The 57,671-nt window shown below is 59.9% G+C and carries 48 protein-coding genes and 8 pseudogenes; 23 read left to right on the top strand and 33 right to left on the bottom strand.

Features of this window, described 5'->3' with window-relative positions:
- Window positions 1-633: 633 nt before the first annotated feature.
- Window positions 634-924: a hypothetical protein gene (locus tag ASD36_RS07750; protein WP_060509659.1), complete on the top strand. Its 291-nt coding sequence runs from the start codon at window positions 634-636 to the stop codon at window positions 922-924.
- An 808-nt stretch (window positions 925-1,732) separates the two neighbouring features.
- Here the strand turns inward: ASD36_RS07750 and ASD36_RS07735 are convergent.
- Window positions 1,733-2,161, bottom strand: a pseudogene (locus tag ASD36_RS07735) (transposase); the annotation flags it as partial.
- On the opposite strand from ASD36_RS07735, the pseudogene ASD36_RS07730 reads away from it, so the two are divergent.
- From ASD36_RS07730 to ASD36_RS07720, 3 genes and pseudogenes are all read left to right on the top strand, one after another.
- Window positions 2,161-3,144 (top strand): annotated as a pseudogene (locus tag ASD36_RS07730) (hypothetical protein); the annotation flags it as partial. The pseudogenes ASD36_RS07735 and ASD36_RS07730 overlap by 1 nt on opposite strands.
- A 133-nt stretch (window positions 3,145-3,277) precedes the next feature.
- Complete coding sequence (locus ASD36_RS07725; protein WP_060509652.1) at window positions 3,278-3,526, top strand: type II toxin-antitoxin system Phd/YefM family antitoxin; 249 nt, start codon at window positions 3,278-3,280, stop codon at window positions 3,524-3,526.
- A complete protein-coding gene (locus ASD36_RS07720) occupies window positions 3,523-3,945 on the top strand; it encodes a type II toxin-antitoxin system VapC family toxin (RefSeq protein WP_060509650.1) in 423 nt (140 codons plus the stop codon). The genes ASD36_RS07725 and ASD36_RS07720 overlap by 4 nt, the downstream gene beginning before the upstream one ends.
- A gap of 297 nt (window positions 3,946-4,242) precedes the next feature.
- Here the strand turns inward: ASD36_RS07720 and ASD36_RS31275 are convergent.
- A pseudogene (locus tag ASD36_RS31275) lies at window positions 4,243-4,394 on the bottom strand (IS3 family transposase); the annotation flags it as partial.
- Between the two features lie 75 nt (window positions 4,395-4,469).
- Between ASD36_RS31275 and ASD36_RS29790 the strand changes: the two are divergent.
- From ASD36_RS29790 to ASD36_RS31270, 4 genes and pseudogenes are all read left to right on the top strand, one after another.
- Window positions 4,470-5,146, top strand: a pseudogene (locus ASD36_RS29790) (IS3 family transposase); the annotation flags it as partial.
- A gap of 651 nt (window positions 5,147-5,797) precedes the next feature.
- A complete protein-coding gene (ltrA, locus tag ASD36_RS07695) occupies window positions 5,798-7,327 on the top strand; it encodes a group II intron reverse transcriptase/maturase (RefSeq protein WP_277995990.1) in 1,530 nt (509 codons plus the stop codon).
- Between the two features lie 58 nt (window positions 7,328-7,385).
- Window positions 7,386-7,862: pseudogene (locus tag ASD36_RS07690) on the top strand (DDE-type integrase/transposase/recombinase); the annotation flags it as partial.
- 64 nt (window positions 7,863-7,926) lie between these two features.
- A pseudogene (locus tag ASD36_RS31270) lies at window positions 7,927-8,010 on the top strand (globin); the annotation flags it as partial.
- A gap of 95 nt (window positions 8,011-8,105) precedes the next feature.
- On the opposite strand, the gene ASD36_RS07685 reads toward ASD36_RS31270, so the two are convergent.
- Both ASD36_RS07685 and ASD36_RS07680 read right to left on the bottom strand, forming a co-directional pair.
- On the bottom strand, window positions 8,106-8,414 hold the full coding sequence (locus ASD36_RS07685) for a hypothetical protein (protein ID WP_060509643.1): 309 nt from the start codon (window positions 8,412-8,414) through the stop codon (window positions 8,106-8,108).
- A gap of 203 nt (window positions 8,415-8,617) precedes the next feature.
- Complete coding sequence (locus tag ASD36_RS07680) at window positions 8,618-10,435, bottom strand: chloride channel protein (protein WP_060509641.1); 1,818 nt, start codon at window positions 10,433-10,435, stop codon at window positions 8,618-8,620.
- Between the two features lie 373 nt (window positions 10,436-10,808).
- Here ASD36_RS07680 and ASD36_RS07675 point away from each other — a divergent pair, with 373 nt between their 5' ends.
- Window positions 10,809-11,156, top strand: coding sequence for a MarR family transcriptional regulator (locus ASD36_RS07675; RefSeq protein WP_112834714.1), 348 nt, complete (start codon window positions 10,809-10,811; stop codon window positions 11,154-11,156).
- Window positions 11,157-11,331: 175 nt separating this feature from the next.
- Window positions 11,332-11,611, top strand: a pseudogene (locus ASD36_RS31265) (VapC toxin family PIN domain ribonuclease); the annotation flags it as partial.
- Window positions 11,612-11,749: 138 nt separating this feature from the next.
- Here the strand turns inward: ASD36_RS31265 and ASD36_RS07665 are convergent.
- Complete coding sequence (locus ASD36_RS07665; RefSeq protein WP_060509636.1) at window positions 11,750-12,196, bottom strand: Rrf2 family transcriptional regulator; 447 nt, start codon at window positions 12,194-12,196, stop codon at window positions 11,750-11,752.
- 198 nt (window positions 12,197-12,394) lie between these two features.
- On the opposite strand from ASD36_RS07665, the gene hmpA reads away from it, so the two are divergent.
- A complete protein-coding gene (gene hmpA / locus ASD36_RS07660; RefSeq protein ID WP_060509634.1) occupies window positions 12,395-13,606 on the top strand; it encodes an NO-inducible flavohemoprotein in 1,212 nt (403 codons plus the stop codon).
- 256 nt (window positions 13,607-13,862) lie between these two features.
- On the opposite strand, the gene ASD36_RS07655 is transcribed toward hmpA, so the two are convergent.
- From ASD36_RS07655 to ASD36_RS07610, 10 genes are all read right to left on the bottom strand, one after another.
- On the bottom strand, window positions 13,863-15,323 hold the full coding sequence (locus tag ASD36_RS07655; RefSeq protein ID WP_060509632.1) for a benzaldehyde dehydrogenase: 1,461 nt from the start codon (window positions 15,321-15,323) through the stop codon (window positions 13,863-13,865).
- A gap of 21 nt (window positions 15,324-15,344) precedes the next feature.
- Window positions 15,345-16,130, bottom strand: a complete 786-nt coding sequence (gene pcaD, locus ASD36_RS07650) for a 3-oxoadipate enol-lactonase (protein ID WP_060509630.1) — start codon at window positions 16,128-16,130, stop codon at window positions 15,345-15,347.
- A 73-nt stretch (window positions 16,131-16,203) separates the two neighbouring features.
- Window positions 16,204-17,535, bottom strand: a complete 1,332-nt coding sequence (locus tag ASD36_RS07645; protein WP_060509628.1) for an MFS transporter — start codon at window positions 17,533-17,535, stop codon at window positions 16,204-16,206.
- A 27-nt stretch (window positions 17,536-17,562) separates the two neighbouring features.
- Entirely contained in the window at window positions 17,563-18,348 is a 786-nt protein-coding gene (benD, locus tag ASD36_RS07640; protein ID WP_060509626.1) for a benzoate diol dehydrogenase BenD, read from the bottom strand.
- On the bottom strand, window positions 18,345-19,370 hold the full coding sequence (benC, locus tag ASD36_RS07635) for a benzoate 1,2-dioxygenase electron transfer component BenC (protein ID WP_060509624.1): 1,026 nt from the start codon (window positions 19,368-19,370) through the stop codon (window positions 18,345-18,347). The genes benD and benC overlap by 4 nt, the downstream gene beginning before the upstream one ends.
- A 38-nt stretch (window positions 19,371-19,408) precedes the next feature.
- On the bottom strand, window positions 19,409-19,897 hold the full coding sequence (benB, locus tag ASD36_RS07630) for a benzoate 1,2-dioxygenase small subunit (RefSeq protein WP_060509622.1): 489 nt from the start codon (window positions 19,895-19,897) through the stop codon (window positions 19,409-19,411).
- Window positions 19,894-21,252, bottom strand: coding sequence for a Rieske 2Fe-2S domain-containing protein (locus ASD36_RS07625; protein ID WP_060509620.1), 1,359 nt, complete (start codon window positions 21,250-21,252; stop codon window positions 19,894-19,896). The genes benB and ASD36_RS07625 overlap by 4 nt, the downstream gene beginning before the upstream one ends.
- A gap of 98 nt (window positions 21,253-21,350) precedes the next feature.
- On the bottom strand, window positions 21,351-22,289 hold the full coding sequence (catA, locus tag ASD36_RS07620) for a catechol 1,2-dioxygenase (RefSeq protein WP_060509618.1): 939 nt from the start codon (window positions 22,287-22,289) through the stop codon (window positions 21,351-21,353).
- 72 nt (window positions 22,290-22,361) lie between these two features.
- Window positions 22,362-22,652 (bottom strand): muconolactone Delta-isomerase, encoded by a 291-nt coding sequence (gene catC, locus ASD36_RS07615; protein ID WP_060509616.1) that lies wholly within the window; start codon window positions 22,650-22,652, stop codon window positions 22,362-22,364.
- A gap of 10 nt (window positions 22,653-22,662) precedes the next feature.
- Window positions 22,663-23,841 (bottom strand): muconate/chloromuconate family cycloisomerase, encoded by a 1,179-nt coding sequence (locus ASD36_RS07610; protein WP_060509911.1) that lies wholly within the window; start codon window positions 23,839-23,841, stop codon window positions 22,663-22,665.
- A 137-nt stretch (window positions 23,842-23,978) separates the two neighbouring features.
- On the opposite strand from ASD36_RS07610, the gene ASD36_RS07605 reads away from it, so the two are divergent.
- Window positions 23,979-24,902: a LysR family transcriptional regulator gene (locus ASD36_RS07605; RefSeq protein WP_060509614.1), complete on the top strand. Its 924-nt coding sequence runs from the start codon at window positions 23,979-23,981 to the stop codon at window positions 24,900-24,902.
- A 206-nt stretch (window positions 24,903-25,108) separates the two neighbouring features.
- Here the strand turns inward: ASD36_RS07605 and ASD36_RS07600 are convergent, their stop codons facing one another.
- Window positions 25,109-25,504: a pseudoazurin gene (locus tag ASD36_RS07600; protein ID WP_244489765.1), complete on the bottom strand. Its 396-nt coding sequence runs from the start codon at window positions 25,502-25,504 to the stop codon at window positions 25,109-25,111.
- 158 nt (window positions 25,505-25,662) lie between these two features.
- Entirely contained in the window at window positions 25,663-26,358 is a 696-nt protein-coding gene (locus tag ASD36_RS07595) for a Crp/Fnr family transcriptional regulator (protein ID WP_060509609.1), read from the bottom strand.
- A gap of 406 nt (window positions 26,359-26,764) precedes the next feature.
- Between ASD36_RS07595 and ASD36_RS07590 the strand changes: the two genes are divergently transcribed.
- The gene (locus ASD36_RS07590) at window positions 26,765-27,979 is read left to right on the top strand and encodes an NnrS family protein (protein WP_060509607.1); all 1,215 of its coding nucleotides are present in this window, start codon (window positions 26,765-26,767) and stop codon (window positions 27,977-27,979) included.
- 23 nt (window positions 27,980-28,002) lie between these two features.
- On the opposite strand, the gene ASD36_RS07585 is transcribed toward ASD36_RS07590, so the two are convergent.
- From ASD36_RS07585 to ASD36_RS07570, 4 genes are all read right to left on the bottom strand, one after another.
- Entirely contained in the window at window positions 28,003-28,296 is a 294-nt protein-coding gene (locus ASD36_RS07585) for a metal-sulfur cluster assembly factor (protein WP_060509605.1), read from the bottom strand.
- A 4-nt stretch (window positions 28,297-28,300) separates the two neighbouring features.
- Entirely contained in the window at window positions 28,301-28,834 is a 534-nt protein-coding gene (locus ASD36_RS07580) for a DUF2249 domain-containing protein (protein ID WP_060509603.1), read from the bottom strand.
- A 3-nt stretch (window positions 28,835-28,837) separates the two neighbouring features.
- Window positions 28,838-30,190 (bottom strand): hypothetical protein, encoded by a 1,353-nt coding sequence (locus ASD36_RS07575; RefSeq protein WP_060509601.1) that lies wholly within the window; start codon window positions 30,188-30,190, stop codon window positions 28,838-28,840.
- 94 nt (window positions 30,191-30,284) lie between these two features.
- A complete protein-coding gene (locus tag ASD36_RS07570; protein WP_060509599.1) occupies window positions 30,285-30,566 on the bottom strand; it encodes a DUF2249 domain-containing protein in 282 nt (93 codons plus the stop codon).
- A 289-nt stretch (window positions 30,567-30,855) separates the two neighbouring features.
- Here ASD36_RS07570 and ASD36_RS07565 point away from each other — a divergent pair, with 289 nt between their 5' ends.
- Genes ASD36_RS07565 through ASD36_RS07535 form a run of 7 tightly spaced genes read left to right on the top strand, consistent with a single transcriptional unit; the run spans window position 30,856 to window position 39,491 of the window.
- Window positions 30,856-33,012: a NosR/NirI family protein gene (locus ASD36_RS07565; RefSeq protein ID WP_060509597.1), complete on the top strand. Its 2,157-nt coding sequence runs from the start codon at window positions 30,856-30,858 to the stop codon at window positions 33,010-33,012.
- Between the two features lie 33 nt (window positions 33,013-33,045).
- Window positions 33,046-34,974, top strand: a complete 1,929-nt coding sequence (nosZ, locus tag ASD36_RS07560) for a TAT-dependent nitrous-oxide reductase (protein WP_060509595.1) — start codon at window positions 33,046-33,048, stop codon at window positions 34,972-34,974.
- 3 nt (window positions 34,975-34,977) lie between these two features.
- Window positions 34,978-36,309 carry a nitrous oxide reductase family maturation protein NosD gene (locus ASD36_RS07555; RefSeq protein ID WP_060509593.1) on the top strand — a complete coding sequence of 444 codons (1,332 nt, stop codon included), beginning with the start codon at window positions 34,978-34,980 and terminating at the stop codon, window positions 36,307-36,309.
- Window positions 36,275-37,174, top strand: a complete 900-nt coding sequence (locus ASD36_RS07550; RefSeq protein ID WP_060509591.1) for an ABC transporter ATP-binding protein — start codon at window positions 36,275-36,277, stop codon at window positions 37,172-37,174. Before ASD36_RS07555 ends, ASD36_RS07550 begins: the two co-directional genes overlap by 35 nt.
- On the top strand, window positions 37,171-37,992 hold the full coding sequence (locus ASD36_RS07545) for an ABC transporter permease subunit (RefSeq protein WP_060509589.1): 822 nt from the start codon (window positions 37,171-37,173) through the stop codon (window positions 37,990-37,992). The genes ASD36_RS07550 and ASD36_RS07545 overlap by 4 nt, the downstream gene beginning before the upstream one ends.
- Entirely contained in the window at window positions 37,989-38,570 is a 582-nt protein-coding gene (locus ASD36_RS07540; protein ID WP_060509588.1) for a nitrous oxide reductase accessory protein NosL, read from the top strand. Before ASD36_RS07545 ends, ASD36_RS07540 begins: the two co-directional genes overlap by 4 nt.
- Before the next feature lie 3 nt (window positions 38,571-38,573).
- Complete coding sequence (locus ASD36_RS07535; RefSeq protein ID WP_060509586.1) at window positions 38,574-39,491, top strand: FAD:protein FMN transferase; 918 nt, start codon at window positions 38,574-38,576, stop codon at window positions 39,489-39,491.
- Window positions 39,492-39,713: 222 nt separating this feature from the next.
- Here the strand turns inward: ASD36_RS07535 and ASD36_RS07530 are convergent, their stop codons facing one another.
- The 8 genes from ASD36_RS07530 to ASD36_RS07495 form a co-directional block, all read right to left on the bottom strand.
- Window positions 39,714-40,991 carry a pilus assembly protein TadG-related protein gene (locus ASD36_RS07530; RefSeq protein WP_162252440.1) on the bottom strand — a complete coding sequence of 426 codons (1,278 nt, stop codon included), beginning with the start codon at window positions 40,989-40,991 and terminating at the stop codon, window positions 39,714-39,716.
- 415 nt (window positions 40,992-41,406) lie between these two features.
- On the bottom strand, window positions 41,407-42,618 hold the full coding sequence (locus tag ASD36_RS07525) for a cyanate transporter (RefSeq protein ID WP_060509583.1): 1,212 nt from the start codon (window positions 42,616-42,618) through the stop codon (window positions 41,407-41,409).
- A gap of 108 nt (window positions 42,619-42,726) precedes the next feature.
- Entirely contained in the window at window positions 42,727-44,517 is a 1,791-nt protein-coding gene (locus tag ASD36_RS07520) for an ABC transporter ATP-binding protein (RefSeq protein ID WP_082562699.1), read from the bottom strand.
- Between the two features lie 32 nt (window positions 44,518-44,549).
- Window positions 44,550-44,912 (bottom strand): Rid family hydrolase, encoded by a 363-nt coding sequence (locus tag ASD36_RS07515; protein ID WP_060509573.1) that lies wholly within the window; start codon window positions 44,910-44,912, stop codon window positions 44,550-44,552.
- A 23-nt stretch (window positions 44,913-44,935) separates the two neighbouring features.
- Window positions 44,936-45,295 (bottom strand): RidA family protein, encoded by a 360-nt coding sequence (locus ASD36_RS07510; RefSeq protein ID WP_200954884.1) that lies wholly within the window; start codon window positions 45,293-45,295, stop codon window positions 44,936-44,938.
- A 34-nt stretch (window positions 45,296-45,329) separates the two neighbouring features.
- On the bottom strand, window positions 45,330-46,184 hold the full coding sequence (locus ASD36_RS07505) for an ABC transporter permease (RefSeq protein ID WP_060509568.1): 855 nt from the start codon (window positions 46,182-46,184) through the stop codon (window positions 45,330-45,332).
- 5 nt (window positions 46,185-46,189) lie between these two features.
- Window positions 46,190-47,194, bottom strand: coding sequence for an ABC transporter permease (locus tag ASD36_RS07500; protein WP_060509566.1), 1,005 nt, complete (start codon window positions 47,192-47,194; stop codon window positions 46,190-46,192).
- 78 nt (window positions 47,195-47,272) lie between these two features.
- The gene (locus ASD36_RS07495; RefSeq protein WP_060509564.1) at window positions 47,273-48,787 is read right to left on the bottom strand and encodes an ABC transporter substrate-binding protein; all 1,515 of its coding nucleotides are present in this window, start codon (window positions 48,785-48,787) and stop codon (window positions 47,273-47,275) included.
- 189 nt (window positions 48,788-48,976) lie between these two features.
- On the opposite strand from ASD36_RS07495, the gene ASD36_RS07490 reads away from it, so the two are divergent.
- On the top strand, window positions 48,977-49,660 hold the full coding sequence (locus tag ASD36_RS07490; protein WP_060509563.1) for a TetR family transcriptional regulator: 684 nt from the start codon (window positions 48,977-48,979) through the stop codon (window positions 49,658-49,660).
- Window positions 49,661-49,766: 106 nt separating this feature from the next.
- On the opposite strand, the gene lhgO is transcribed toward ASD36_RS07490, so the two are convergent.
- The 4 genes from lhgO to ASD36_RS07470 form a co-directional block, all read right to left on the bottom strand.
- Window positions 49,767-50,975 carry an L-2-hydroxyglutarate oxidase gene (gene lhgO / locus ASD36_RS07485; RefSeq protein WP_082562711.1) on the bottom strand — a complete coding sequence of 403 codons (1,209 nt, stop codon included), beginning with the start codon at window positions 50,973-50,975 and terminating at the stop codon, window positions 49,767-49,769.
- A gap of 72 nt (window positions 50,976-51,047) precedes the next feature.
- Window positions 51,048-52,304 carry a UDP-N-acetyl-D-mannosamine dehydrogenase gene (gene wecC, locus ASD36_RS07480; RefSeq protein WP_060505017.1) on the bottom strand — a complete coding sequence of 419 codons (1,257 nt, stop codon included), beginning with the start codon at window positions 52,302-52,304 and terminating at the stop codon, window positions 51,048-51,050.
- Complete coding sequence (locus ASD36_RS07475) at window positions 52,297-53,127, bottom strand: WecB/TagA/CpsF family glycosyltransferase (RefSeq protein ID WP_060509558.1); 831 nt, start codon at window positions 53,125-53,127, stop codon at window positions 52,297-52,299. Before ASD36_RS07475 ends, wecC begins: the two co-directional genes overlap by 8 nt.
- Before the next feature lies 1 nt (window position 53,128).
- Window positions 53,129-54,520 carry a hypothetical protein gene (locus ASD36_RS07470; RefSeq protein WP_244489760.1) on the bottom strand — a complete coding sequence of 464 codons (1,392 nt, stop codon included), beginning with the start codon at window positions 54,518-54,520 and terminating at the stop codon, window positions 53,129-53,131.
- Window positions 54,521-54,769: 249 nt separating this feature from the next.
- Here ASD36_RS07470 and ASD36_RS07465 point away from each other — a divergent pair, with 249 nt between their 5' ends.
- Window positions 54,770-55,708, top strand: a complete 939-nt coding sequence (locus ASD36_RS07465; protein ID WP_082562696.1) for a glycosyltransferase family 2 protein — start codon at window positions 54,770-54,772, stop codon at window positions 55,706-55,708.
- Between the two features lie 595 nt (window positions 55,709-56,303).
- Window positions 56,304-57,671 (top strand): annotated as a pseudogene (locus ASD36_RS31260) (hypothetical protein); the annotation flags it as partial.

Raw genomic sequence — 57,671 nt, 5'->3', positions numbered from 1 at the left:
CCGCTGCGATTTGGGATTAGGGCGATTACCCATGGAACTTATTTCAGTGCAAGCTGTTATATTCGCGCGCTCTGCAAAGGCGTAGTATACTCAAGGTTATTTCATTACGCTCGCCCCGGCTGAGACGAACGGTCGGGGTTTTTAAGAGCTGCACACCTAAAAGAGATGCTGAGCGTCTAGTTCTGCTTCATCGACCATTAATCCGGGCAAAGTGGGGGGGGGTAGGCAGCGAGGGGACCGCCATCTGACCAAGGGTGGATCTTCAAATGATCTTATTTGATTTCTTGCTAATGCCGCGATTAGCGCGCAAGGTTGATTTTCCAGCAGCCATCGATAAGGGCGCTACTGTTTGAGGGCTTGCTACCCTGGCCCCAAGCGAGAGGAGGACAATATGTCTTCCCATTTCCCACTTCGTCACAATCGATATCTCATTTCCATGATCGCGTCGCAATTACTTGTCGGCGCGAGCGTGCTGATGATCGCTTTCGTCCTTACGGATGGCTGGCTTTGGTAGGCTTGCGATTGAGAAGTAGAAGAACCGCAGCGACATTTTTAAGCCAAGCCTTTCGAGCGCCGCTGACCGCCGACAACGAAACTACTGCACATGCCAGTGAACATCGAGGCGAAAACCCTATGAGAACGACCGAGACTAAAATTACCTTCACGCGACCATTCAGGGTTGAAGCGCTCTTCGAGCCGCAAGAGGCGGGCACCTACCGTCTGATTGTCGATGAAGAACTCATCGAAGGATTGAGCTTTCCCGCGCACAAGCGTGTCGCCACACACCTTGAGATTCCGTGCCTCTCCGCTTCTCCGGTAATCCGTCAGCGTCTTCAAGTTTCCTACGATGATATCACCCAAGCCCTGGCGCTCGATGCCGCACAAGTAAGTGGCGCCGATGCCGAGCCTTCTCTGAAAAACTGAAAGGATGACACCGTGTCTTCCATGATCTGCAATGTGAACTTTAACCCGACCAGCAATCGCATCTTAAATCAGATGCTTCACAAGGCTGGATATGTCACTAGCCGTATGAGCCCCTTGGTAGGCCCATTGGCCGAACAATCGCGCGCGGTACTCAAACACTTCATGGCTGGCGTTCTTGACCATCGTGATCAATGTAGCCCATCCGCTCCTCTTGCAGGAGCGGACTACGGCCGGCCTTAGTCTCGCACTCCTTCTCGCCTGCTTCGCCGAGACTAACTAAGGCAGTTTGTGGGATCTTGTCGGACCCGGCCGGCGCACCCGCTTCATTCGCGAGGCGGTCGATCACGGCTTGAAGTTTGCAGCCATGGTCAAAAATGAGATCGAAGACGACGAATGGCGGTACCGGAAATCACTGCCATTTGCTCAAGGTGTGGCAGGTACCATGGTCCCCTTCAAGCGGACTGACGGCTTTAAAGTAGCGACGCCTACGGCGCGAACGACGGGAATGCTTAAGGGTTTCGGGTGCCGTCAGGCGTACGAAAGCCTCTCATGCAGGAACCCGCGGTCGGCATTCTCAGAGCTATGGGGTTTTTGTGTATCGGATCTTCCGGCGGGCCGCCGATCGCAGCGGCGTTTGTTAATCCCAGCGGGCCGAGATTGGTGTTTGCAAGCGTGATCGCCGAGATTTTCTTGGTGATTGGGAGCGCGTTTGCCCGGCTTAAAGCCGTCGCCATTCGAACTGGCGCAGGCCCTCCTGTTGGCCGGCTCTGCTTTGAGCAGACCATATGAATGGATCTGCCATGCCGGGTCATGACGCGCTCTCCCGGTTCATTGTCGCCGTGTTTGGCGGTCCGCGTGGCTGATGCCAGCATTCGAACACCTCGATGACGATCATGCGTCCGCCGCAACATGGGCATGGGGGGCGGATCTCGATTGGCTCGTCGGCAGCGTTGTCGACAAGCGGCGGGGCAGCGTTCAGGAGCTCGCGGGCGCGGGTGATGCTCGTCTTTCGGGAACTGCCGGCGAGCAGGCCGTAATGCCGGATGCGGTGGAACCCCCGCGGGAGAACGTGGAGCAGGAAGCGTCGAATGAACTCGTCGGGGGCAAGCGTCATGACCTGCTGCCGATCGGAACCGTCGCGGCGGTAGTCCTTGTAACGGAAGGTGACGCCGGTCTCTTCGAACGAGATCAGGCGACTGTTCGAGATGGCCACCCGGTGGGTATAGCGCGACAGATACCCGCTCAGAGGTCGGTTGGATCCGCCAGCATCCCGAGCTGCTGAACAACGTCAGGCCGATCGACGGGCCGATAGCGCCCGAAGAAATCGAATTTGCTGCGCGCGACTGGCACGGCGCCTGCGATGCGTTTCATCGGCACGCAGGCAACAGATCCAAGGAGGTGCAGCGGGTGATGCGCGTGCATCGTGATCCGTTCGAGCCGATCATGTGCATTCCGGAGGCGGACAAGCCGCTGGCGGAATACCGCAAGATCGCCGACGAGATCTTGAAGCGCATGCCGGATGAAGATCGCTACCCCCGACCGGCCGCCGAAGCCGTCCGCTCCTTCCTGATGCTTCGCCTCGGTCTGCATCTGGGACTTCGGCAGAAGAACCTTCGCCAGCTTCGTGTCTGCCCGCGCGGCCATTTCCCGACGTCCGAGCGGCGGCTGGAAGATTTGAAATGCGGTGAACCGCGCTGGAGCGATCGGGAAGGTGACTGGGAGGTGCTCATCCCGTCGGCAGCCTTCAAAAATGCGGGCTCGTCCTTCTTTGGACAGAAACCGTTCCGGCTCATCCTGCCGGACCTTCTTGATCTCTATAAATATCTCGACGCCTATATCGATCGCCATCGCGGTGTTTTGCTTGGTTCGGCAAAGGATCCCGGCACGCTGTTCGTCAAGACAGTGAAGACGACCAGTTTGGACGCGGCCTATGACTCGACCAAGTTTTATGAGGCCTGGCGATCCGTGATCCAGCGGTATGGATTCTACAACCCCTATACCGGCCGTGGTGCCATCAAGGGCCTGCTGCCGCATGGCCCTCATAACCTCCGGGACATCCTGGCAACCCATATTCTCAAGCAGACCGGGTCTTATGAGCAGGCGAGCGATGCGATCCAGGACACCCCGGATGTGGTGCAGCAGCACTATGGCCGCTTTCTGCCGCAGGACAGGGCGGCCTTGGCTGCCAAGATATTGAACCAGGTCTGGGAAGCGGCGTAACGACCGGTATGACTTGAAATGGAGCGGTGCGCCGCTCCATTCCCGTGGCGCGTCCTCATCCTTTAACGCCTAGCCTTGTATCGGCGGCGATCCATGCTATATGTAGGTACATACCTACATCGGAGTGCGAGCCATGTCCACCCTCACGAGCCGTGAACTCAATCACGATGTCAGCAGCGCCAAGAAAGCCGCGCAAAGTGGTCCGGTGATTATAACGGATCGGGGCAAGCCTTCGCACGTGCTGATGACCTATGACGACTTCAACCGTCTGTCCGGTAAGCGCCGCAACCTGATCGAGGCTCTGTCCATGTCCGGGCTTTCCGACATCGATTTCTCGCCCGAGCGAGTCGAGATTGTTTCGCGCCCGGTGGATCTTTCTTGACCTATCTGCTCGACACCAATGTTGTCTCAGAACTGCGCAAGATTGGTGACGGTAAGGCCGACGCCAATGTCGTCGCCTGGGTCAGTCGGGAAGATGCGACCTCCTTTTTCCTCTCGGCAATCACCATCCTCGAGCTTGAGCGTGGGATCCTTGGCGTACAGCGGCGCGATGCCCGGCAAGGCGCGCGGTTGCGGACCTGGCTCGACAGCCACGTCCGGCCTGAATTTGCCGGACGCATCATTGCCGTCGACGAGGTGGTCGCGACGCGCTGCGCCCATCTGCACATTCCCGATCGGCGCAATGAAGTCGATGCTTTGATCGCGGCAACGGCCCTCGTTCATGGGCTGACGGTGGTCACCCGCAACGTCAAGGACTTCGAGAGGACCGGCGCGATTATCGTTGACCCGTGGCTGGGCTGATTTTGTGCGGTGCGGTTTAAATCCGTCGTTAGGAGATAACCGCACTGCCCGTCTTTTCTCTATAACGACCGATAATGTTGCATTATCGGACTTTATGTTCATTATAGAGAAATGGCGCAAATCATCGAGGAAAACAGCGAAATTCACGTCGACGAGATCTCCGCGCCGTCTCTCAGCACGGCGTCTAGCGGTGATGTTTTCGCGCCGGAGGCATCAGCGGACGTCTCCCCTCGCCTGCCGGTGTCGGGCGAAATGAGAAACTGACCCCCTGGAGGTGCGGACGAATTCTTGGACTGCTTACGCTGCAATTCCGAGGTTCCGGCGGTATTCCGCGGGGCTAAGTCGTCAAGCGTCGTATTGATCCAGTCGCGATGGTAGTACATCTCGTTTTTTAGCCGTCCAAAGAAGCCCTCGCAGGCTGAGTTATCCGGTGAGCACCCAGAGCTGGCTCGGAAAATCTGCACAGCAAGGATAAGTGGAATTTCTGCCTGACTTCGGCTTAGATGCCAGGAACAGGAGATACCATGACGAGACGACCGCGCCGGAACCATAGCCCGGCTTTCAAGGCAAAAGTGGCGCTTGCCGCCATTCGAGGCGAGCAGACGCTGGTGGAACTGTCCCAGCAGTTTGACGTGCACGCCAACCAGATCAAGCAGTGGAAAGACCAGCTCCTTGAGGGGGCGACAGGCGTTTTCGGCGATGAAGCGAAGGCGGAACCGGCGGGTCCAACCGTCGATATCAAAACGCTGCACGCCAAGATCGGGGAGCTGACGCTGGAGAATGATTTTTTAGCCGGAGCGCTCGGCAAGGCGGGATTGCTGAGCGGAAAGAAATGATCGACCGCGAGCATAAGCTATCCGTCGTGCGCCAGGCGAAGCTTCTCGGCTTCAGCCGTGGCAGTGTCTATTATTCGCCGCGTCCGGTGTCTGACGGCGATCTGGCTCTGATGCGCCGGATCGACGAGTTGCATCTCGACTACCCATTTGCCGGAAGTCGGATGTTGCAAGGGCTCTTGAGGGGAGAAGGGCTGGAGACTGGGCGGCTGCACGTCGCCACGCTGATGAAGAAGATGGGCATCGAGGCGATCTACCGTCGCCCGAACACTTCGAAACCGGCACCTGGGCACAAGATTTACCCTTATCTCCTACGCAAACTGGCGGTCACAAGGCCCAACCAAGTCTGGGCGATGGACCTGACCTATGGTGCGCCTCGCCCCAATCGGGGAGGCATATGACTGGAATGCAAAGAGAAAGGAGGGTCTCGAGATTTGCCTGTCCCCTGCTGCGAGGGGACATGAGCCCAAGCGGCGGTGACCTGCCGTCAACTGGCAGGGTGACGTAGCCCGCAGGTAAAGGGGATTGAGGCGAAGTCGTTACGCCAAGATGGTTCCCGAGGCTATAGTATTGGAAGGTTGAGGAACACGAACCGGTTAACTCGCATCTGAGGGCTGAAAGGTCGCCTTCGCCTACACGGCTTAACAGGCGGAATGCTGATGATGTCGCCAGACACGTACGACGGCGTGCATCTGCACGCGAGCACAGATGTAAGGATGCTCGCGGTGGGTCATGGGGAGAATGCAGCCAGACCATGACATCGGCATCGACTTGCGGAACGCAAGGGAAAAGACTGCGACCGGCAGCCTCACCAATACGCTGACGTCCAGCATATGAACGAGGGAAGGCATGATGGAATGACAACGAAGTATTGCGTCGCAAGGGAGTTGACCCTGATGTCCATCATGTTGGCGGAGTTCTCGTAGTAGTCCGCGGCAGGGAAAGCCTGCCACATGGCGAAGGGGAACAGTTCAAATTGCTTGAAGTGCAAACTATCTGACCAAGAGAGGTGAAGACCTTTGATAATCAGCGAAATGCAGCACAAGCTCGCAACATGGGCCGAGAGCGATCCAAACCGACGGTTTGATCGTCTTCTTCGGCTGATTGCCAATCGGGAATGGCTTGCCGAGGCAGCTCGGATCGTTCTGGCGTCGAGTGGCGCACGAACACCGGGCATCGACGGAATGGACAAGCAACGACTGCAGGTCAAACTGGATCAGCATCTGGACGACCTGCGGACGAGCCTGCTGGAGGAGACCTATCGCCCCCAGCCGGTTAAGCGCATCTATATCCCGAAACCCAACGGCAAGCTAAGACCACTGGGTATTCCGACCCTGACGGATCGCATTGTCCAACGCGCCATGCTGATGGCCATGGAGCCAATCTGGGAGAGCGATTTCCATCGTTTATCCTATGGCTTCCGGCCGGAACGTAGCGTGCATCATGCCGTCCGCACCGTAAGGATACAGCTTCAGGATGGGGCCGACACGACGAGGGGCCGCTGGATCATCGAAGGTGATCTGGCCAGCTACTTCGACACGGTCCATCACCGGCTGCTTCTGAAATGCGTGCGGCGAAGGGTGCAGGACGGACGGTTCGTCGATCTTCTCTATCGGTTCTTGAAAGCAGGCCACATCGACCGTGGCCTGTTTACAGCCTCCAGCGAGGGTGTTCCGCAAGGTGGCGTTCTGTCACCGCTCCTGTCCAACATCATGCTCCACGAGTTTGATATGTGGCTGGAGGCGAAATATTTGAGCGACAAGGCCCGCAAGGACCGATGGGCATGGAACTTCGGCATCAAGCAGGGCCGCCCCATCACGGTTCGCGAGAACCGGCAATGGAAACCGGCTGTTGCCTATTGCCGATACGCTGACGACTTTGTCGTGATCGTAAAAGGAACCAGAGCTCAGGCAGAGGAAATCCGTGAGGAATGCCGGGCGTTTCTGGAAGGTGAGTTGAAGTTGACGCTGAACATGGAAAAGACCCATGTCACCCACGTCAATGACGGCTTCGTCTTTCTGGGACACCGGATCATTCGCAAGCGAGGAGCGCATGGGCGGATGTCCATCGTCACGACGATACCCAAGGAAAAGGCAAAGGGGTTTGTCCACAAACTGACCAAAACCCTTTCCGGCAATCATAGTGTCAGTACGGTCGACATGATCGCAGGCCTGAACCGCCAACTGGTGGGATGGGCGGCGTTCTACAAGTTCACCGACTTCACGGCGTACGTCTTCCGGCGCATCGATCATGTGGTGTTCTGGAAAATGGCGCATTGGCTGGGACAAAAGTATCAATCCCGCATCAAACCTTTGATGCGGAAATGGTGCCGCGTCCCGGAACCGGGCGAGGCAAAAACCTGGCTCGTGTATGGTCGCAGTGAACGCGGTGACCCTGTCGGAAAAGCGCTAAAACGGCTTGTCTCAAGCCCCAAGGCGCAATTCCGGTGGCGCAATCCGGAGGAAAACCCATACATCTTCCGGATTGAAGACCGCAGTACCGTCACGTCGCACTACCATGACGTTGCTATGGCCATGGGCCAAGCTTGAACAGAGAGCCGTATGCGCTGAAAGGTGCACGTACGGTTCGGGGAGGAGAAGCGCATCTGCGCTTCTTACTCCACTTCCGATGGCTCGCGGATTTGTCTATCTCTGCGCCGTTGTGGACTGGTTCAGTCGGAGGGTTCTGTCGTGGCGACTGTCGATCACGATGGAGGCAGCCTTCTGCATCGAAGCAGTCGAGGAAGCGCTGGCCCGTTATGGCAGACCCGACATATTCAACACCGACCAAGGCTCGCAGTTCACCTCCATCGACTTCACCGCTGTGCTGAAGAAGGCGGAGATCGCCATCTCGATGGATGGCAAGGGCGCATGGCGGGATAATGTCTTCGTCGAGCGGCTCTGGCGTTCGATCAAATACGAGGAAGTCTACCTCCACGCCTATAAAACAGTGTCCGAGGCCCGCGCTGGGATTGGCCGCCATCTGACCTTCTACAATAGCCGACGCCCACATTCATCCCTTGACCGGCAGACGCCGGATCAGGCCTACTTCAATGCGCTGGCACCAATGATGGTGGCGGCATAATCGAGGCGGAAATCCACTTAGCGAAACGCCGTGAACTGTCCAGACGAACCGAGCCACCTCTGAAACTGCGGATCGCATAGCACGAAGCCTGACGCTTTCGCTTTTCTATAATCCGGCACTCGACGACCCGACACTAACCCGAAGCTAGCGATCTTTTAAAGGTCAGCGCGAATGGAGAAGCCCTCCTGCCCGACAGTCGCCAGTTCTTTGGTCAGTTGGCAATGACGTCGACGATCCTGCCGCTCAGCCATGTCGAATTGATCCCTCGCTTGCGCTCCATGCCGGGGGTGCGCCCGGCGCACTCACGCGGTGAAACGTGTGAGACGCTCCATTTCTCCATAAAAAGGCAATATGATCCTCGATCGTTTCGAGAATAAGGGCAGAGATGTCCGCCTCCAGTGCAAGATCGCCGGTTGTTGCAACCGTATCGTCAGCAATCAGTGCCCTGATCCTTTTCACATCAAATATCTCCTCGGGCCGCCCATTGAAGTGAAGATACAGCGTTCGGTGCACCGCTGCGCTGACGGTATCACGGTCGCGAACACCCAACATGGTCACCTCCAATAACGTTTAAGATGCAACCCAGACCAGTATTGTAGATGCTTTCTGAAATCGACGACTGATACGGATGAAATGAAACTCCCATGATCCTTAGGATACATTGTCCAAGCATCTGCCTCAAGCCGAATGCCTGTGCTGCCATCACCACGTGAATGGTGGGCCAGTCTACACAAGCATTCGCCGTTGCTTCAAATTCATATCTGCTCTTTCTCCACGCCCTTGCGCGATCCGAAATAGGGGCGCCGTTCTGTCTCGCTTGCTCTAAGAGTATGGCGAAGCCGGAGCAGGTCTTTGCGCGCGATGAGGCCTTTAAGCTGACCACTTTGTGGATCCACGATCGGAATGCGACCAGCGTCCGTGATGAGCATGAGGTCGGCAACATAGCCAACCGTGTCGTCGGGATGGGCAATTGGTAGCGAGGCGTCGGAGACGAGATCTCCAAGGGGATGGCCGGAAAACTCCTTCTCTTGCTGCCACCGCAAGGCATCCGCGCGCGAGACCAATCCTTTAAGAACGCCGTTGCTGTCCACGACGGGATAGATACGGTGGGCGTTTGCCGTCGCTACAAAAAAGCTGGTGGCTGTATCAACGGTCATATCGGTTGGAAGCGTATCGACCTCCTTGATCATGATGTCACGAGCACGCGCAAATTCGAACGGATCGATGCCGTATTCGCGGGTGATGTGCTGGCCGCGGCGGGCGATTTTCTCGGTCAGGATCGATCGGCGGAGCAGAAGCACAGTCACGGCATAGGCGGCAACTGTCGCTGCCAAAAGCGGCAGCAGGGCCGACACATCACCGGTCAACTCGACGGCAAAGAAGGTTCCCGTCAGTGGCGCGCGCATGGTGCCACCCATCATTGCCGCCATACCAAGCAGTGCCCAGAAGCCGGGATCTCCAGGAAGGACAAGACCGACGAGCCAACCAAGCGCGCCCCCGAAAATCAGGAGCGGCGCAAGGACGCCGCCCGAAGTTCCCGACGAGAGTGCAACCAGCCAGATTGCCGCCTTTACGAGCAGGATCGTCAAAACCGTCGTGGGCATGATGCTGCTGTTCAGCAGACCGTCGATAATATCGTAACCGACGCCAAGTGCCCTTGGCTCGATCAGACCGCCGAGGCCAATGACCAGCCCGCCGAGCGCAGGGCACCACATCCAATGGATTGGCAGCGCTTCGAAAAGGTCTTCAACCTTGTAGAGCAGCGTTGTCAGGATGCCGGATTGGATGCCCGCGATGATACCCATCGCCGCACAAAGCAAGATGCCCCACCATGGCAGGTCCATATGAAACTGCTTGGGAAAGAGTGGACCCGTCTGAAACAGGAATGGTCGCCAGCAAACGGAGACACAGGCGGCAACCGCGACAGGGATGAAACTACGCGGTTTCCACTCGAAGAGCAGCAGTTCAACGGCCAGCATGATCGCCGCGATCGGTGAGCCGAAGATCGCAGTCATACCAGCGGCAGCACCAGCGACCAGCAGCGTCTTGCGCTCGGCCGAGCTTAGATTGAAGCACTGCGCAAACAATGAGCCGATCGCACCGCCCGTCATGATGATCGGCCCTTCCGCACCAAACGGCCCCCCGGTCCCGATCGAGACCGCCGATGAGAGCGGTTTCAGGATAGCGACCTTAAGCGACATGCGGCTGCCCCCGATCAGGATCGCCTCGATCGCCTCCGGTATGCCGTGACCGCGGATTTTTTCGGATCCGAAGCGGGCCATCAGCCCGATCACGAGGCCTCCTATGACGGGGATGAGAACCATCCAGACCGAGCGATGCGCTTCGGCCAAGGACGCTGGCGCAACGCTGAGGCGGCCAAACCAGGTAAGGTTTGTCACCAGCGAGATGAGACTGACCAGAACCCAGGCAGCAAAGGCGCCGCCGGTGCCAACAACCAGAGCCATTCCGGTTAACGCGAGAACGCGCTTGTCGGTAGTAAAATCCCCGGCCTCGCGCCGGGAGAGGCCGCCCATGAAATCATGGGTACGGTGCGGGTTTTCTTGTGGTGACATAGTAGATCCTGCTGCCAATATTGGTTGGCACGCATATATATCGTATTACGACATATATCAACTGGCGAAGAGAATCGGTAGCAGCCAGGCGATCTCTCCCTGCAACCAGCCGAATGTCGCGGGCATCAGAGAGTTGATAATGAGCGCGCAACGCTGCAGGTTTGCTGGGTCAGGCGTTTTCTACGACACTCGCATAAGGTGCCGGAATTTTTACGACGGTCGCCTATCTGTGGGTTACCTGCCAACAGGTGTGGCCATATATGGACGTCGAAGGCACAAATCGCGGGGAGGAAAGGTGAAAAAACTGGAGGACGATCTAACGGACGCCGATTACGAGGCGCTGTCCACCCTGCGCTATACGCTTCGCCGCTTTATGGATTTCAGCGCATCGGCGGCGCAGCAGGAAGGCTTGCCTGCGCAACAGCATCAGGCCCTCCTTACGATCCGTGGGCATCGCGGCGTCGAAGCCATGACGATTGGATCCCTGGCTGAGCGCCTGCTTATTGCGCCGCATTCGGCCACCGAACTTGTTGGAAGGCTCGTCGCTGCGGGATATGTCTCACGGACCACTGATCTCGTAGACAAGAGAAAGCAAACATTAGCGCTGACCGAGAAAGCCGACGCAGTTTTGAAGCGGCTGACAAAAACACACATTGCTGAGATTAAAGAGTTGGCACCACAGCTGATCGACATCCTTCGTGATTTGCAGCGCGATTTGTGACTTCGATACGGCATCCCAAGAGAGAATACGTCCGAAAGCAGGCAACATCGAAGATATCTGTTCGGATGCAATGCGATACCATCGCGTCCGAAGAAGGATGTTGGACGATAAGAAATTGCCGCGGGTGAGGTTGGAGAACCGGAACCGGTATAATCTTCACCACTGCCGTGACCGACGTTTGCTCCCCGACGGTCGCCGCTGGCGCGACTTAGAGGCAGCTATTCTACCAATATTTCCGAAGATCTCGCCGGGCGAGTGCCGCCGTTTGATCACGAGGCTGCAGATGTCTACGGGTCGCTTTCGACGGACCGGCGCAAAACGGCCGACCAATCCGCCAGTTTGACGCGCAGATTGCTGCCATTCCCCTTTCGCGAGGCGCCGCGTTTGTTACCCGGAATGCAGCAGATTTCGAGGGCCTTGACCTGAGCATCATAAATCCCTGGAAGCTCCGGTGACATCAAGACCTTAACGAATATCGCGCAAAACCCTGAAGCCATGCCGCCTATTGTTTTCCGACCGATATAAGCGCGAAGCAATCAAGGGAAACAAACAAGATGCCGGGGCTTGCCTCTCGCAATCTCAACTCGCCGCGTTCACGGGTTGGCCAATTCAGGACTGCGACCCAAGCTATCGAAAATCAGCGCGAAGTCCTCGGGCCGTGTCACGAGGTCCGCCAGCGAATACCGATCCAGAACCGCCAGGAAAGCAGACAGTGCTTCCTTGAGCATACCCGTTAGACGGCAGGCGGGAGCGACGATGCAGTTTCCGCAGTCCACAAGATCGAAACCGCCCTCGGTACGGCGGACGAGTGCGCCAATGTTGATGTCTTCTGGAGGCTTTCCAAGCCGGATACCACCGTTGCGCCCACGAATGCTTTCAACGTATCCGGACTGGACCAGTTCGGTGACCACCTTCATGAGATGGTTCTGCGAGATCCGATAGGTTTGCGCCACTTCCGCAATCGAGCACAGGCGATCCGGACGTGCCGCCAGGTAAAGCAGCACCCGCATCGAATAGTCGGTGAACAGCGTCAGCTTCATTTGAATTCCCGGAAACGGCGATCGACCATATAATATGCATTTCACTTGCATCTTTCAAAGGGCAGGTATAGATGCATTTTAAATGCATGTTTATAGACCTCTGCTCTGACCTCGCTGAACGATCGATCGACAAGACCGTTTGTCCGCGCGACAGGCAGCGGAGGCCCAGACCCGGTAACTGAATGACAGGAGATTTTGATGTCGCAGCCCCTCAGCAACCAGACGATCGCATATGTCAAGGCAACCGTTCCCGCCTTGGAGGCTCACGGTCTGGATATCGTGCGCGAGATGTATTCCCGAATGTTCGAGAACCCGGAGATCCGCGATCTGTTCAACCAATCGCATCATGGCGACGCCGGGTCGCAGCCGCGCGCTTTGACCGCTGCCATTCTTGCCTATGCGAACAATATCGACAATCTCGCCGCCCTGGCGCCCGCAGTGGAGCGCATCGCGCAGAAGCATGTCGGCCTGCAGATCCTGCCGGAGCATTACCCCCATGTGGCCGAGGCTCTGCTGGGGGCGATCAAGGCCGTTCTTGGCGATGCCGCAACCGACGAGGTTCTGGCGGCCTGGGGGGAGGCCTACTGGTTCCTCGCCAATATTCTCATCGCGCGCGAAGGCCGGATCTACAGCGAACAGAAGGGGGTGACCGGCGGCTGGAACGGCTGGCGCGACTTTCGGATCGATGACGTGGTTCGCGAAAGCAACGTCATCAATTCCTATATCCTGCGCCCCGTGGATGGCGGGCCGGTCATGGCGTACCGGGCGGGTCAATATCTGACCTTTTGGTTCGAGGTTCCCGGCCATGCTCCGATCAAACGCAATTATTCGATTTCGGCCGCTCCCAATGGCGAGACCTATCGGATATCTGTCAAACGGGAGCCGCATGGCCTGATCTCGGGTTGGCTGCATGACAAAGCCGGGCTGGGCACTGTCCTGAAGGTTGCGGCGCCTGCGGGCGAATTCTTCTTGAGCGATCCTGTCGTCCGGCCGGTGGTGCTACTGTCTGGCGGCGTCGGCTTGACGCCGATGGTCGCCATGCTTGAGACGCTGGTGAAAAACGGCGCCACCGTCCCCGTCCACTACCTGCATGGAACACATGACCGCGATACGCATGCGATGCGAGACCAGGTCCGCTCTCTCGCGGAGAAGGGCAGCAACGTCCAAGTGACCGTTTTCCATCAGACACCCCTCGGGAACGAAATCGAAGGTCGCGACTACGATGTTGCGGGCATCATCACGGACGAATGGCTGGTTTCCAATACACAAGTCACGGAAGCCGACTACTATATATGTGGTCCACGCCTGTTCCTGCGGCACGCGGTCTCGACCCTGTCGCTGGCCGGTGTGCCCTCTGACCGGATCCATTACGAGTTCTTCGGCCCGGCCGACGAACTGCTGGCTGCCTGACACAGACAGACATAGGCGGCCTCGTCTCGCGATGGCCGCCTATCTCGCTGAATTTAACGCCGCCGGCTCGAATGCCGGCGGTGACATTTGCCAGACAGCGAGCGAAGCCGATACCTCTGCCCCCTGCTGTGACCCCCATGCACCAACGTTCTTCGCTACGTCATTCGTTGCAGCGACAACGCTCCCTACTTCGAGAAAGTCCGGATGCCAAAATCAGCGACATAAAAAGCCAAGACACAAGCTATCCAAGCAAATTTCAAAGTGGATAGGCCGGTGCTTCCGCCTTGATCGTCAGCCATTGCCACTGGGTGAACTCTTCCCAGTTGGCCGGACCACCGATGCTGGTACCGTTGCCTGAGGCACCGACACCGCCGAACGGGTTGACGACGTCGTCATTAACAGTGGAATCGTTGATGTGGAGCAGGCCGACATTGAGCTTCTCGCCCAGTGCCAGCGCCCGGCCGACATTGCGCGAGATGATGGCTGCGGAGAGACCGTAGTCCGTGTCGTTTGCAAGCGCGATGGCCTCCTCGTCCGTATCGAAGGTCGTCACTACCGCCACCGGAGCGAAGATTTCCTCGTTGAAGGCAGGATTGCCGGGGCGCACATCCGTCAGCACCGTCGGCTGGAAAAAGAGGCCATCGCTCTTGCCGCCTGCCGCCAGCTTCGCGCCACCTGCAACTGCTGCATCGACGATGCCAAGGGCGTGATCGGCCTGTCCGCGATTGATGATCGGGCCGAGCGCCACCTGGCCCGATGCAGGGTCACCGACAGGAAGTTTGGCCGCGTGCTCGGCCAACCGGCGGGAGAATTCGCCGGCGATGCCGGCCTGCACCAGCACACGGCCCGCCGACATGCAAATCTGGCCCTGATGCAGGTAGACGCTCCAGACGGCGTTCCTGACAGCGAGGTCGAGGTCGGCATCGTCGAGTACGATAAAGGAATTCTTGCCGCCAAGCTCCAGCGAGACCTTCTTGAGGTTGCGGCCTGCCGCCTCACCGACCCGGCGCCCTGCCGAGGTCGAACCGGTGAACTGGATCATGCCGACATCCTTGTTTTCCGTCAGCGCGGCACCGGCGGCGCCGTCTCCCGGCAAGACCGCAAGGACGCCCTCGGGAAGCCCGGCTTCCTCGAACAGGCGAGCGATGACATGACCTCCGCAAAGCGCCGTGCGCGGATCGGGCTTGAGCACGACGGCATTGCCAACGGCGATTGCGGGCGCGACGGCGCGCATGGCGAGATAGAGCGGGAAGTTGAAGGGAGAGATGACGCCGACGACGCCGATCGGCCGGCGTTTAGCAAGGCTGATGCGCCCCCGTTCGGACGGCAGTATTGCACCTGCGGCCTGCGAAGGCATGGCAGAAGCCTCGTAGAGCGCCTTGATGGTCAACGCCACCTCGAACTCCGCCTTCGGCTGGACGGAGCCGGATTCACGCAGGATCCAGTTGGCGATCTCCACGCGGTTGTCCTCGGCGATGCGGGCCGCCTTGCGCAGGATTTCCGCCCGGCGCTCATAGACGGTTGCCGCCCAGGCGGGCTGCGCCTGACGCGCTCGGCGTGCTGCATCGGCGATATCAACGGGACTTGCCATGCCGATCCGGCCCAGCTTCGCACCGGTTGCCGGCTCGATGGCGTCGAGGGCGTTCGCTGGCTTGATCCAGCCGCCAGCGAAGACGACGCCGCCAAGATGCTGCTCGTTCAGAAGTCGGCTGCTCATGTTCTTCTCCCGCGGATTGGTTCAGCCGTGTTCCAGAAAATTGGACAATACAGCGTTGAACGATGATGACGATTCGATATTGACGATATGACGGCCAGGAAACGAAACGTGCCGCCCGCGCTGCACATTCGCGGCAATGGCCTGGAGATCAGACGGCGGGCAGACCGGGTCATCCTCGCCGGAAACGGCAAGCAAGGGATGGGATATCCGGCCGAGCGCTCCGCGAAAATCCGCTCCAGAGAGCGCCGCACAGCAACCGACATAACCCTCAGGGCTCGTCGCGGCGAAACGGTCGAGAACGCCGCGCACCATCTCGGGCTCCGCGGCGATGAAACCAGGTGTGAACCACCGTTCGGCGGTGGCGGCGACGAGATCGCCGAGACCGTCCTTTCGCACGGCTTCCATGCGCGCTTCCCAGCTTTCCCGCGTCCCGATCCGGGCGGCGGTAGCGCAGAGGACGACCTTGTCGAGGCGATCCCCGGCATGGACGGCAAGCCATTGCCCCGTCAGGCCGCCGATGGAGAGACCGCAGAAATGCACGCGGTCGATGCCCAGTGCATCGAGCAGCGCCAGAACGTCGCCTCCGAGATCGGAAAGTGCATAGGGGCCTGGCGGAGCAGAAGACTGGCCGTGGCCGCGCCGGTCGTAGCGCAGTACCCGGTAGGCTTGCGAGAACGCCGCTACCTGCCTGTCCCACATGCCAAGGTCGGTTCCGAGCGAATTGCAGAACAGCAGCCACGGCCTATCCGCGACATCGCCGTCGATGCGATAATGGAGGCGATGGCTGGCAAGATCGAGATCGGGCATAGCAGACGACTTTCGGCATGAGGCGAAAAGGGTGGAACGACCGGCGGGCGAGAACACGCCGGTCGCCGATTGTTCATGCCGTGGCAAGCTGTCCGGTTTCGGTCCGGCGGGCATTGCTGACGGCGAAGACCAGCATAGCAAGTGCAGAGACCATCGCGGGGATGGCGAAGATCAGGAAGTTCTGCTGGAGCGGCAGTTCCTTGGCAAGCAGCACGCCGCCGAGCGTCGGTCCGACGATGGCGCCGATGCGCCCGACACCCGAAGCCCACCCCAGCCCCGTCGAGCGGACGGAAAGGTTGTAGAGCTGCGCAACGCTGGCATAGAGCAGGATCTGCGTGCCGATGGTGCTGGCGCCTGCGACGAAGACCACGATGAACAGCAGGCCAGCTGGCGGATTGTAGCCGATCAGCGCGATGGAGGCGGCGGCGGCAATAAAGTAACCAACCACCACCTTCGGCAGGCCGAAGCGATCTCCGAGCCAGCCACCGGCAACGGCACCGGCCATGCCGCCAAAATTCAGCGAGAAGAGGCTGAGCAGGCTCGCCTTCTCGGCATAGCCTGCCTCCTGCAGCACCTTCGGCAACCAGGACGACAGAAGATAGACAAGCAACAGGCAGCAGAAGAATGCGAGCCACAGCATGAGGGTGCGCAGCGTGCGCTGGTGGCGGAAGAGTTCGGCAATCGAGGCGGATGCACCTTTGCTCTCGGTGAAGACCAGCGTATCGCCGCTCTCCAGCCGGGCGGAGGGCACTATCTGTGCATAGATGCGCTGCGCCTTCTGCTGCTCTCCCTGCCGGATCAGGAAGCCAAGCGATTCCGGCAGCTTCCAGAGGACGAAAGGCAGGAGCAGGAGCGGCACCGCAGCGGCGAAGAACATCGGCTTCCAGCCATAGTGCGGAATGAGACCGATGCCGAGAGCGGCAGCCACCATGCCGCCGACGGAATAACCGGAAAACATCAATGCAACCATGGTGCCGCGCATGCGCTTCGGGGCGTATTCGTTCATCAGCGCCACCGCATTCGGCATTAAGCCGCCACAACCGAGGCCGGCGATGAAGCGGAAGACCTTGAACTGGTCGGGCGAATTGGCAAAGCCCGTCAAAAGGGTGGCCACGGTGAAGACGAGGAAGCTGATCGCGATCCCTTTCTTGCGGCCAATCCTGTCGGCGAGCGGTCCGAAGATCAGCGCGCCGAACATCATGCCGAACAGTGCCCACGCCTGCAGAACACCGGCTTGCGGTTTGGTCAGACCCCACTCCACGATCAGTGTTGGCAGTACCGTTCCGGCAACGAAGACGTCGTAGCCGTCAACGATCAAAAGCAGCGCGCAGAGCGCTACCACCGTCCACTGAAATCGCCCGAAAGGGTTATTGTCTATCGCTTCATTCACGTCGATCTTGCGCATTCTCACTCCTCCCAAGTTTTGAAAATGTCAGCCGAGGTCCCCGCCGGCGACAGGCAGCACGCTGCCGGTGATGTAGGATGCCTCCTCCGAGGCGAGGAACAGGATTGGTGCCGCCTGTTCCTCGATGGTGCCGTAGCGGTGCATGAAGCTCGATTGCTTCACCTGGCTCACGACCTCGGCCATCCAGGCCTTCTCCTTGTCCGTGTCTCCAAGCGCATTGCGGGGAATGCGGCGCGGTGGCGCCTCGGTGCCGCCGGGTGCTGTCGCAACCACGCGGATACCGAAGCCGGCCATCTCCATTGCCAGCGACTGGGTGATGGCGTTGACGCCGCCCTTCGCCGCCGAATAGGGCACGCGGTGGATGCCGCGCGTCGCATTGGACGAAACATTGACGATGGCGCCGCCGCCCCGCGCAATGAGGAAAGGCAGTACCGCATGGCAGCAGTAGAGCGTCGGCATCAGCGAGCGGCGGATTTCCGCATCGATCTGCTGTGGCTCGAATTCGGCAAAGGGCCGCATGCGGATCGCTCCGCCGACATTGTTGATCAGGATATCGACGCCACCGAACTTTTCGGCGGCAAAGTGCATGGCCGCCGCGGCCCCCTCGTAGGTTTCGAGGTCGGCGCTGAAGGCAGCCGCCGCCTCGCCCGCCTTGGCAGCCACTTCGGAGACGAACTCGGCACGGTCGACGAACAACACCCGGCCGCCCTCCTCCACGGCACGGAGCGCCACCGCACGGCCGATGCCCTGCGCCGCGCCGGTCACTACCAGCACCTTGCCGGCGAACCGGTCGGGGAAACGCGCCGGGCTCATGCCGCTTGCCTCGCGGGGGCGTTCGGCGTGAATTTTTCGTAGTGGAAGCTTGCCGGCGTCACGCCGTTCTCGTCGAAATACCGACGCACGGCATCGACCATCGGCGGTGGACCGCAGAGATAAACATCAACATCGCCACCGTGGAGAACGGCGGCCGGCATGTGCTGTGTCACCCAGCCCTTCTGCGGATGGCTGGATGCTTCCTCAGCCACGACGGTGGTGAAGGAAAAATTCGGCAGGCGGGCGGCATAGGCCTCGATCTCGTCGATAAGCACGAGGTCGAGATCGCGGGTCACCCCATAGACCATATGGATCACCTGCTCGGAGCCGGCACGGGCAAGCCCCTCCAGCATCGAGAGAAAGGGGGCGAGCCCCGTACCGCCGGCAAGGAAGAGCAGCGGGCGCTTCACTTCGCGTAAATAGAAACTGCCAAGCGGGCCGGTAAGGTCGAGCCGGTCGCCGGGCTTCGCATCGGCAAGCCACCCGCTCATAACGCCATCGGGGATTTTCTTGATGAGGAAGCCAAGGCGTTGGTCGCCAGCCGCAGAGGAGAAGGAATAGGAGCGGTTCTGGCCGCTGCCGGGCACGTCGATATTGACATACTGCCCGGGCAGGAAGGCAGGTGCGGCAGCAGCGTCCACATCCAGCTCCAGGACGATTGCCGCGTCATGGTGCGGCGTCACGGCGGCCACGGTCGCGGAGAATTTCTGGTGCCCCGTCTTGCAGGCGAGCGACGTCGTCGGCACCGTCACCACGCAGTCCGATGTCGGCTTCATCTGGCAGGTCAACACCAGCCCGCTCTCCGCCTCGTCGGCGGTCAGGGCGTCCTCGATATAGTCGTCGCCGAGATCGTAACTTCCACTTTCCGCGCGGCACTTGCAAGTACCGCATACGCCATCGGAACAGTCCATCGGCAGGTTGATCTTGGCGCGATAGGCGGCATCGAGAAGCTTCTCGCCGCTGTTGCAGCCGATGAAACGGGTTACGCCATCCTCAAAATTCAATGCAATCTTGTAGCACATGAGCCTTCCTCCGGGTCGTGGCCGCCTCGCGTCAGCCCTCAGATGTGGTAGACGTCGATGACCTGACGGATGTAATCGTTCTTCAGAACGATTTTCTTGTTCGATATCAAAAGGTTGTCACCATCCTTGCGCAGTGTGACGAACATCGTGCCGAAGAACTGGTCAGTGACCTTGTAGCGGTGGTTGAGGGTGTTGAAGTTGTAGCGGACGTCCACCTCCCCGCCCCTTTCCGCCACCACTTCGACATTGGTGACATTGTGGCTGGTCCGCGGCTCCGGCGTCGAAGCGCCCGACCGCTCGGTCTTGATACGGAAGACGCGGTCCTCGAGCCCGTCGCGGGTTGGATAGAAGATCAGCGAGATCTGTGCGTGCGGGTCTTCGGTGATCGCATCGTCATCGTCCCAGGCCGGCATCCAGTAGGTGACATCGGGCGCATAGCAGGTCAGCCACTCGTCCCATTCCCGATCGTCGAGAAGGCGCGCCTCGCGAAAGAGAAAGGCGCAGATGGTGTCGTAGGGGATGCTCATGCGACCACTCCCTTTCTTTCGGCGGCCAGCGCCTCGCGCATGACCGCCGCCCAGTATTCGTGCTGGCGGACAAACAGCCCCTCGTCTTCGCTGCGCTCGCCCGAGAGCAGTGGCTTCAGCCCCATCCGCTTAGCATTGTCATCGGGGCCGTCGATCCATAGTGGCGCACCGCGCGACATATCGTTCCAGAGTGCCGCCGTGCCGGCATAGCCGGACTGGCAGGCGCGGAATTCCTCCAGATCGTCCGCTGTCCCCATGCCGGAGACGTTGAAGAAATCCTCGTATTGGCGGATACGCACCGCGCGGTCCTCCGCGCTCTCGCCCTTCGGCGCAAAGCAGAAGATGCTGATCTCCGTCTTATCGACGCCGATCGGCCGCGTCACACGGATCTGCGTCGAGAACTGGTCCATCAGAAAGACGTTCGGATAGATGCAGAGATTGCGGGTCTGGTTGATGATGAAGTCCGCCTTGTCCTCGCCGACACGCGCCTTGATCTCCTCGCGCTGGCCATAAACCGGGCGCACCTCCGGGTTCATCGTGTTGGTCCAGAGCAGGATATGGCCGTTCTCGAAGCCGTAGACCCCGGCGACGGACTTGCTCCACGAATTGGCATCGACCGCCTTGGTGCCTTCTTCCTTGCGGCGCCCCATCGTGGCGGCGTAGTTCCAATGGACGGAGGAGACGTGATAGCCGTCGCAGCCGTTCTCCATCTGGAGCTTCCAATTCCCGTCGTAGATGTAGGAGGAATTGCCGCGCAGCACTTCCAGGCCATCGGGCGCCTGGTCGACGATCTGGTCGATGATGACCCGTGCTTCGCCGAGATAGTCGATGAGCGGCGCAACGTCCTCCCTGAGGCTGCCGAACAGGAAGCCGCGATAGTTCTCAAAGCGGGCAACGCGTGTCAGGTCGTGCGAACCGTTCTTGGCGAACTGCTCCGGATATTTCGTCGACTTCTCGTCCTTTACCTTCAGGAGCTTTCCCGTGTTGGAGAAGGTCCAACCGTGGAACGGACAGGTGAAACTGCCCTTGTTGCCGTGCTTGCGGCGGCAAAGCATAGCACCGCGATGGGCGCAGGCATTGATGACCGCGTTCAACGCGCCGGTCTTGTCGCGGGTGATGACGACGGGCTGTCGCCCGATATAGGTGGTGTAGTAGTCATTGTTCTCCGGGACCTGGCTCTCATGCGCGAGATAGACCCAGTTGCTTTCGAAAATATGCTTCATTTCCAGCGCGAACAGGTCTTCGTCAGTGAAGATATCGCGGCGGCAGCGGAATGTGCCGGCCTCATGATCGTCCTGTACGGCAGTGGCGAGCAGGTGGTCGAGGTCACGGGCCTTGTCGATAATCGCGGGCATGGCTTCTCTCCCGCAAGCGGCGGCCTATCAGGCGCGCCCTTGCAACGATGTCGATAATCGGGGTGGGTAGGGCGACCCTCGGGGGCCGCCCACGTGGATCAGGCGGCGGCGCGCTTGCGCTGCTCGTTGATCTGGTTGTCGATGCCATCCACCAGCGCTGTCAGGTGGATATCAAAGACGATCTCCGCGAACGGCCCTTCGAGGCTATTGGCCGCGATGCTCGCCGCATCGGTGCGCTCGATAACGGCCGGAACCAGGCCGTCGCGGGTCGCATAGGCAAAGTCGTCGTTGACCAGCGGGTCGCCTTCGATGTTGATCTGCGTCGTCAGCTTGCGGTGACCCTCGCCGCTGATGAAGAGGTGGATATGCGCCGGGCGCTGGCCGTGGCGGCCGAGAGCGGAGAGAAGCCGCTCCGTCGGGCTGCCCGGCGGTACGCCGTAGCCATTCGGTACGATGCTGCGGAACCTGTAGCAGCCCTTGTCGTCGGCGACGATGGTGCGGCGCATGTTGAACGGCGCCTGCTTTCCGGTGGGGTCGAAGTGCGAGTAGAAGCCGCGGGTATCACAGTGCCAGACCTCCACGGTCGCACCCGGCAGCGGTTTGCCATAAGCGTCGTAAACCGTGCCATGCATCACCAGCGTGTGGCCGCTCGTGTCCGTGCCGTCGTCAAGGCGGGCAAAACCCTGCGAGACCGGCGCACCGGCAACATAGAGCGGCCCCTCGATGGTGCGCGGCGTCGGGTTGTCGATGCCGAGTTCCGCGTCGATCGCGTCGAGGCGCTCATCGAGGAAATGATCGAGGCCGAGGCCTGGCGAGATGAGGCCGGCCTGCCCGGTTGCGCCAATCTCGTTGAGCCAGGCGATGGCCGTCCAGTATTCGTCCGGGGTGACATCGAGATCGTCGATGGTCTTGAACAGGTCCGACATGATCCGATGAACGATCTGCTTGACGCGCGGATCACCGCCATTCTTGTCGAGCCCGCTCAAGGCCTTCAGGAAATCCTGGATGTCGGGTCTACCGAAAATCTTCACGCTCATTTCATCCTCCACTTGGGTTTGCTTCGAAAAAGGTACCGGGTCCATCCCCCCCGGAATCCGCCTGCGAAAATGTCAGGTATCGTCGTCACGGATCGAGGAAGGGTGCCGTAGGAGCGGCGCCACCTCGATCTGCATGAACTTGAACAGCGGCAGCCCAGATAGGATCTCGTGCAGCTCGGCATTGTCCTTGACATCGAAGACGCTGTAGTTCGCGTAGGCGCCAGCGATGCGCCAGATATGCCGCCACTTGCCGCTTGCTTGCAGGTCCTGCGAATAGGCCCTTTCCCGCGCGATGATCTCGGCCGCCTCGGCCGGGGACAGATCGCGGGGAATGTTCACATCCATCCGTACGTGAAAAAGCATTGTCCTATCCTCAACCAGCGCTGATCGTCTTGCGCAGCCCGTTACGGGCAAAGAAGGCGATGCGCTCCTCATCCAGTTCGATACCGAGACCCGGCCCGGCCGGTACGGTCAGCTCGAAATCGCTGTAGTCGAGTGGTCTCGCCAGTATCTCTTCCGTCAGCAACAGCGGGCCAAACAGTTCGGTGCCCCATTGCAGGTTGGCAAAGGTCGAAAAGACCTGCGCCGAGGCAATCGTGCCCACAGCACCTTCAAGCATCGTGCCGCCGTAGAGGCCAATACCGGCCGCATCCGCAATGGCTGCGACACGCTGCGCATTGTAGAGGCCGCCGCTCTGCTCGATCTTGACGGCGAAGACATCTGCACCTGCGATCTTTGCAATCTCGAAGGCGGACTCCGGCCCGGTCAACGCCTCGTCGGCCATCAGCGCCACTGGAAAGCGTCGCACTAGCCGGGCGAGGGCCGCCGGAGAATTGACGGGCTGCTCCACCAGTTCGCAGCCGGCATCGGCCAGTGCCGCCATGCCATAGGCCGCTTCGGTCTCGCTCCAGGCCATGTTGACGTCGACACGCACCGCGCCGCGCTCGCCGAGCGCCCGTTTGATCGCGGCAACATGGGCGATATCTTCCTTCAGCCGTTTCGCACCGATCTTCAGCTTGAAGATGCGGTGGCGACGAAGGTCGAGCATCCGCTCCGCTTCGGCGATATCCTTGCCCGTGTCACCGGATGCAAGCGTCCAGGCGACCGGCAACCGGTCGCGGCGACGGCCACCCAGAAGTTCGCTGACCGGCAGGCCGAGCCGCTTGCCATGTGCATCGAGCAGCGCCGTTTCCACCGCGTTTTTGGCGAAACGGTTTTCCTTCACCATCTTGCCGATACGCGCCATCAGCGCCTGTACCCGGGTCGCGTCCTGCCCCATAATGACCGGCTCAAAGTAGGTGTCGGTGGCGAGCTTCATCCCTTCAGGGCTCTCCCCGCCATAGGCAAGCCCACCGATGGTCGTGCCCTCGCCGATGCCGACGATCCCGTCGCTGCAATGGACCTTCACCAGCATCAAAGTTTGCCCGTCCATCGTGGCAACCGACAGCTTGTGCGGCCGGATGGTCGGCAAATCGACCAGCACCGTCTCGATCCGTTCGACGACGGGGGCGATGTGTGTTCTCGGGGCGGTGGGTGCAAAACGTTTATTCATGCCGCGATCCTGCGACAACAAAAACAGCCCGTCCAACACCATTTGCATTGGATATGATACCTTTTAGATATAGTATCAAAAAATACTCAGCAGAAAAGCACTTACCGCATCGCAACATACCTAAAAAGGAAGAAAGAATGGATCTCCGCCAGCTCCGTTACTTCGTTGCGGTCGCGCGCGAACGCAATTTCACCCGTGCAGCGAAAACCCTGAATATCGCGCAGCCGCCGCTCAGCCGGCAAATCCAACTCCTGGAAGAAGGGCTTGGTGTCCCCCTGATCATCCGCAAAAGCAGGCCGGTGCGGTTGACGGAAGCGGGACGGCTCTTTTACGAGCAATCCCTGCAGGTTCTTGGCCGGGTCGATCAGATGCGCACGGCAACCCGCCGGGTGGGGCTGAACCAGAACAGTGTCTTCTCTATCGGCTTCGTCGCCTCAACCCTCTATGGTGGCCTGCCGTCGCTGGTCCGAAAGCTGCGCCAGCACGCGCCGGAACTCGATATCCAGCTTCTCGAAATGGTCTCGGTGCAGCAGATCCCCGCCTTGAAGGAAGGACGCATCGACATCGGCTTCGGCCGTCTGCGCCACAGCGATCCCAATGTCACCGGTATCGTCTTGCGCGAGGAACGGCTGGTCGTCGCCATTCCCAAGGGCACGCCACTCGCCGAAAGCAATGCCCCCCTCCCCATGGCGGCGCTCGCCGACCGGAAGATCATCGTCTACCCGAAGGAGCCGCGGCCGAGCTATGCCGATCAGGTATTGAGCCTGTTGCAAGGCCATGATGCCCGGCCCGCCGAGGTTCACGAGGTCCGTGAAATCCAGACTGCCCTTGGCCTCGTCGCCGCGGATGCAGGCCTGTGCCTCATCCCAGCCTCCGCCCGCCAGATGCGCTCCGACGTGCATTACCGGCCGCTCGAGGAGCCGGACGCCATCTCCCCGGTCATCCTCAACCAGCGGGCTGGCGACACCTCCCCCTACATCGACCTGGTCAAAAAGCTCATCCAGGAAATGTACGCCGAAAACCCACCATGGCTGGATATAGAGCACAACCACATACCCTAAGTGCGCCGCACATGTTTGTTTGTTTTCGAAAGCATACGAGCCGCGGCGCCTTGACGGCAGCCGGATTGGTGTTTGAAAGGCATAGGTGCGAGAAACCAGTTCTTACGTTCCACGATCACCTACGCCAACGCGTTTAAAAATCCGCGCACCAAAGCCAAGGCTATGGCTTCTGTACCGGCTTACCGGAAATCTGGTCCCGGAGTGGGCTATTGGCCTGCGGCTGCAATGGCCAGATCAAGCCGTTCGCGGGCCTTTTTTGGCATTTTGCCGCTCTTGACAGCCTCCAGGTTGGTTGGATTGTCGCCCACGACGATCAAAGCGACCATTCCCATTCCGAAATGAGGTGTGCACTTGATGACGTAGTCACCGGCCTGATCGAAAGTCGCCTTGAACGTTTCGTTTATCTTGCTTTTGAACGGCGCAGCCCCCTGCGGGATCATATCTTTCACGGTCTCGGCATTATGACCTTTATCTGTCGGGATGAACGTTACAGTATCACCGGGACTTACCTTGATGAAAGCGGGCTCGAAAACCATGGCGCCGCTGTCGCCCTTGTTGAGCATATGGACTTCGAAGTCCGCGGCAAACCCCGGAACGGCCATCGCGACCAGGATCGCAGCAGCGCCAGCAAGACCGTTGAAAACTCTTAGCATTTCATTTTCCTTTTTCACCGAACCCGGCGGGTCCCATGGGCAAGGAATACGCCCGAATAGGACCTGGCTCTTTGATCGTGATCAAACAGGACCGGTGTTTGGCAGCGTCAATCGCGCGCGCCCTCGGCGAGCGATCTCAGCCCTGCGCTATCGATGACAAGAAGTTTCTGTCTGCCGCCTTCCACAAGCCCGCGCTCTTCCCAGGAGGTCAATATGCGCGAGACCGTGTGGAGCGTCGTGCCGGTCATTTCCGCGATGTCCTGCTTTGTAATCGGGAAATCGATGCGGATACCATGCCCTTCCTGCCGTCCCGCCTGTTGCGAAAGACGCAGGACCGCATGGGCGACGCGGCGCTCGACTTCCTGGGTCGACATTTCGCGGATACGGGTGTGGGCTTCCTCCAGCCGCTGTCCGATTGTCTGCATGGCGCTGACGGCAAGGCGCGGGTTTTGTTCAACGAACTGTGGCCATAAATCGGTTGGCCAACACAGAATGAGACTCTCCGCAGCCGCCTTGGCCGTTCCCGGATAATCCAGCCGCTGCAGCGCTTTGGCAAAACCGAAGAGGTCTCCGGGATGGACGATACGCACGATGATCTGCTGACCGTCCTGCGTCACTTGCGTCACTTTCAGCCGGCCATGCACCAGCAGGAAAAAATTCTCCGCCACCTGCCCCTGCTCGAACACGGCATCGCCCGCCGTCACGCGACGTGCGGTGGCATGGGTGAGCAGTCTTTCAAGGTCCGCGTCGCTTATCCTGTCGAACAGGAGGAGCGACCGGACGACTGTCCGGTCGATTTTCACTGGCAGATCCCTCTCGCATAATACGTGCCATGCCCCTACCACGCCTCTCCTCCAACAGAAAGCAGATCATCTCGCCGGACCGGAAGGCCTCTTTCCCGGCACGCACCACCAACAACGCATGCCAGCGCTTATCCACGTCAAGACGAGCTCGACATTGTCCGGCGGCACGCCAACGGCACAGCCGCACCCTTCGGGTGCGGCATTGTTTCTCACGTTTGAAGGGGCGGTGTACGCTTGCCCCTTTTTCCAGAAGCATTCGCGCCGACCTCTTTGTGATGCGACAAACGGGATTTTCTCGCAAATGCGGAATCCCGTCAGGCGACCAGCCCCGCTCTTTGCCGTCCCGCAAAGAAGGACCACGCTGATCGGCCTAGGAAAGGATGATAAATGTGAAAGGAAGACGATCATGCCCACCATTCCAAATGCGGAACGCGTCAGACGCGCCGTCCCGCGCGGCCTTTCGCACACTGGTCCGGTGCTGTTTTCCTACGGCTTTCGACCGTTCTTCCTCGGCGCTGGTCTCTGGGCGGTCGCCGCTATGGCGCTCTGGATTGCGGCGATCACCGGGCACCTCGACCTTGCCGGAGCTTACGGCGCCCACAACTGGCATGCCCACGAGATGCTCTTCGGCTTCGCCCCGGCGGCACTGGCCGGCTTCCTGCTGACGGCAGTACCGAACTGGACCGGCCGCCTGCCCGTTTCCGGCTGGCCGCTCGCTTTTCTCTTCGGGCTCTGGTGCGCGGGACGCGTCGCCTTGCTCGCGACAGACATCATCGGCGTCAGCGCGGCCGCTGCGATCGATGGGCTGTTCCTGGCGGCTCTGCTTGCCATCTGCACGCGCGAAATCGTCGCCGGGCGCAAGTGGAAGGACTTGAAGGTGATTGCCGGCCTGCTGGCGCTCACCCTGGCCAACGGTTTCTTCCATGTAGCGGTCATGAATGGCAGCGGTGACCATGTGGCGATCCGGCTCGCTGTCGCGGCCTATGTGGTGCTGGTGATGATCGTCGGCGGCCGCATCCTGCCAAGCTTCACCCGCAACTGGCTCGCAAAATCCGGCCGCACGGATTTTCCCGTACCCTACAACGGCTTCGACACGGTCGCCATTCTCACAGGCGTTGGCGCGCTCGCCGCATGGACCGTTGCCCCGGAACACCGCGGGACGGCCGGTCTCGGGCTTGCCGTCGCCGCGATACATTGCGTGCGCCTGCATCGTTGGCAAGGGTGGGCAACCCGGCCGGAAAAGCTCCTCCTCATTCTCCATGTCGCCTACGCCTTCGTGCCACTTGGCTTCCTCGCCATCGGGTTGCATGCGCTGGGTCTGATTGAGGTGCGTTCCGTCCTGCATCTGCTGTCGGTCGGCGCAATCGCCGGCATGATGCTGGCCGTCATGACGCGGGCAAGCCTCGGCCACACGGGCCGGCCGCTTCTGGCCTCGCGCATGACCGTTACGGCCTACGGCGCGCTGATCCTCTGTGCACTTCTGCGCCCTCTCGGTGAAGTGTTTCCCGATGTTGCCCCCGTCATCTACGCCGTTTCCGGCCTGCTCTGGATCGCGGCCTTCGGCCTCTTCAGCGTGGAATACGGACCGATCCTCGTTCGCACGCGCCGCACACCGCTGTAAACGCAAGTCAGCTCGGCAAGGCTTCAGGTTTCCACCATCATCTGCGGGGTCCAGGGCGGCTCGTAGGTCAACCGCACGTGCGCATGTTCGATCCCTGCAACAGCCGACACGCAGTGTTCGACCGCCTCCGTGAGGAAGGAACTCGCCGGGCATCCCCGCGTCGTCGTGGTCATCGTGATGCGGGCGATGCCGCCCTCCTCCACGGCGATGTCGTAGATCAGGCCGAGATCAACGAGACTGCCTCCGATTTCCGGATCGACGATCATCCGCAGCGCATCGCGGATGGTCGCTTTCAGTGCTTCTTTCTCTTCATCCATCGTCTCACCCCTTCGTCGAGCCGGCACGAACGAGGATCCGGTAGGCTTCGCCGGTCGCGTCGAAATTACCAGCCCACCGGTATCCACGCTTGGTCAACTCCGGAAACAGGAAAAGCGGCTCTCGGGAGAGGAGCGCGAAGAGAACCTCACCCGGCTCCAGCCGGTCCGCGGCGGCGAGAATACGAACCATAGGCTCAGGCGGATCGAGATCGGTCAGATCCAGGTATGAGGACGGATCTGGCCAGATCTCGGAGCGATCCGCATCGGGCGAAGTCGCAACTGCAATCGTCTCTTTCCGCGGTGTGAACAGCACGTCCCAGTCGCCACCCTCTACCTCGCGGGCTTCGTGGTCAAAGCCGCGGTTGGCCATGACCTGGAATAGAGGCTGCGGGCGGAAGGTGGCGAGCAACCGAAGCCCCTGTCCGGGTCCGAGCCCTTGAACGGCGTCCATAATCGCCTGGAACGGCTCGCCGCCGCTTTGCAGGATCGGCCGTACGTCGAGCACCCTCGGTGCAATCCGGTTTGAAACATTGGACATCGGTCATCTCCATAAAGTGAACACTGGCAGAAAAAGGTTTGGGCGTATAACGCCCGGCGGCACCCGCAACGCTGCCGGCACCGAAGAAAGCCGGCGTGCGCGGACAAACTCCCGCATCACCCCGAGTGTCGCAACCAATTGCAGGAAAACACAGGCACGGAAAAACAGCCCGACTCCGGTAAGGAGCGCCAGCCCGGCAGCGGCCACCGAGCCATAGTAAAGCCAGAACCAGAGACGCGCTTGCCGCTCATCGACAAGATCCTGCACACGCGGCACCGGCACCCGACCGAGAATCGGTCCATAGGTTTCCAGCCACGTCAGGAAGGCAATGATCTTGTAAAGCTGGGCGAGCCCAAGCCCGCTCAGCCAGCCGAAGACGAAGAGATAGACGAGGGCCGGGGCCGCCTCGCCTGCCCTCAATTCGGGGAGGTTGAAGAAAAGCACGGAGAACGTGAGCGCCGCGAAGGCGGCAAAACTCGCATGGATGTTGAGCTCCGGCTGCTTGCGCTTGCGCGTACGATAAAGCTTCACGACATCGCCGCCATAGAGGAGCACGGCCACAAGCGTAAAGGCCATCGCCACAGAAACCAGCATCTCCGTGCCGGGGAACGCAAAAACCACGAGCGGAACGCAGCCGGCAACCAGCCCGATCGCAAGGGTGCCTGCCCACCACACTGCCCGGCTCGTTGGCCGCTCCACCTCTGGCGCAAGCAGGAACATGGCAAGCAGGCGATAGCTCACACCGACAGCCGTCAAACTCAACCATCCGCCAAGACCCAGCATTGCATGCAGCGGCACGCCGCCGGTAACGAGCCGGAGCGGCCATGTATCCCCTGTCAGGCCTGACAGGGCAAACGAGAAGACCGCACCGAGCAGGATCGTGCCCAGTAAAGAAACAAGCCCCACTGCCACGAAACTGGCAGGAAGCGGCAGTGGCCGTGCGGCGATCAGCGTCACCGTGAGAACCGCGGCGATGAGACCAAAACCAAGAACAAGCAGCGCCGCGCCAAACGGCAGGAGACCGAGCGGCAGGTCCAACGCACCCGAAAGCGCGACGAAGCCGGCAACGAGACAAAGGAGGCCGACGAGAAGAAGAACAAGGGCCGGGGCCGCAAGCTGCCCACCGACAAGGGAGCGGGCGACCAGCACCGGCACGAACTGCAGCAGCGCACCCGCCATCAGCAGGCTCAGCCAGCCGATCGCGATGACGTGGACGAGCACAAGTGTTTCCGGCGCGCTGGCGGCAGCGGCAGGGTGGCCATAACCAGCAAGCATCATGCCCTGGCCTAGGACGAACATCAGGCAGGCGGCGGCGAAGTAAGACATGGTCCAGCGGGATAGCGTTCCACCCTGCATCTCGTTTTACCCCCGCCGCCTATCCTTTTGTTTTCATGCAGCTCCGAATAAAGAGTGCATCGCATTTCACCGAACCTGCTCTGGCTTCAGCGGTTCAGTGGCCTGAACCGCAACGGCATTCACAGCTACCGGCGTTCGCAAGCCGGTCGACCTCGACGCGCCAGATCTCCGGCCCCTGCTCAAGATAGTCCCAGCCGAACTGGCCCGGAAATTTCGTATCGAGTTGGGAGCGCAACGGACGCGGGTTATGGTCGCTGGTGATCAGCATTGAAGTTCCCGGCAAAAGCGCACCGAGCATGGCGAAAATGCGCGGATGACGTTCACACGGCGGAATGATGCGGACGTCAATGGAAGGCTTGCTCTGTAGATCTGACATGATTTGTGTGCTCCGTCCGGGCCGTTGCGAACCCGTTCCAGACTGGCGCGACCGGAACCAACCAACGCTAACCGCCCGCACGCCACGCCACTTTGACGGCGCGCAAACAAATCGGGAAATCCGGTTGCCAATTCTCCGTTTCGGGGTTTTCGCAAAAAAGCACAACGCGAGCCTCCAAATCTGGCGTCAAGATTTTGGTCGCGCAATCATCACTTGTTTGTCCTAGATCAACGACCGGCCCGCGCGAACGATCCAATGCTTCGGTAATGAACCGCGGGATTACCTTGGAATGAAAATCTTTCGTCTTGTCCTTCTGCTCTGTGTCAGCCTCTGCCTTGCGGCCCCGGCCAGCGCCGCATCGATTTTGCAGGAGTATCTGCCTGCGGTGACTGCCTCGGATCTTGTGCCGGATGCGGACGGTTTCGGTGCGGTGCGTGATGATGTGGCGGTGGCCCCGGTGCTGAAGGGCGGCCAGACGGTCGCATGGGTCTTTATCACCTCGGATTTTGTGGGAACGACCGGCTATTCCGGCAAGCCGATCCATACGCTCGTGGCAGTGGACAAGGATGCGAGGATCGTCAACGTCCGGCTGGTGAAACATTCCGAGCCCATCGTCCTCATTGGCATTCCGGATGCGAAGATCAAGGCCCTGGTCGCCGGTTATGCTGGCCTCGACCTCGTCGCCGAGGCGAAATCCGGCGGCACGGGCCATGAGGTAGATATCATCTCCGGCGCTACGGTGACGGTGATGGTGATCGACGATTCCATTGTCCGTTCGGGGCTGAAGGTCGCGCGTGCGCTCGGCCTTGGCGGACTGGCCCCGGATGTGGAAAATACCGGCCCACGCTTCGAGATCGATCCCGCTGCCGCCTCGCCGGCAGACTGGGTAGAGGCCGAGGGCGATGGTACACTGCGCCGGCTGTCGCTCGACGTGGCGCAGGTAAACGCTGCCTTTGCCGAACATCCCGACGAGCGAGCGCGCGAGCGCGCGATTGGGGAAGCGCCGCAAACCACCTTCATCGAGATGCAGACGGCGCTGGTCTCCGTTCCCGCCATCGGCAAGGCGCTGCTCGGCCCGGCCGAGATATCCAACCTCGAGGGTTGGCTGGGCGAAGGCGAGAATGCCGTCGCGGTGATGGCGCGCGGGCTCTACTCCTTCAAAGGCTCGGGCTATGTGCGTGGCGGCATTTTCGACCGCATCGTGCTTATCCAGGACGACGTTTCCGTCCGCTTCCGCGACCGCGACCATCGCCGTCTTGGCGCCATTGCGCTTGCCGGCGCGCCGGAATTCAACGAGATGGACCTGTTCCGCATTCCCGCCGGCCTCGGCTTCGATCCGGCAAAGCCCTTCCGCATCCAACTGTTGGCGCAGCGCGAGGTCGGGCCGATCGAAAAGGTCTTCCATACCTTCGATCTCGGTTACCAGCTGCCGCAGAAGTACCTGCGCGCCGTCGCGCCGCCGGCAAAGGCCATCACCACCGTTGCCGAGCCTGACGAGGGGACCGCACAGGCCGACCTGTGGAAACGCATCTGGAATGACTCGAAACTGAGGATCGCCGTGCTGGGCGCCATGCTCGTGGTGTTGACCGGGGTATTCTTCTTCCAGACCTATGCGGTCCGCAACGCGCGGGGCTTCTATATTTTCCGCATGGGCTTCCTGGTGGTGACGCTGGTCTTCCTCGGCTGGTATGCCAACGCACAGCTTTCAGTCGTCAACCTCATGGCGCTGTTCGGCAGTCTCGTGAACGGCTTCAGCTGGCAGGCCTTCCTGCTGGACCCGCTGACCTTCATCCTGTGGTTTTCCCTGGCTGCTGCGCTGCTGTTCTGGGGACGGGGCGCCTATTGCGGCTGGCTGTGCCCCTTTGGCGCCCTGCAGGAGTTGACCAACCAGATCGCGCGCAAGCTGCGCATTCCGCAATGGACGCTGCCCTGGGGCCTGCATGAGCGGCTCTGGCCGATCAAATACATGATCTTCCTTGGGCTTTTCGGGGCGTCGCTGGTCAGCGTCGAGCAGGCCGAACATCTGGCCGAGATCGAGCCGTTCAAGACGGCGATCATCCTGAAATTCATCCGCGCCTGGCCGTTCGTAGCCTATGCCGTCGCGCTTTTGGTCGCCGGGCTCTTCGTCGAGCGGTTCTACTGCCGCTACCTCTGCCCGCTGGGCGCGGCGCTGGCTATCCCCGCACGCATGCGCATGTTCGACTGGCTCAAACGCTACCATGAATGCGGAAATCCCTGCCAGAGCTGCTCCAACCAGTGTCCGGTCCAGGCAATCCACCGGACCGGCGAGATCAACCCGAACGAATGCATCAACTGCCTTCACTGCCAGGTGCTCTACCAGTCCGAAACCATCTGCCCCGTCGTGATCAAGAAAATGAAATCGCGGGCAAAACTGGCCGCGAGCCCCGGCGGCGCCCCGATCCACCAACCCATAACCAAAGTTTAATTGAACCCAAGGTTTACAAACAGGAGTCCGATTATGGAATCGAAGGAAAACAAAGGATTGAGCCGCCGAGCGCTGTTCAGTGCCACAGCGGGCAGTGCCGTTTTGGCCGGGACGATGGGTCCTGCCGCATTGGGCCTCGGCACAGTGGGGCTGGCGACCCCGGCGCGCGCCGCCACCGGCGCCGACGGGTCGGTCGCACCCGGCAAGCTGGACGACTATTACGGCTTCTGGTCCTCGGGCCAGACCGGCGAGATGCGTATTCTCGGCATCCCCTCCATGCGTGAACTGATGCGGGTACCGGTGTTCAACCGCTGCTCGGCCACCGGCTGGGGCCAGACCAATGAATCGATCCGCATTCACCAGCGTTCGATGTCGGAAAAGACCAAAAAGCAGCTTGCCGCCAACGGCAAGCAGATTCACGACAACGGTGACCTTCACCACGTCCACATGTCCTTCACCGACGGGAAATATGACGGCCGCTACCTGTTCATGAACGACAAGGCCAACACCCGCGTGGCGCGGGTGCGCTGTGACGTAATGAAGACCGACGCTATCCTCGAAATCCCCAATGCCAAGGGTATCCACGGCATGCGTCCGCAGAAATGGCCGCGGTCTAACTATGTGTTCTGCAACGGCGAGGACGAAGCGCCGCTCATCAATGACGGCTCGACCATGACGGACGTGTCAACCTATGTGAATATCTTCACGGCTGTCGATGCGGACAAGTGGGACGTGGCCTGGCAGGTGAAGGTATCGGGCAATCTCGACAATTGTGATGCCGACTACGAGGGCAAGTGGGCGTTCTCCACCAGCTACAACTCCGAAATGGGCATGACGCTGGAGGAGATGACCAAGTCCGAAATGGACCATGTCGTCGTCTTCAACCTCGCGGAGATCGAGAAGGCAATCGCGGCCGGCCAGTACGAGGAGATCAACGGCGTCAAAGTGGTGGACGGGCGCAAGGAGGCCAAATCCCTCTTCACCCGCTACATCCCGATCGCCAACAACCCCCATGGCTGCAACATGGCGCCGGACAAGAAGCACCTCTGCGTCGCCGGCAAGCTGTCGCCCACCGTCACCGTGCTTGATGTGACGAAGTTCGATGCCATCTTCTACGACAATGCCGAGCCCCGCAGCGCCGTGGTGGCGGAGCCGGAACTCGGCCTCGGTCCGCTTCATACCGCCTTCGACGGACGCGGCAACGCCTACACCTCCCTCTTCCTCGACAGCCAGGTGGTGAAGTGGAACATCGACGAGGCCATCCGCGCCTATGCCGGCGAGAAGATCAATCCGATCAAGGACAAGCTGGACGTTCAGTATCAGCCCGGCCACTTGAAGACGGTGATGGGCGAGACGCTGGATGCCGCTAACGATTGGCTCGTTTGCCTGTGCAAATTCTCGAAGGACCGCTTCCTGAACGTCGGCCCGCTGAAGCCGGAAAACGATCAGTTGATCGACATTTCCGGCGACAAGATGGTGCTGGTGCATGACGGCCCGACCTTCGCCGAGCCACATGACGCAATCGCCGTCGCCCCCTCGATCCTGCCGAACATCCGCTCGGTCTGGGACCGCAAGGATCCGCTATGGGCCGAAACGCGCAAGCAGGCCGAAGCCGACGATGTCGACATCGACGAATGGACCGAGGCGGTGATCCGCGACGGCAACAAGGTTCGCGTCTACATGACCTCGGTCGCGCCGAGCTTTAGTCAGCCGAGTTTCACGGTGAAGGAGGGCGACGAGGTCACGGTGATCGTCACCAATCTCGACGAGATCGATGACCTTACCCATGGCTTCACCATGGGTAATCACGGCGTGGCGATGGAGGTCGGGCCGCAGCAGACGAGTTCCGTCACCTTCGTCGCGGCCAACCCCGGCGTCTACTGGTACTACTGCCAGTGGTTCTGCCACGCCCTGCATATGGAAATGCGGGGGCGCATGTTCGTGGAACCGAAGGACGCCTGAGCGATGATACGTCTGTCCGTTCTCCTGACCGGCCTTCTTCTCGCGTCGCCGCTTACAGCGGCGGAGCGCGCTGTTGTGCCGGGAACGGGCAGCCTCGCGGCGGCCATCGCCGGGGCTGCCCCCGGCGATGTGCTGAAACTGACCGACGGGGCCTATCGCGGCCCCGTCATCGTCGACCGTCCGCTCACCATTCTCGGCCCCCGCGGAGCGGTGGTGGACGGAGAGGGCCAAGGTAGCGTGATGACGGTTTCCGCGCCGGATGTGACCTTGACAGGCTTTACCGTCACCGGGTCCGGCCGGGTGAACCAGGACCTCGATTCCGGCGTGAAAATCCTTCAGGGCGCCGACCGCGCCCATATCAAAAAGCTACTCGTCACGGGTAACATGCATGGCATCGACGTGCATGGCGGCCGAAACGCCACCGTCGTGCAAAACGAGATCATCGGAACGAACAGCCCGCGCATGAACGAACGCGGCAACGGCATCTACGTCTGGAATAGCCCCGGCACGCTGCTGGAGGGCAATTCTATCCGTTACGGCCGCGACGGTATCTTCTCCAACGCCAGCTCCGACAGTGTCTATCGCGGTAACATCATGCGCGACCTGCGCTTTGCCGTGCACTTCATGTACACCCGTAACACCGAGGTTTCCGGCAATGTCTCCGTTGGAAACCATCTCGGCTTCGCCATCATGTTCTCCAACCGGGCGAAGATCCTCAACAATCTGAGCCTTGGCGACCGCGAACACGGGCTGATGCTGAACTATTCCAACAATGCCGACGTTACCGGTAACCTCGTGCGCGGCGGTACGAAGAAATGTTTCTTCATCTACAATGCCCACAAGAACCTCATCTGGGATAACCGGTTCGAGACCTGCGGTATCGGCATTCACTTCACCGCCGGATCGGAGAAGAACGTGCTGACCGGCAATGCCTTCATCGCAAATCGCGAGCAGGTGAAATATGTCGGCACCCGCAACATGGAATGGAGCCATGAGGGTCGAGGCAATTTCTGGTCCGACCATCCTGCCTTCGACCTGAACGGCGACGGCATCGCTGACAGTTTCTACCGCCCCAACGACCTGATGGACCAAATTCTCTGGTCCCAGCCGGCGGCGAGCCTTTTGATCGGCTCGCCCGCCATGCAACTCGTACGCTGGAGCCAGCGGGACTTTCCCGCCACGCTGCCCGGAGGCGTGCGCGACAGCGCGCCACTGATGCGCCCCCTGACCATATCCGTCCCTCCCGAAATTCTTGGCTACGAAGCCGAGGCCGCCGGTCGCTGGGCCGAAGGAAATTATGATGACACCGACCCTGACAATCTCTCGGCTCACTAAGCGGTTTCAGTCCGTCGAAGCGTTGAAGCAGGTCTCGCTGACGCTTGCGCCGGGAAAACGTGCGGCGCTACTCGGCCACAACGGCGCCGGCAAATCGACGATGATGAAGATCGTGCTTGGCCTCATTCCCTTTGATGGCGGCGAGGTGTCAGTCTGCGGCGCTCACCCTGGATCGGCATCCGCGCGGGTACAGGTCGCCTATCTGCCGGAAAACGTCGCCTTCCATCCGGCCCTTACCGGGGAAGAGCAGCTGCGCCACTATCTGGCCCTACGCGGCGAAAACCCGAGCCAGGCCACGGAGCTTCTTTCCCGCGTAGGTCTGACCCATGCCGCTCGGCGGCGGATCGGCACCTATTCCAAGGGCATGCGCCAGCGTGTGGGCCTGGCCCAGACGCTGATCGGCCGTCCCCGTCTGCTGGTGCTGGACGAGCCAACCTCGGGCCTCGACCCCGTATCGCGACGCGACTTCTACGATCTGCTCGACGGCCTTTCCGCCGAGGGAACCGCGATCCTGCTCTCCTCCCATGTGCTGACGGAGGTGGAGGCCCGCACCGACCGCATCCTCATTCTTTCTGGCGGGGAACTGGTGGCGGAAGGTACGCTTGCGGATTTGCGCACCCGCGCCGCGCTGCCGGTCGCCTTCTCTGTTCGTCCCGCGCCCGGCCATGCGGCATCCCTGGCGGCGGTTTTTCCCGAAGGCGTGCAAGGGGATGACGGTCTTTTGCGTCTTTCCTGCTCGCAGGCGGAAAAACTGCCGCTCCTGGCCCGTATCGCAGCGCTTGAGAGCGCTGTTGCCGATCTCGATGTGATCCCGCCCAGCCTTGAAGACATCTATAGCCATTTCAGCCGGAGGGATGGACAATGAGCCGCATCCTCGCCACCGCGATGAGCGAATTCCGCATCGCCTTCCGCAATCGCTGGGTCACCATCGCCACCGGAATGATGGTGCTGTTCGCGCTGGTTCTGGCCGCCGCTGGTTCTGCCCCGACGGGCGATGTCGGCGTGGACCGGCTCTCGGTGACCGTTGCGTCCTTGACGTCGCTTGCCGTCTATCTGGTACCGTTGCTGGCGTTGTTGATGAGTTTCGACGCGGTGGCAGGCGAGGTGGAGCGTGGCACGCTGCCGCTTCTGCTTACCTATCCTGTTTCGCGCCTGCAGATCCTGCTCGGAAAGCTGTTGGCCCACCTGGCAATCCTCGGTCTTGCGGTGACGCTCGGCTATGGCGCGGCAGCACTGGCGGCCATCTGGTCAGATCCAGGCGCAATCGCAGGGCTTGGCTCGCTGTGGCGGCTGATCTGGTCTTCGGTCTTGCTGGGGGCGACCTTCCTCGGTGCGGGTTATGCGCTCTCCGCGCTGGCGCGGCGCCCCTCCGGGGCGGCGGGATTGGCCATAGCACTCTGGCTGGTGGCCGTTGTGCTCTACGACCTCGCTTTGCTGGCGCTGATCGTCACGGACGGAGGCGGGGCTTTCACGACGCATGCCCTGCCTGTGGCACTGCTCGCCAATCCGGCCGACGCCTTCCGCGTCTTCAATCTTTCGGCAGCGGAAGCTGTCTCCGTTGCCGGCGGCATCGGTGGCGCCGCGGGCACAATCCCCCTCGGGCAATCGGCCGCTTCTCTTCTTTTATGGCCGCTTGCCGCCATCGCATTTGCCGTCGCAGCCTTCCGGAAGGTGATGCCATGAGAATCCGCCTTCGCCCCGTACTGCTCGTAGCAATGCTCGCGCTGTTGTCCGCCTGCAAGGAGGACGTGGCCAATAATACCACGCCGCAGGACCTGACACCCGAGACCCTCGGCCATTACTGCCAGATGAACCTTCTGGAGCATCCCGGCCCCAAGGCCCAGGTCTTCCTTGAAGGCAATCCCGCGCCGTTGTTCTTCAGCCAGGTACGCGACGCCATTGCCTTTATGCGCGGACCCGAGCAGATCGCACCAATCCTCGCCGTCTATGTCAATGACATGGGGATTGCCGGAGCAACGTGGGATAAGCCCGGTGACGGCAACTGGATTGCCGCCGACAAGGCATTCTACGTTGTCGATTCCGCGCGGCGAGGCGGCATGGGCGCGCCGGAGACAGTGCCCTTTTCCAGCCGGGAGCGCGCTGGCGCTTTCACCCTGACGGAGGGCGGCCATGTGCTGGCGCTTGCTGATATCACCGATACCATGGTCCTGGCCCCGGTGGAAACCGATACGGAAACTGCACCTGACGACGATGATTATCTCGGCCGTCTGCGCGCCCTGCCAAATCCAGCCGGAGGTTGACCCATGATGCTGACAAGACGCCGCCTGCTCGCCATTTCCGCCGTTATGGCCGCTCTGCCTGCCGCTGCCCACGCCAAGACGGGAGCCAGCCGGCTCTGGACCGGCCAAGCTCTCGGCGCACGCGCCTCGATCAGGCTCGACCATCCCGAGGCCGAAGCCATCACGACCCGCGTCGTGGCCGAGATCGAAAGACTGGAAAACATTCTCAGCCTCTACCGCACGCAAAGCGCGCTTTCCCGGCTGAACAGCGAGGGCCATCTCGACGCCCCGCCCTTCGAACTGCTGGAATGCCTGTCAATCGCCGGCGCCGTTCAGCGAGCGAGCAACGGGCGGTTCGATCCGACCGTGCAACCTCTCTGGACGCTCTGGGCAGAGGCCGCCGCACGGAGCAGCCGACCCGATGCGCGGGCCATCGAAGAGGCGCGGCGCAAGACTGGTTGGGACAAGGTGAAACTCGACGCTGCGGCGATCACTCTGCAGCCCGGCATGGCGCTGACGCTGAACGGGATCGGTCAGGGCTACGTCGCCGACCGGGTTGCCGTGCTTCTGGAAGCCGAGGGCCTGACCGACATTCTGATCGACACCGGTGAGTTACGTGCCCTCGGAGGACGGCCCGAGGGCGGCGAATGGCCGGTGCGACTGGAAACTGGCGAACATTTGGCGTTGCGCCAGCGCGCGCTCGCCACATCCGCTCCTCTGGGCACGACCTTCGATCAGGCTGGAAGAGACGGACATATCCTCGATCCTGAGACAGGAATGCCTGCGCCAGCAAAATGGCGCGCAATTTCGGTATCAGCCCCTTCCGCGGCCATCGCCGATGCACTGTCGACAGCCGCTTGCCTAATGCCCGATGTAGAACCGATCCACGCCATGATGGGCCGCTTTGAACAAGCACGCCTGGAGGTCTGGTCTGCCACCTGAGTGGAGGTCTTATGAAGGAGTAATCCCCTCATTTCTAATGGGCCTGCACAGCATTGTTCGTTGATAAAAGTGGCCACAGCATTGAACAAAACGAGCCACGCCGGCTGTTTTCGTGGCGCCGTAGAGTTAGCCGGCGGCGATCGAGCCGTGCGACCTTGTAGCGTGACACACGCTGCTCGATCCTCTTTATCACCGCACCAGTTTCCGGGTGCGGTGTCAGCACTATTCCACCAGCCGGATACCGCGGCCGCCGGACAGCCCGGTGGGTATAAAATCATTCCCGTCTTGCGTCGGTTTCTTGAAGAGCGCCGTGCCCGATACATAAAGGTTCAACACTTTGGCGATCAGCGCCGTATAGCTCGATTCCGTATTGAGGCTGCCGCTGACGTTCCAGTCGATTACCGCGTATGGCAGGTAGATCAGGCCATTGTAGAAGCTACCCGCAGATGTATTGATACGGAATTGCACATTGCTATCCATTGCCTTGCGCCCTTGAAACATCAGGATACCGGCATGCTCACCCTTGGTCGGAGCCGATACTTGCAGGATCGCGGCACCGTTTAACAGCAATGGTGACTGCGCATCTTCGAAATAGAACTGAACGTCCTTTCCTGTCACCCTGGCGGATGTGTTCAAGGTGAAGGCACCGTCTCGAAAAGCGTATACGCCAGGCTTCAGCGTAACCTCGTCGGCGGCGTTCACCGTCAGGCCACCACAATATACACCCGGTTCAATTGACATCTTTGCCTGACTGTTGATCGTCTTCAGGCCGTTCGAGGTACAGGCAGCCGTTCGCGCATCTGGCTCAGGCATGCCAGCCAGAGGATCGGGGACAACGGGAGAGCCATCCACAGGCGGCGGCGAGATCATTTTGCCTGACCCAAGCTTGGACTTGCCGTTGACCGCGATCGACGGTGCAGAGAACTTGCCCTGATTTTCAATGTAGAACGCCCGTTGCGTATGCGACGAGTTCACCTGAAAACCGCACTCATTGATCACCGAGTTCGCATTCACGATCTTCAACGCATCGGCCTTGGCCGGATCGAGGATCAGGATGCAGGCGGGACTTCCGGCCTTTCTGGCAGCCTTCGCCAAGACGGAAATTGGTATCGTTTTGAACCCGAACATCTGCATGACGGCGGTTCGATAATCTTCTTCGACAACAACCGCGACGCTGTCACGTTCGACAGTGACTTGATGCTCCCAGGTTGGTGTTTCCTCAGCGCCCTTCATGGTGTCAGCACTCAGGTGTGCGTCAAGAAGACCATAGGCGACGGTGTTCTCCGCTCCGGCGCCATCTGCTGCTGCTGCCAACGCCGCTGCATCGGCTGCGTTCTGCATATCGGTCTTGCGGCTGAGGGCCGCTGCAAAGTCGATGGCGACGCCGACAGCAATCATCAGCGGTATCATCACCAGCGCGGCCATGAGTGCAAAATTGCCGGATCGGCAACGTAACAAGGCCAACGCCCGGCGAGTGGCCGGAAATCCCAGGATAGTCATGTCATAAACTCTGCAGCGAAAGGAAAGGATGCACTTACTCTTCGGGCAGTGTTTATTTACAACCATTTAATCCAGAGCGGCAATTTACGGTATACGAAGGCTCGACCCACACTGATCCACATGCACCGAAGTGCGATGACGGCGGGGATCATCAAACCGTTGTGTGGCCTCGTTTTGAAATCCCCAAGGGACGAGCTTGTCATCGGTGATGGGCGACGCAACCTCGACCCCGACCCCGACATCGCCCCCACCTTGCGGAGCCTGATGTCGCGGTCGGACAGGTTCAGCACCCGCCAGAACCGCTGGAGATCGCATCTACATCTGTGCATTGGAGAATGCGTCTCAATAGCTGCAGCAACTGGCGAAGTGGAGCGTATTCCAGGCTAAGGTTTAAGCACACCACAGGATGCGTTCTCTACGGCCCGCCAGTCCCGGCGGTCTTTGGGACAGTGCGCAGCGCAGCCGCATAACCGTGGGGGGCCAGTCGCATGGTCAGAATGAATGCAACCAGGATACTGCCCATCTGCCATTTCCAGCCGGCGGCAAATCCGCCCGTCAAATCGTGGAGGCCCGAAACGATCAGGGGTGGGCAGGCCGCCAGGAGGAAGCCGCCGCCTTGCATCAGCGCTGAAAGCGCACTCGCCGATGCTGGGTCCGAAAAATGGTCGAGCGCCACCACCATGGACAGGGCAAAGCACCCGCCGAGCCCGATGCCAACCAATGCGACAAACAGAAACGGTGCGGAGCCGGGCACAGTCGCAAAGCCGGCAAAACCCGCAAACTGGCACGCAAGCGTCAGCCACAACCATGGCCGGCGATCCAATCCGGTACGCCACGCCAACGCCGGCAAGATGAGGGCAGCGGCGGCCTGGCAAATGGCCATCACCGCAAGCAGGCTGCCGCTCGCCGATGCACTCCACCCGAGGTGCTGATAGGACGGGGCGAGCCAGACCACGACCGACGTATAACCGCCATTGACCAGACCAAAAAACGCCATAAGCAACCAGGATCGTGGCCTTGCAAGCAAATTTCTGACTATATTTTCCTCCGAAATTCCGGGGCCTTCGATGGGAAGGGCAAACCATGCGATTATTGCAGCCGCCAACCCCAGGATCGCCAGCGAACCCAGCCCGAGATGCCAGCTTCCTGTCATTTCCATAAGCAAGGGAGAGGCTTGCGCGCCAAGCGCGCCCCCGCCCAGCAGCGTGGCGGAATAGAGTCCCATGATGGGGCCAGCACGATGCGGGAGCTCCCGTTTGATCATGCCCGGGAAGATCGCCTGGACGATTGCAACACCGAAACCTATCACGGCCGCGCTGCCCACCATGGCCCATGCGCTGGAAACGAAGTACCGCAAGAGCGTCCCGAAAGTGATAACGGCAAGCGCAAAGACGACCGATGGACGTGCTCCGGCGAGCCGTTGTAGAGCCGGGCCGAGGAATGCGAAGCAACCCATCAGCAGCATCGGCACGAACGTGAGCATCGCAAGGCCATGCGACCCGAGGCCGGTGGCTGCGCGAATGGTCTCGGCAAGTGGCCCGACGCTGGTGATAAACGGGCGAAGATTGAGGCCGATAGCCGCGACGGCAATCAAAAAAAACCAACGCGAGCTGTAATGGCCCTGCATGTGTCTGTCCTGTCATCGGCTCTGTTGCCGGCACTGGAGTTTAGGTCCGGATCCCAAACGGACCGAACGAATACCCGAGTGGAATGCCGGCTCGCGGCCGAAGGATGGCTAGGCTATGCGGGCATAATGTTCGAAGCCGACCACTTTCAAGGGCGGCGTCTCATGCCGATAGCCTGGCGGACGTATGGGGCTCTTGAGCTCCCGCGCGCCAATTACGCGGCTACGGCGTTGATCCGGGTGCACGATCGGCACGGCGGCCAACAGCCGCTGGGTGTATGGATGCGCTGGCGAACCCAGGACGGCGTCTCGCGGACCGATCTCGATGATTTCACCCAGATACATCACAGCGATGCGATCACTGACACGCTCGACGACAGCCATATCGTGAGAGATGAACAGGATGGAGATCGCAAACTCCTCCTGAATTTCTGCAAGCAGGTCGAGGATTTGGCCCTGGATGGAAACATCGAGCGCAGAAACCGGCTCGTCGGCGATGATTACCTTGGGGTTCAATGCCAGAGCACGGGCGATGCAAATGCGTTGCCGTTGGCCACCCGAGAACTGGTGCGGGTAAAGGCTCGCCTGCGCCCGGGTCAAGCCAACCCTATCGAGAAGGCTGAAGACGCGATCCCGGATTTCAGACGAGGTTCCAAGACGATGGATGCGCAACGGCTCGGCCACGATCTGCTCGATGGACATGCGAGGATTGAGCGACGCGTACGGGTCCTGGAAGACCATCTGGATGCGCTTGCGCATCTGCGTCATTTCGGATGCTCCGACGCCTTCAAGATTTCGCCCCTGAAGCAGCACCTCGCCGCCGTTCGGCCGGGCGAGGCGCATGATGCTTTTGCCGGTCGTCGATTTGCCGCAGCCGCTCTCGCCCACCAGCGACAGCGTCTCCTTTTCTCGAAGATCGAAGGACACGTCTTCGACCGCGTGAACGTTGGCGACGACACGCTGGAACATGCCTTGCCGGACAGCAAAGCGCGTCACAAGATTGCGGACGCTGAGGACTATCTCCGGATTGACCGCATGCCCGGGCGGCGGTGTTGGAGTCTCAACCACGCTTAGCGGGCCACATTCCAGCCGGTTGCTGAGCTTTGGCGCCGCATCGAGCAGACGGCGAGTATACTCATGCTGGGGCGCATTGAAGATGGCATGGACATCGCCGCTTTCCACCACTTCACCGCGCAGCATGACCACGACCTTGTCGGCGATCTCGGCCACGACACCCATGTCATGGGTGATCAGGAGAATGGCCATGCCGGTCTCACGTTGAATGGCCTTCAGAAGCGCAAGAATTTCGGCCTGCACAGTCACGTCCAATGCAGTCGTCGGCTCATCCGCGATGAGCAGGTCCGGCTTGCACAGGATGGCCATGGCGATCATGACCCGCTGGCGCATGCCGCCCGACAATTCGTGCGGATATTGTTTCAACCTGCGCACGGGTTCGGGGATACGCACTTGCTCCAGTGCGCTCAGTGCGATCTTGCCGGCCTCAGCCTTGCTGGCCTTGCGATGTTTGACTACCACCTCGCACAATTGCTGGCCTATGGTCAGCACGGGGTTGAGAGACGTCATCGGCTCCTGGAAGATCATGGCAACACGGTCACCCCGCACGGCCTGCATGCGTGCTTCGCCAAGGGCCAGGAGATCGGTCTCGACACCCGGCCCTTCGCTCAGCATGGCACGACCGCGCACGATCTCCGCACCCATGAACTCGACCAGCCGCATGATGGATTTGGCCGTAACCGATTTACCCGATCCTGACTCTCCAACGATCGCCACGACCTCGCCGCGGCCGATGGCCAAGTCGATGCCCTTGACGGCAAGCGCACCATCCGGCACGCCACGAAACTTCACGGCAAGATCGGAAATCCTGAGCAGGTTCTCGGTCACGGTCGTCTCCAGGTTTGGCAGTTGATGCGGTATCAGCAGGCGGCGTAGGCGCGGATTTCAACCGCACAATCGCGACGCGCCGCATGCCCTGTCACGATCGAAAGAGCTGGCACGCCTTCGGGATCGATCCAGTCGTTCCACAGCTCGCAAAACGCCGGGTACTCGTTCATGTCAAACAGCCAGACCTGCACCATGAGGATCTGCTTTCGCGACGAGCCAACGCTCTGGAAATACTCTTCGATGGCATTGAGGATCTGCAGCGACTGATCCTTCAGGTCACCGGTCTTGTCCGGGGCGGTCAGGCACACGGATGCCAGCGTGTCGGACGCTTTGCCAAGGCATATGCGTGGCTGATGGCCAGCGCCATCCTTCTTCCCGAGTTCTCTCAGTTCCATGGGGTTCTCCTTCGGAAGGCCGGTCAGGCGCGGTAGGCGATGACAACCGCCTCGACGAGAACGTCCGAACGGTAGAGCTCTCCGCTGACGCAAGTCCGCGCCGGTGGATGCGCCGGGTCTGCCCATTCGTTCCACACGGAATTCATTGCCCCGAAATAGCGCATGTCCTTCAGCCACACATGCACGACAAAAATCGACTTGTGGTTGGATCCGGCTGCTTCCAGCAGACGATCGACGCTGCGTAGAACCTCGCGTGTCTGCTCCTTGATGTCGCCGCTGGTGTCCGTTGCGTGGACACCCGAAAGGAAGACCATGTCGTTATGGACAACGGCCATACTCTTGAGGGCGCCGTCCGCCATCGATGTTTCAATACGTTCAACCAATGCGATAATCCTTCTTTTCTTGAATTTGGAACCGTCACGCGCGGCTCAGACGGGGATCGAGATGCGTTCTGAGGACATCACCCAGGAGGTTGATGGCGAGAACGGTGCAGAAGATGCAGAGGCCCGGAAACAGAGCCATCCACCATGACGTGCTGATATAGGCGCGCGCATCCGACAGCATACCACCCCAGGTCGGGGTCGAGGCCGGTACTCCAAGGCCCAGAAAACTCAGGCTGGATTCGGCGATGATCGCGGTCGCCATGGCGAAGGTGGCAACGATCAACGCCGACTGGATGAGATTGGGCAGGATGTGCGTACGCAGGATCCGGCTATCGCTGGCGCCAAGCGAGCGGGCCGCCGAAACGAATTCCCGTTCACGCAAGGTCAATGCTTCGGCTCGAGCAAGGCGGCAATAGGGGATCCAGCGCTGCGATGCCAGCGCAACAATGAGGATGCCAAGTCCCTGGCCGAGAAAGGCGACGATGGAAATGGCGAGCAGGAGAGGCGGGAATGCCCAAACGACTTCCAGAAATTTCTGAATGATCGAATCAACGCGGCCACCGTAGTAACCGGACGTTACGCCCAGTGTGACGCCGACCACGCCCGAAAAGAGAACGACGGCGACAGCAATCAGCAGAGAGACGCGTGAACCGTAGATAATGCGGCTCATCATATCGCGCCCGACATGATCGGTGCCGAGGAAATGCGGCCCGGTCAGTTGCGGCGGCGTCATCGCAAGCATCAGATCCTGGCGGTTCGGGTCAAACGGTGCAATCAACGGAGCAAAAGTAGCAGCCAGCAACAAAAGACCGATTACGACGAGGCTGAAGGCACCTTTCGGCGACTTTAGCGCCTGTGCGAGCTGTCGAGTTTTGGAGGAACGAACCATCTTAGTCACCCCAGACGGATGCGCGGATCGACGACGGTGTAGATCATGTCGATCGCGAGGTTGATGAGAACGAACATCGTCGTGTAAACGAGAACCAGGCCGGTGATCAGGGGGAAATCGCGGAACGAGATGCCCTGCAGCAACAGGTAGCCGATGCCCGGCCAGGCGAACACGGTTTCAACGATGATGGCGCCACTGATGAGCGTACCGAATTCGAGGCCGATAATCGTGATGACGGCAATGAGCGCATTGCGGAAAGCATGACGCCACAGCACGACACGTCCTGACATGCCCTTGGCGCGAGCCGTCATGACATAATCTTCCTGCAGGTTCTCCAGAACCGAGGCGCGGGTGATCTGCATGATGATGCCGGTCATGTTGGTGCCCAGCACGACGACGGGAAGCGCGAGATGGCGAAGAGCGTCCCACAATGCGTCCCAACGCCCGGCAATGATGGAATCGATCGTCAAGAATCCCGTGACGCGTTCGACATTCAGGCCCCAGGTTTCCCGGCCGCCAGAGGGCAGCAGGTTGAAGGTTCCCGCAAACAACAGGATCAACAGTATGCCGAGCCAGAAGTTCGGCAGACTGATCCCGAAGAATCCACCGATCGAGCCGATCGTATCGATGAACGAATTGGGCCGGCTGGCCGCCCAGACGCCGAGAGGGAGACCGATGCCAACCGCCAACAGCGTCGAGTAGATGGCCAGTTCCAGGCTCGCTGGAAGGCGCTGCAGGATGAGATCCATGACCGGCTCGCGATAGCGGAAGGATTGGCCGAAATCGCCCATCACTGCGTTCTTGAGGAAGGTCAGGTACTGGACGTAGACCGGCTGGTCGAGACCCCAGGCCGAACGGATCGCCAGCCTGACCTCTTCAGTCGCCTCGTCGCTTACCAACATGTCCACCGGATCGCCCGGGGCGAACTGGACCAATGCGAAAATCAGAAGCGAGACCATGAACAACACCGGAATGGTGCCAGCCACGCGTCTCAGCGTGTAGCCAAGCATGGAAGATCCTTGGAGCTCTTGAGGAGGGAGGCGCCGGGGCAACGTGTCAGACCGCCCCGGCGTGAAAGGTGGTCGCGGCTAGCGCAGATGGATTTCCCAGCCGTTGACCCGGTCGGCCTTGCTCGGCTTGTAATCGACACCCTTGGCCACGCCCCAGGAGAGTTTGTGCAGCCACAAGAAGCAGGCCGGAGCATCTTCTGTGATGGCCGCCATGGCCTTGGAGAGCATGGCAATGCGCTTTTCAGGATCGAATTCCTGGCGTTCGGCCTGAAGCAAAGCATCGACCTGAGGATTGGAGTACTTCAGCCGAGGCGAGGCATCGGTCTCGAAATACTGCGCCAGCGCCGGCGAAGGGTCGAGCATGTTGCCGCGGCCCATATAGTAGAATGGGGTTTCGCCACGCTGAACATTGGTCCACAGGGTTCCCCATTCGGGCGTCTGGAGCGTCGCCTTGAAGCCTACATCCTCAAGCATCGGGATGACTGCCTCGGCGATCTGACGATCGGCGATGTAACGGCCGACCGGCGAATAGAGATCAACGGCCGCGCCAACGGCGCCGGCTTCTTCGAGCAGTTTCCTGGCTTTCTCCGGATTGTAGTCGATCGGCGACACATAGCCTGGATCAAAACCAAACTGGCCCTCGCCCACCGGTCCATTCAGAAGCGTCACCTGATTACCGAGGATAGCTCTGGCAATACCTTCGCGGTTGATCGCGTGGCAGACCGCCTGACGCACTTTCGAATCATCCCAGGGCTTAGTCTTAGGGCTCATCGCGATGAACATTGCCTCTGCGGAATCGACCATCTCGGCCGTCGCGTTCGGCAACTGCTGGACCCGGCCGACGAGCTGCGGAGGAATTCCCTGGGCAATCTGAATTTCCCCATTGGCCAGCGCCGTCACCCGCTGCTCAGGCTCAGCCATCATGCGGTAGATGATCCGCTTCGGGTTGGTCGGCTCCACCATCGGGTGATCATCGACACGTTCGATAACGATATGGCTGCCAATACCGACCTCGACGAGCCGGTAAGGACCGGCGCCAAATGGATATTCGCGATCGGCCGCCTTCGCACCATGCTGATCGTAGATTTTCTTGGAAGTGACCTGCATCGTCGCCAGATAGTTCGGCAGCGTCGCCATCTTCTGGGTTGTCGTGATGCGCAAACGGCGCTCGTCGAGAATTTCGGCCTTTTCGATGTACTGTACCGAAGCCTGGGACATGCTCTCCGGATCATTGCGCGAGCGGTCGATCGAATGAACCACGTCCGCGGCAACGACCGGCTCGCCATTGTGGCGCTTCCAGTCCGACCGCAGCGTCAGTATCCAGTTCAAGTCGTCTTCCGGCTCCAGGCTCTCGGCCAGGAAAGGAACAAACTTGCCGGTTTCGAAATCCCAGCGCGTCAGGCAGCCGTAGACCTGACACCAGATGGAACCGATGAGGACCACGGAGTCCGCATAAGGATTGTTCCCGGTAATGCCCTCCGTAATTGCAACCGTGATTTGGTCGGCTTTCTGCGCCTGCGCCTGCTGTGCAGCTCCACCGGCCATCGCGGCAACGGCGCCACCCAGCAATAGAATTCTCTTGAATGCCTTCATCACAAGCCCCTCCCCTCTTTCGCCCGCCTTCTCCAGGCGGACGCTCCTCAAATTCGCTCTTTGCCCCGCAAAAAGCAGCTCCTCTTTTTTTGTAAGTATGCTATTACTTACTTAGTTGTCAATTGCCTCGATGACCAGATGCGATAGAAAGATTCACTGCCGATTGGCACAATGAAGGATGGATGCAGAATGAGTGACGCGGGCAACGGTGATCACCAGCAGGAAACAACAGGCACTCGCTCGCGCAACGCCCAGGCGACGCGGAAATCCATCCTCGAAGCGGGAATAGTGGAGTTCTGCGAACACGGCCTGAGCGGCGCCAGTACCGCCCGCATCGTCGAGCGCGCGGGGTGCAATATCCGGATGCTTTACCACTATTTCCAGAGCAAGGAGCTGCTCTACAAGGCCGCTCTCCAGGACGTTTACGACGACCTGCGCAGCAAGGAAGCCGGGCTCAACATTTTGGACCGCGACCCGGTAGCAGGAATCGCGGCGCTGACCGCCTTTACCTTCGATTACATGGCGGCAACGCCTGCCTTTATCAAAATGGTTCTGGCGGAGAACCTGTTGCAGGGAGAGTTCATCCGCACGATAGAGAGCATACCACGATCGTCGCGGCCGCTGATCGGCTCCATCCAGACACTGCTTGATCGAGGCGAAGCCAGTGGCGAGATCCCGCCGGGCATCGACGCCATGCAACTCTACATATCGATTGTCGCGTTGAGCTTCATTCACATCTCCAGCCGCTACACGCTGTCGGTCACATTCGGCGTTGACCTGTCCTCGGACCGGATCGTCACCGAACGACGGCAGCATGTCGTCGACCTGATTGAAACGTATGTGAGGTCAACGCCAGCTCGCCTTGTGGTTTAAGCATCCACCAAGGCCCGGCGCAGACTGGCATCCAAGGACACAATATACGCGCGCGGCCGCGCTGGGCCCCTCAGGAGAGTCGCTGGAGGTCAACTGCCGGAGGACGTCACGAGCATCCGAAATGCACCTCGGCGATATCGGCGATATGCTTGCCGATCGGCAGCGCCGAGGTGGCTGCAGGGGATGGGGCGTTGAGCACGTGAACCGTACGGGCCGTGCGCTCGATTAGAAAGTCATGCAGCAGGCGGCCGTCGCGGCTGACCGCCTGGGCGCGGATGCCTGCGGGATGCGGATGCAGATCCGCCAGCTCGAGCTCTGGGCAATAACGTTGGCACAGCGCAAGGTATCGGCGGCGGCTGAGCGAATTGGCCATCTCACCCAATCCATAGCGCATGTTTTTTGCAATGACGTGGCGAAACCCAGTGAAACGTACCATCTCCCAGAGATCCCGGGGATTGATGTTACCGAAAGTGTAGCCATTGCGGGCAAAGGCCAGCACGGCGTTGGGGCCGACCGTCACGAACCCGCCGATCATCGGCGTCAGATGCACCCCAAGGAATGGCAGGGATGGTTCCGGGATGGGATAAATAAGGTGTTCGACGATGCGGTTCTTATCGGCGCCGAGACGAAAATACTCGCCGCGGAAGGGAACAATTGCAATATCCTTGGCAAGGCCGCACATTCGCGCCAGACGGTCTGCGTTGACGCCTGCACAAACAATCACATGGCGGGCCGTGAGCAGCATTCCCGTGTCGAGCGTAATCTCCACGCCGCCTGCTTGCTCATCGATGCGGGTAACGTCAACATCGGTCATGATCGTGCCATCGGCTTCGAGAAGAAGCGCACCCATACGCCGCGTCACTTCGCCATAATCGACGATCCCCGAGGCTGGAATGAAAAGAGCTGCGACACCGGCAATATGTGGTTCGCGTTCCGTCAACTCAGCCTTGCTGACACGATGGACCTCAAGCCCGTTGGCGACGGCACGCTCATGGAGCTTTTCCATGCGTGGCAACTCTTCTAGGCTGGTGGCCACGAGCATTTTGCCACGCTGTTCGAAGCGAATGCCATAGTCCTTGCAGAACTGCATCGTCGCAGCGCTGCCCTGCCGGCAGAATTGTGCTTTCAGGCTGCCAGGTTCATAATAAACGCCGGCATGGATAACACCGCTGTTGCGCCCGGTCTGATGACTGGCAAGCATCGACTCCTTTTCCAAGACGGCGACGGTAAGGCCTGGAAATCGTTGTGACATCTGCATGGCTGTCGATAACCCGACAATGCCACCCCCGATCACCACGATATCGAAATCCGCCACGCGCTCGAAACTCATTCTGCCCGTTCCTGTCGTATCCGCAGAAAGCCTTTTCTTGCTACAGTATTGGCTGCTTCAGTGCCAAGCGCCGCGCGTATCGTAAATGACCTTTCCCGCCAGGCGGGTGTGCCTCATGGCCTTGAATGGTTCGTGCTCGACGAGAAGCACCACGATGTCCGCACGCTCCACCGCCTGATACGCACCCTCGAGATGGAGATTATCATACTTGGACAACAATCCTGGCATAGCACTGACATAGGGATCCGCTACAAGAATCTCCACATCCGGCAGCGCCTGTGCAATGAGCCCGACGACTTCTATAGCGGGGCTTTCGCGCACATCATCGACATTTGCCTTGAAGGTCAGGCCCAGGCAGGCAACCGTCGGCGAACGGAACCGCTTTGCCTTTTCCACCACCTGCCCGGCGACGTGATGCGGCCGATGATCGTTGACCTCACGCGCCGTACGGATCAAGCGTGACAACTGGGGTGCCGCGGAAACGATGAACCAGGGATCGACCGGGATGCAATGCCCGCCGACACCCGGTCCCGGGCTGAGAATGTTGACGCGCGGATGCCGGTTGGCCAGGCGGATGACTTCCCAGACGTCGATATGAAGGCTTTCGCTGATCAGGGAGATTTCATTGGCGAAAGCAATGTTGACATCGCGATAGGCATTTTCCACCAGCTTGGCCATTTCAGCGCTTGCCGCATCGGTTAAGAGGATCTCGCCTTGAGCGAACAGGCGGTAAATGGACGCCGCCTTCTCCGCGCATCTGGGCGTCAAGCCTCCGACGACGCGGTCGTTGGTGATCATCTCGATCATGATGCGGCCGGGAAGAACGCGCTCGGGGCAATGTGCGACAAATATGTCGGCGCCGGTTTCGCCATCACGCGGCATTCTCAGGTCCGGGCGCAGGGCTCCGATCCAGTCTCCGACTTTCTGTGTAGTTCCAGGAGGGGACGTGGACTCAAGAACGACAATGTTTCCGGGTTTCAGCCTTGGAGCGATCTGCTCCGCAGCGGCTTTCACATAGGACAGGTCAGCGGTCCGGTCCTCGTTGAACGGCGTCGGAACGGCGATGATGAAGGCTTCTGCTTCCGGGGTCTCCGTCGTCGCGGTCAGCCGGCCCATGGCGACGGCACCGCTGACAGCCACGGCCAGATCCGGTTCGACGAACGGTACTTCCCCGCGCGACAGGGCTGCGACGGTGGCCGGATTTATGTCGACACCGATCACATCGACGCCGCGCGTCGCGATCGCCACAGCCGTGGGCAACCCGATATATCCCATGCCGAGAATGGCAACTCTGCTCTTGAATACGTCACTCATCGGCAATGCTCCGAAGTTGCTTTTCTGGCATAATGGACTTGGCGGGCGCCACATTCCGGTTCGCGCCAAACCTGAATGCACGCGCGGGGTGAAACAGTTCACGGGCGGTGAGCTGGACGAAGCTGGTATTGGTCTTCAGGTAGCGCCACATCAGCCGGCGCGGCTCCTGCAGCAATCTGTACGCCCATTCCATTCCGGCTTTCTGCCAGGCGACCGGCGCACGTTTAGTCAGACCGGCCATAATATCAAAAGAGCCGCCGACGCCATGCAGCACTGGAACGTTGAGCAACGAGCCATAGGAGCCCAGAAATATTTCCTTCTTGGGCGATGTCATTCCCAGAAAGAGCATATCGGCACCGGAATCTCGAATATCGGCGGCGATCTGGCCTGCTTCTGCGGCTTCATAATATCCATGGTGGCTATAGACGATCCTCAAGCCGGGAAAACGCTGCGCGATAACACGCCGCATTTCCTTCAAAATCTCGGGCTTCGCGCCCAGCAGTGCAATGGACCGGTCGTCGCGATGCGCGAGAAAAAGAAGACGCGTGAAGATATCGATGCCTGCCACGCGTTCCGGCAAAGGCCGGCCGAGCAACTTGCTTGCCCACACGATGGATTGACCATCCGCCAGCAAGAGATCGCATTCCATCAGGGATTCGCGCAGGAGTGAATTCCTGTGAAGTTCGACAATTTTTGCCGCATTAAGCACCCCCAGAAGGATTGGCCGGCGTGTTGTAAGCGCCGTGCGGCATCGCTCGATGACATCGTCCATGCGCATGGCGTCCATATACATGCCGAACAGAAGTTGACGCTGCCCTTGCATATCAAATCTCCTTGGACACTGCAGGCATCTCCCCTGCCGGGCTAAGGGAAAGCTGTGCGACCACGCCTCCCGAAAGCCACGCGTACATCAACCAGCCGAGTTCATAGGGCCGGCATTCATAGTCCACACAGATCGGCGGGAAGAGCCTATCAAGGCCGGGAACATGCAACCCCGGCATCAGAGCCGTCGTCACGGCGGATATCGCCCTGACTATCTTGCGGGGTTCGCGGCGCCCCACCTTGCGCCAGATCACACCTTTTTCCGCTGCGACGAGCGGCGTCGAAACCTCAGGGTGCTCGTCGAGCCACCGCATGCCTTTGATGATCGCTTGCGAGTGGTCGGTGCCTCCGGCCTCCCGGAGCTCGAGCAGCGCCATCGGGGCCATCGCGTGCTGATGAACGCTGTAAACCGGATAGCCCTCGACGACACCGCCGTTGCGCGTATCGTAATGCCACCACCATTGGCCGGCCGGCCCCTGCAGCGCGCAAATGCGCTCTGCACAGGCTTCCGCTGCCGACAGAGCTTCGATGTTCGGCTGTGCTGCATGAAGACGGGAAAATGCCTGTATCGGGTAAACCTGATCGGCAAAACACCCGATATGAGCCCGGAAACGCCCGCTGGCCGATGCGGGAAGCATATGTGGAAACAGGCCGGACGAGGACCGTCCCGACATCAGCCTTTTCGTTGCCAGGGAAACGACGTCGCGTGTGTCCCCGAATTGCCGCGCGGCCAGGCCGGCACTCAATGCCCATGCGCAGTCTACAGTCGCAATGGACGTATCTGAAGCGAGTATCTGTACCAGCTGGCGAAACAGCGGCATTGAATGGAACCGCCCAGCCTCTGCTGCGGCCCAGGCAGCAAGCGCCACCGCGCCCATATCGGCGGACGTCGTGGCACGAACCACACACGCATTTGCAAGATCGAGTACCGTATTGCCGCCCAGTATCTGTTGCTGCGTGGTTCTGTCGACTTGGAACAGTCCAAGCGCGGCGATGGCGGTATAGCGGAGGCTGTCTCCTTCAAGATGTTCCGTCCAGTGCAAATCTGTTTTGACCGCTCGCAATGTGTGCCCGAACGCGCCGCCCCGGTGCATGCGTGGCAAGCCTCGCTTTGCAATCTTCAAAAAACGGCTGGCCTGGGTTCTTGTCTGAGGCGAAACTGATCCAAGGACCTCCAATCGGTCAAGCGCGTCTCGTCCGGTTTGCTCAACGGCAGGCGGGTGCTGTCCGATGCTGTCCAGTGCTGTATTTCGGGCTCTCGATGGCAATGAATGCTTAAAATCAATTGGCATGAAAGCTCCTGATAACTTGCCGCTGAACGAAAAGGCAGTTGACCAAAGATCGGCGCAAAGACGCTGGAAATACCTATCAAAGCCGTCGGTTGCTGCAGACATGCTAGAAAATCCTGACAGATATGCCAGCGCACTCAAAGACTTACAAAAGCGCCACCGGAGCATGCAGGCACTGGTCCCGGCATGCACCGATAGTATTACCCGGACGGGCCATCATTCGGCTTTGGGATGAGCGCAGAGCTGGACGGGACTTACCCTCTACCTCTCTCTGCAGTGTTTTAACGCCGACCCTTTTCCAATAGGAATGGCAGAACTCCCGCTCGCGGGTCTCGCCGGACATGGGGGCGCGAAATGGATGGTTCGATAAAGCAAAGAGAGCCTCTGACTGACGACAGGATCGTCCCAGGCACCTTGGGGACGCGAAAACTCTCGATCGTCACCGTTGCCTACAACAGCGCTTCGGTGCTGCCGGGTTTGCTGGATTCTCTCCGCGCCGGTCTTGAAGGCATTGAGCAATATGAAGTGATTGTCGTCGATAATGACAGTCACGATCATTCTGTCGAACTGGCGGCTGCACACGAAATCGGGGCAAGAGTCATCGTAACCGGCCGCAATGGCGGCTATTCCGCAGGGATCAACGCAGCCACCGCGACGATTGATTCCTCTTCGGATCTGCTTGTTCTCAATCCGGACATCCGTCTGCAACCCGGCTCGATAAGCCGCTTGTACGCAGGCATGAACAGTTCTTCGGTTGGGGTAGCTGTGCCGCAAGTCCGCGGTGAGGACGGTGTTGTCGCCAAATCCATTCGCCGTGAGCCATCGATAACAACGGCGTGGTCCGAAGCGCTGCTGGGAGGAACACTAGCCGCCCGCATGGGATTGGGTGAAATCGTCGATAAGGCTTCATTGTACCAGGATGGAGGACATATCGAGTGGGCCACCGGTGCTATCCTACTGGTCACGGCTCATGCGCGCGCGGTGATTGGCGACTGGGATGACAGCTTCTTCCTCTACAGTGAGGAAGTCGACTATCTTCAGCGCGTTCGAGCTGCGGGCCTGGACGTGCTCTATGTTCCCTCGTCTCAGGCCATCCATATCGGCGGGGATTATCACAGCAGCGATTTTCTCACCGCGCTCATGACGACCAATCGCATCAAATATTACCGCCGCCATCACAGCGCATTCGCCTCGGCATTGTTCCGATCGGGTATCATTGCCGGAGAAGCGATGCGCCTGGCCATGAAATCAGGTCATCGCGCCGCCGCGTTGAGCGCTGCATTCGGCCGTTAGCCGCGCCCAGCTCACGGCCACGCGGGCAGTTCAGAGCTCCTGTTCGGGCTCACCAGCGAATCACGCGGCCAACCAAGCTCTATAATCCCCTTCAATTTCTGTATTTTTTGGCACGCTTGGTAAGCAGCCGGCGGCCGAAAATCCGGTTGATCCAACCGTTCACAAATCCCTATGGTTGCGTAGAATAAATTTTTTAAAAAAAGATACGAGCTTTTCCTCGTCTGCGACGTCATTGAGCTTCTGAAATTCTTCAGTAATTTTTTGCAAGTCTTTTCAGAGGGATTGCCACACGTAAGGTTGCATTTTCGCGTAACGATTTAAAAAACCTGCGATATTTTAATTTCCGTTGAATGGCCAGAAATTTGGCAAGCATATCAAACGGAAGCGGCATTTTAAGGATTTTGCGGCAATATTAAGTCTGAAATTAGGCACCTTGCCCCAATATACCGGGTTAATTTTAGCCTCGTTGCGCCATCTTAAAAGTTGCATTACTCCTCGCTGTTATAAGCTTGGCTTACCTAAAAAGAGGTAGCCGGCTTACCCGTAATACCATCTTGAAACGGGGTTAACGGCTGAGGAGAAAGGCGATAGCACAGTGGCACGAACACTTCTGAACACAACCAGCAGCGGTTTTTTGACCGAGGATGCCATTCAGGCGAATTCTCTCGACGTCATTGATCTGAACAAGGCGAGCGAGGATCAGCAATCAACGGTTCCGTCCAAAACCACGTTCAATGACTCCGCCCATCTCGGCGATCACGACGTGATGGAGGGGTTTAGCGCTCGTGACGTTGGCGATGAGAGCACTACCGCTGAACAGAATTCGCTTCACTTCCTCAACAATTCATCAGCCCAGGTAAATGCTGCCCCCTCTGAAAGTAGCTGGAGTGGTATCTCCAAGGCCGGCACGTCGATCGAAACCGAGGAAACCGTAGGCTCTCAACCCGTGTTGAAATCCGCAGCCGCTATGAGCGCGACAAGCACCAGCGCGGTCAGCGTTTCTTCCGTCGCCGGCACGAATGCCCCTACAGCGACAGCAGCGACAGCAGCGACAGCAGCGACAGCAGCGACAGCAGCGACAGCAGCGACAGCAGCGACAGCAGCGACAGCAGCGACAGCAGCGACAGGGTTTCCCGACGAGACCAATACCGGCGTCAAGGCCGGAGTCCCGATGACGAAATATACCGGCTCTCTTCATATTACGACGGACAACGCCGTCATCAGCAATATGGAAGTGACTGGCGATATCATCATCGATGCCAAGAATGTTACGCTGAGCAACATCAAGCTCATCTCCAATACGGAGTGGCATGTCCTCAGGGTCATGGATGATGCGACCGGCTTTACGCTCAAGGACAGTGAAATCGACGGGCGTGGCTTGAGCGATAATGGCGTCTACGGCCATGGGACGTTCTTGCGCAACAACATTCATGATGTCGAGAATGGTATGACCCTGTGGGGGCCTTCCTCCGTTCAGGACAATTACATTCACAACCTTCGGAATGGAAAAGCAGACCCGCACTACGACGGTATTCAGGTCAACGGCGGGCACGATATCGATTTCATCCACAACACGATCATCAACGACCACAACCAGACAGCCGCCTTGATGCTGGAAAACACCTTCGGTGGCCTGGCCAACATCACCGTCGACAACAACCGGTTGGTGGGTGGCGGCTATACCGTCTATCTCGACGGGCGCAAGGGCGGCGGCGCCGTCGTTGAAAACACGATCAAGATTACCAACAACCAGATCGGCGGCGGTTACTGGGGCGATTTTTCGCTATATGGCAGCAAACCGATCCTATCTGGGAACACTGGTCTGGGCACAGTGCCGCAGCCTCCCGTTCCTACTGGCGCGACAAGCGGGGATGACGTTCTCACCGGCACGGCAGGGATCGACTCGATTGACGGCCTTGCCGGCAATGACACCATCAGCGCCCTTGCTGGCAACGACACGCTC

Origin of the sequence: Rhizobium sp. Root1334 (assembly GCF_001426665.1) — a bacterium.
Taxonomy (GTDB): Bacteria; Pseudomonadota; Alphaproteobacteria; order Rhizobiales; family Rhizobiaceae; genus Pararhizobium.
The sequence above is the reverse complement of the archived record's forward strand: the minus strand, read 5'-3'. Positions and strand labels throughout refer to the sequence as shown.

Excerpts from the sequence above, each read along its gene's own strand:
- benC (WP_060509624.1), bottom strand. The coding sequence starts at position 19,370 with ATGTGCTACAAGATTGCATTGAATTTTGAGGATGGCGTAACCCGTTTC.
- ASD36_RS07490 (WP_060509563.1), top strand. The coding sequence starts at position 48,977 with ATGAGTGACGCGGGCAACGGTGATCACCAGCAGGAAACAACAGGCACT.
- ASD36_RS07610 (WP_060509911.1), bottom strand. The coding sequence starts at position 23,841 with ATGAATAAACGTTTTGCACCCACCGCCCCGAGAACACACATCGCCCCC.
- ASD36_RS07570 (WP_060509599.1), bottom strand. The coding sequence starts at position 30,566 with ATGTCAGATCTACAGAGCAAGCCTTCCATTGACGTCCGCATCATTCCG.
- ASD36_RS07580 (WP_060509603.1), bottom strand. The coding sequence starts at position 28,834 with ATGTCCAATGTTTCAAACCGGATTGCACCGAGGGTGCTCGACGTACGG.
- ASD36_RS07555 (WP_060509593.1), top strand. The coding sequence starts at position 34,978 with ATGATACGTCTGTCCGTTCTCCTGACCGGCCTTCTTCTCGCGTCGCCG.
- wecC (WP_060505017.1), bottom strand. The coding sequence starts at position 52,304 with ATGAGTGACGTATTCAAGAGCAGAGTTGCCATTCTCGGCATGGGATAT.
- catC (WP_060509616.1), bottom strand. The coding sequence starts at position 22,652 with ATGCTTTTTCACGTACGGATGGATGTGAACATTCCCCGCGATCTGTCC.
- catA (WP_060509618.1), bottom strand. The coding sequence starts at position 22,289 with ATGAGCGTGAAGATTTTCGGTAGACCCGACATCCAGGATTTCCTGAAG.
- pcaD (WP_060509630.1), bottom strand. The coding sequence starts at position 16,130 with ATGCCCGATCTCGATCTTGCCAGCCATCGCCTCCATTATCGCATCGAC.
- ASD36_RS07500 (WP_060509566.1), bottom strand. The coding sequence starts at position 47,194 with ATGCTTGGCTACACGCTGAGACGCGTGGCTGGCACCATTCCGGTGTTG.
- ASD36_RS07535 (WP_060509586.1), top strand. The coding sequence starts at position 38,574 with ATGATGCTGACAAGACGCCGCCTGCTCGCCATTTCCGCCGTTATGGCC.
- ASD36_RS07675 (WP_112834714.1), top strand. The coding sequence starts at position 10,809 with ATGGATTTCAGCGCATCGGCGGCGCAGCAGGAAGGCTTGCCTGCGCAA.
- ASD36_RS07600 (WP_244489765.1), bottom strand. The coding sequence starts at position 25,504 with ATGGCCGTTCCGGGGTTTGCCGCGGACTTCGAAGTCCATATGCTCAAC.
- hmpA (WP_060509634.1), top strand. The coding sequence starts at position 12,395 with ATGTCGCAGCCCCTCAGCAACCAGACGATCGCATATGTCAAGGCAACC.
- ASD36_RS07475 (WP_060509558.1), bottom strand. The coding sequence starts at position 53,127 with ATGCAAGGGCAGCGTCAACTTCTGTTCGGCATGTATATGGACGCCATG.
- ASD36_RS07750 (WP_060509659.1), top strand. The coding sequence starts at position 634 with ATGAGAACGACCGAGACTAAAATTACCTTCACGCGACCATTCAGGGTT.
- ASD36_RS07575 (WP_060509601.1), bottom strand. The coding sequence starts at position 30,190 with ATGCAGGGTGGAACGCTATCCCGCTGGACCATGTCTTACTTCGCCGCC.
- ASD36_RS07550 (WP_060509591.1), top strand. The coding sequence starts at position 36,275 with ATGACACCGACCCTGACAATCTCTCGGCTCACTAAGCGGTTTCAGTCC.
- ASD36_RS07495 (WP_060509564.1), bottom strand. The coding sequence starts at position 48,787 with ATGAAGGCATTCAAGAGAATTCTATTGCTGGGTGGCGCCGTTGCCGCG.
- ASD36_RS07645 (WP_060509628.1), bottom strand. The coding sequence starts at position 17,535 with ATGCGCAAGATCGACGTGAATGAAGCGATAGACAATAACCCTTTCGGG.
- ASD36_RS07685 (WP_060509643.1), bottom strand. The coding sequence starts at position 8,414 with ATGTTGGGTGTTCGCGACCGTGATACCGTCAGCGCAGCGGTGCACCGA.
- ASD36_RS07655 (WP_060509632.1), bottom strand. The coding sequence starts at position 15,323 with ATGAGCAGCCGACTTCTGAACGAGCAGCATCTTGGCGGCGTCGTCTTC.
- ASD36_RS07525 (WP_060509583.1), bottom strand. The coding sequence starts at position 42,618 with ATGCAGGGCCATTACAGCTCGCGTTGGTTTTTTTTGATTGCCGTCGCG.
- ASD36_RS07665 (WP_060509636.1), bottom strand. The coding sequence starts at position 12,196 with ATGAAGCTGACGCTGTTCACCGACTATTCGATGCGGGTGCTGCTTTAC.
- benD (WP_060509626.1), bottom strand. The coding sequence starts at position 18,348 with ATGAGCCCGGCGCGTTTCCCCGACCGGTTCGCCGGCAAGGTGCTGGTA.
- ASD36_RS07505 (WP_060509568.1), bottom strand. The coding sequence starts at position 46,184 with ATGGTTCGTTCCTCCAAAACTCGACAGCTCGCACAGGCGCTAAAGTCG.
- ASD36_RS07625 (WP_060509620.1), bottom strand. The coding sequence starts at position 21,252 with ATGCCCGCGATTATCGACAAGGCCCGTGACCTCGACCACCTGCTCGCC.
- benB (WP_060509622.1), bottom strand. The coding sequence starts at position 19,897 with ATGAGCATCCCCTACGACACCATCTGCGCCTTTCTCTTTCGCGAGGCG.
- ASD36_RS07530 (WP_162252440.1), bottom strand. The coding sequence starts at position 40,991 with ATGACTATCCTGGGATTTCCGGCCACTCGCCGGGCGTTGGCCTTGTTA.
- ASD36_RS07540 (WP_060509588.1), top strand. The coding sequence starts at position 37,989 with ATGAGAATCCGCCTTCGCCCCGTACTGCTCGTAGCAATGCTCGCGCTG.
- ASD36_RS07545 (WP_060509589.1), top strand. The coding sequence starts at position 37,171 with ATGAGCCGCATCCTCGCCACCGCGATGAGCGAATTCCGCATCGCCTTC.
- nosZ (WP_060509595.1), top strand. The coding sequence starts at position 33,046 with ATGGAATCGAAGGAAAACAAAGGATTGAGCCGCCGAGCGCTGTTCAGT.
- ASD36_RS07515 (WP_060509573.1), bottom strand. The coding sequence starts at position 44,912 with ATGGAACTGAGAGAACTCGGGAAGAAGGATGGCGCTGGCCATCAGCCA.
- ASD36_RS07585 (WP_060509605.1), bottom strand. The coding sequence starts at position 28,296 with ATGGATGAAGAGAAAGAAGCACTGAAAGCGACCATCCGCGATGCGCTG.
- ASD36_RS07470 (WP_244489760.1), bottom strand. The coding sequence starts at position 54,520 with ATGTCTGCAGCAACCGACGGCTTTGATAGGTATTTCCAGCGTCTTTGC.
- ASD36_RS07565 (WP_060509597.1), top strand. The coding sequence starts at position 30,856 with ATGAAAATCTTTCGTCTTGTCCTTCTGCTCTGTGTCAGCCTCTGCCTT.
- ASD36_RS07465 (WP_082562696.1), top strand. The coding sequence starts at position 54,770 with ATGGATGGTTCGATAAAGCAAAGAGAGCCTCTGACTGACGACAGGATC.
- ASD36_RS07590 (WP_060509607.1), top strand. The coding sequence starts at position 26,765 with ATGCCCACCATTCCAAATGCGGAACGCGTCAGACGCGCCGTCCCGCGC.
- ASD36_RS07725 (WP_060509652.1), top strand. The coding sequence starts at position 3,278 with ATGTCCACCCTCACGAGCCGTGAACTCAATCACGATGTCAGCAGCGCC.
- ASD36_RS07605 (WP_060509614.1), top strand. The coding sequence starts at position 23,979 with ATGGATCTCCGCCAGCTCCGTTACTTCGTTGCGGTCGCGCGCGAACGC.
- ASD36_RS07680 (WP_060509641.1), bottom strand. The coding sequence starts at position 10,435 with ATGTCACCACAAGAAAACCCGCACCGTACCCATGATTTCATGGGCGGC.